Consider the following 57671-nt stretch of genomic DNA (forward strand, 5'->3'; position numbering starts at 1 on the left):
CGAATGACATCATGGCTCGTTTTAAGATCGATTTGCGCGCGAGCGCCTTTCGCAGCGTTCTTGGTTTCACGCTAACCCATTGGCGGCGTCAGCCCTGGCGGCTTTCGCTGATCATGGGCGGGTTCCTGCTGTCGACGCTGGCCGACGTGCTCACGCCGCTCTATTCCGGCCGGCTGGTCGATGCTGTCGCCAGCAGCGCCGGCGCGGACGCGATTGCCTGGAATGCCGCGATGACGGCATTCTTCATCCTGATGGCGCTGGCGCTCACGGGTGTCGTGCTGCGCAACCTTGCTTTCATGGCGATTGTCGAACTGACCCTGAAGATGATGGCCGACATCGCGGCGGATGCCTTCCACCGCGTCCAGCGCTTTTCCACCGACTGGCACGCCAACTCGTTTGCCGGCTCAACCGTGCGCAAGGTGACGCGCGGCATGTGGGCGCTCGACCTGCTCAACGACACCATCCTGATCGCGCTGCTGCCGTCGGTCGTCATGCTCGCCGGCTCGACGCTGCTGCTCGGCTGGTTCTGGCCGCTGATGGGCGCGGTGGTCGCAGCCGGCTCCGTGCTGTTCATCATGGTGACGGCGATGCTGTCGCTCGGTTATGTCGCGCCGGCGGCAAGGCTCGCGAACACCTGGGACACGCGCCTCGGTGGTTCGCTGGCCGACGCGGTGAGCTGCAACGCCGTGGTCAAGGGCTTTGGCGCCGAGCAGCGCGAGGAGCGCCGCCTCGCCAGGGTGGTTGCCAAATGGCGTGCGCGCACGCGACGCACCTGGGTGCGCGGCACCATCAACGGCACCACGCAAGGAGCGCTGCTGCTGGTCATGCGGGCGGCGGTGATCGGCCTGGCGCTGATGCTGTGGTCGTGGGGGCAGGCGAGCGCCGGCGATGTCGCTTTCGTGCTGACCTCGTTCTTCGTGCTGCAAGGCTATTTGCGCGATATCGGCACGCATATCCGCAATTTGCAGCGTTCGATCAACGACATGGAGGAACTGGTCGATTTCCAGTCCGAACCGCTCGGCATCGAAGATCGGCCCGGCGCCGGACCGATTGCCATCACGCAAGGCCACATCGCCTTCGACAACGTCACCTTCCACTACGGCAATCACCGGTCGCCGCTCTACCGCGACTTTTCGGTCGACATCGCGCCGGGCGAACGTGTCGGGCTCGTCGGTCACTCGGGCTCGGGCAAGACCACCTTCGTCAAGCTCATCCAGCGGCTCTATGACGTGAATGCGGGAAGGATCGTGATCGACGGCCAGGATATCTCGAAGGTTGCGCAGGCGTCGCTGCGCGGCCAGATCGCTATCGTCCAGCAGGAACCGATCCTGTTCCACCGTTCGCTGGCCGAAAACATCGCCTATAGCAGGCCAAACGCCAGCCAAGAGGAGATCGAGCATGCCGCCAGGCTGGCGAGCGCGCACGACTTCATCGCCAACCTGCCGAAAGGCTACGGAACGCTGGTCGGTGAGCGTGGCGTGAAACTGTCGGGCGGCGAGCGTCAGCGTGTGGCGATCGCCCGCGCTTTTCTGGCCGATGCGCGCATCCTGATCCTGGACGAGGCGACGTCGAGCCTCGATTCGGAATCCGAGGTGCTGATCCAGCAGGCGATGGAACGACTGATGGTCGGCCGCACGACGCTGGTCATCGCGCACCGGCTTTCGACGGTGAGGGCGCTAGACAGGCTGCTGGTCTTCGATCGCGGCAAGATCGTCGAGGAAGGCTCGCATGACGAGTTGATCCGGCTGAGGGGCGGCATCTACCGCCGCCTGTTCGAGCGCCAGGCGCTGGAGCTGACCAAGGGCCTCGTCGACTGACTGAGATGGCCTCCGGCTTCGGCGGGAGGCCATTTCCATCACGCGCCGCGAGACGTCCGAAGCCCCTATCATTCGGCGTATGCTGGCCGAGCAATTCGGCTGTGAAGTCCTTTTCCCGAAATCGAGTTTGCGACGTCTGTTTACGTTACCGACCGAGATTTGTTGTCTCTACTTTTGGTTGTTATATGCTGGGAAAAGCAACCCAAGCGGTCTCGCGATGCATCTTGTTTCCGAAACTACCGGTGTCGAAAAGGTGGCTTCGCCATCGGTGCTGGAATCTCAGCACGGCTCGGTCCGGCCGCTCGCCGCCGAAGATCTCGAGCGCGTCGCCGCACTCTTCCTGACGAAGTTTCGCCGGCGGCAGCGTCACCTCCACGATCGCGCGATCACGGAGACGGCCGAGTATATGAGAAAGATCTATCTTGACCCTGCCGGCCAGTCCGATGAGAGCAGCGCTCTTGTCCAAATCAACCGGCAGGGCGATCTGGGTGGGTTCCTTGGCGTCCTGAAAGCCCGTTACGAGCTCAACGGAGTGGCATTGAATGCAGCGATCATCGGGCCGTTCATGGCCGACCCCGGCGCCGATCACGGCTCGGCAGGACCGCAATTGCTGCGTGCCTTGCATCAAGGCGAATTCGATCTGCAGCTGACCGACTCGGCCAACCGGGTATCTCTGGCCTTCGCGCGTCCGATGAAATACCAGCTCCTGCCGGTCCATTGTCTGGGATGGACCTATATCTTCCTGCCGGCCGCGATGGCCGCCGCCGCACTGCACCGCAAATGGCCCCGCCTGCCTCGCATCGCAGTCGATCCCTTCGCGAGGGCATTCGACGCTCTCGCGAAGGGAAGGTTCGGACCGCCCGTCCAGCCTTCATCGTCGCATCGGATCCATGCCGGGCCGATCAATGCCGCGCAATTTGCCGAGCGTCTGCCGACCCTCTTGTCCGATTACGCTCTTCGGCCGAGTTGGAGGGACGGCGAGTTGCCGCAGCTGCTCGCACTGGCTGCCGAGAAGCGGGCCGACGGCCCACTTCATTTCGGCGGGACTTACGACGAGACGGGCAAAATGCTCGGTTGCTATGCCTTCTACGGTCAAGCCGGCGACATGGCGAGCCTGTTGCAAATCCAGGCTTCTGGACCTCACTGGGGCGCGACGCTGGACGGCCTTGTCGCGGCCGCGCGGGATATGGGCTGCGTGGGCATTACCGGGCAGACCCAGAGCAGGTTTATGCCTCAACTCTTCGGCTATAGGAATCTCTTCTTCCGCTATGCCGGGGGAACGATGGTCCGCTCGCGAATCGCCGAGGTCACGGAAGCGGTCCGCTCCGGCGACATCGCTATCGGCGGGTTGATGGGCGACCGCTGGACCCGGCTCAGTTCCGACGACTTCGGCCGCTGATTGCCTTCGACGATTTCTTCGTCGGCTCCGCCGGCTGGCCGCCGCCCATGCGCCGCCTGAGGCGCGCTCGGCCCGGTCTTTTCATTCCAGCCGCCATGTTCTATGTCTGCGGCACGGCGCGGGGGCGCATCTTGTCAATCACAAAGGCATCCGGTACGCCCCGCTCATGACAGTTACCGTTCGTTTCGCCCCGTCACCGACCGGCCGCATCCATATAGGCAATGCGCGCACCGCTCTGTTCAACTGGCTGTTTGCCCTCAACAACAAGGGCCGCTTCATCCAGCGCTTCGACGACACCGACAGCACGCGCTCGAAGCAGGAATTCGCCGACGCCATCCTTTACGACCTGCACTGGCTGGGCATTTTCCCGGATGCCACCGAGTATCAGTCGCGGCGCTTCGAAATCTATGACGCGGCGGTCGAGCGGCTTAAGGCGGCGGGTGTCCTTTACGCCTGCTACGAAACGCCGGAAGAACTCGACCTCAGGCGCAAGGTGCGCCGCACGCGAGGCCTGCCGCCGGTCTATGGCCGCGAGGCCTTGGCGCTGACGACAGAGCAAGTGGCCGAATATCAGGCCGACGGGCGCCGCCCGCACTGGCGTTTCCTGCTGCCTAATTTCTCCAGCGATCCGCTGCAGCCGGAGCGCACCGAGATCCACTGGGACGATCTGGTGCGTGGCGAGGAGACGGTGGATCTGGCTTCGCTGTCCGATCCGGTGCTAGTGCGTGAGGACGGCACCTATCTCTACACGCTGCCCTCCGTCGTCGACGACATCGAGATGGGCGTCAGCCACGTCATCCGCGGCGACGATCATGTCACCAACACCGGCGTGCAGATCGCCCTGTTCAAGGCGCTGGGTGCCGAGCCGCCCGTCTTCGGCCACCACAATCTCCTGACCACCGTCTCGGGCGAGGGGCTGTCGAAGCGCACCGGCGCACTTTCCATCGAGAGTCTGCGCGAAGACGGCATCGAGCCGATGGCCGTCGCTTCGCTGGCCGTGCTGGTCGGCACGTCGGAGAATGTCGCGGCCGCGCACGACTTGACCGAACTCGCCGGCCATTTCGACCCAGCCGCGACCTCGAAATCGGCGTCCAAGTTCGATCCGGCCGAACTGTTCGTGCTCAACCGGGTGCTGCTGCACCGTATGCCGTTCGACGAGGCGCGGGACCGGCTCATGGTGCTGGGTATTTCCGGCGAACACGCCGAGCCGTTCTGGCTGGCGGTGCGCGGCAATCTCGACCGGCTGGCCGATGCGGTTGCCTGGTGGCGTGTCCTGCGCGAAGGGCCGCAGGAGAAGCCCCAGTTTTCCGATGACGACCGCGATTTTCTGCACCAGGCACTCGATCTCCTGCCTGAGGAGCCGTGGAACGGAACGGTCTGGAAGGATTGGACCGGCAAGATCAGGGAAGCGACCGGTCGCAAGGGCAAGGCGCTGTTCATGCCGCTCAGGCTTGCCCTTACTGGACGGCCTTCGGGGCCGGAGCTTGCAGATTTATTGCCGCTGATGGGTCGGGAAGAAACGTTGGCCCGACGACCCTGACCTTGCGCTGTTCCGGAGGCACGGCCGAAACGGGCGATGCCACCGGCTTGGCCGAAAGGCGCTTGATGGCTTCACGGTCGAGCCCGCCTTCCATATTGGCCAGGGTCTCCGGGTCTGCACCCGGATCAGGCTTCGAGGCCGGTACCGGAATAAACGGCGCCACATCCGGTTCGGGCTGTGACTGTTGCTGGCTCGGCGGGTTGCCGCCAATGATCTGGAAATTCTGCACGGCATTGCAGCCGCAGGCGGGCGGCAGCGACATGTTGGGCTGTTTGTAGAGATAGGCGGTCGGCAATTCGCCGTAGGGCCTGCCGGTGACCGATGATGTCATCGATGCCGAATCATCGTCCATGCCGCGCGAATAGAAGACCTGCATCTCGGTACCGGGGCAGGCCGATTCGCAATTCTTCTGGTCGCGCTCGAAATCGCCGGCCGAGGCGGCGTTCGACATAGGGAAGAAATAGCCGTCGCAAGTGCGGACGCAACTGGTGTGGAATTCACCGCCGCTGCTCGCAAAGTCCGGAATGCCTGGCTGATTGAGGACGCGGCCGACATCACGTTCCTCGCCGGAATCGTCAGGCTGGTCCAATGTATCGATCCGCCGGTTGTCGCCGCCGAAAAGCTGGTCAAAGAGGTTGGCATTGCCCCCGTCTTGACGATTGGCGTCGCCACGATTTGCTTCCTGCGGAGATGCGCTGCGGGGTGCCATCGCATCGTCACGGCAGTCATTGGCATCGAGCGCCGCCAGGATACGGCCCCGGTCGCGGCGTGAGCCGCCGCCGGCGAGTTGGGCACGCTTGGTCTGCAGACTGTCGAGATTGGCGCTCATACGCTCGATGGTGGCGTTCAGCCCGGCACACTGGTTGATGTTGCGCGAAAACAGCGAGAACCCGCAGCCGGCGCTGCTCGCCTGATCGCGAGCCTTCGAGATCTGTTCACGCTGCCTTTCGATCGCGGCGTCGTATTTCCGGACCAGTGCCGGACCACCACCGCCGCGCGAGGCCGCGGCGAGATCGGCCTCCAGTTGACGGCAGACCCGCGAAGCGGCCTGCGGCTCGCTGATCGTTGCGCCGGACAGCAGGAGGCCAAGCAGCACGGCAGCATGCGCCTGCTTCAAACCTCCGCTTGCCATCCGCCTCGATCCCGCTTGCCTATGGTTCACCAAGGCTAACCCGTTCGCGGTTAATCGTCCATTTCGGAAGTCACCTTGTTGCCGGCTGCCCATTCGATGGTGCCCATCAGTCGCGGCGATGGGCCGGTGGGCTCAGAACTTGTAGTTCATCCCGATCCTGACGGTGCTGAACGTGTTGTCGAAGGTCGTATTGGAGTTGGGCCCGTAGTTGATCGTCTGGTCACGCAGGTCGACATATCGATATTCGGCATTTGCCGACCAATGATCGGTGATTGCCTGCTCCAGCCCTGCGCCAATCGTCCAGCCAACCTTGGTGTTCTTTTCGGAGTAGCTGTTGGCGGGCCCATTGAGATATTGATTCTCGACACCTCCGAAAGCGAGGCCGCCGGTCCCGTAGACAAGGGTGCTGTCGAACGCATAGCCCGCCTTGGCGCGGAGCGTCCCGAACCAATCCACCTTGGTGTCGTAGACATCGCCACCGCCGACATTGACCTCGTCGGAATGCCCCTTGATATCGGCGCCCGAAATATCGGCCTCGATGCCCAGAACCGCCGAGTTGATCTGGTAATTGTAGCCGATCTGGACACCGCCCAGAAAGCCGTCGATGTCGTAATCCTGCGTGCCCCGGATCGTTGGCGTGTTTGGCAGATTGTAGGTCGCGTCGGTGCTGCCAAAACCATAGCCAAGATGCCCGCCGACATAGACGCCGGACCAGTCATGCACGGCCGGCTCTGCCCCAATGGCGTCGGCGGCGAACGCCTTTGCGCCAATCACAGTCAGCATTGCCGAAGCGAGCAATAGGGCTCTCATGACATTCTCACCGCCTAATCAGACGGCGCGACTATATCAAATTGGTCCGTCCCGAGAAATCCGCATTCGTTCAATGCCGGATTTCTCGGTTAAGAGTTGTCGGCCAGCAACATTCGATCCGGCCAACGCGGTTCCGTGGCGCGCCACCCAGGCTCAAGCGGGACTGGATCAATCGGGTCGCGAGAGCCGGTTCAGTCCAGATTGGCGATCGCCTGCGCCTTGTGCGCGGCCTCGACCACCGCCAGCGCGGTCATGTTGACGACGCCGCGCGAGGTTACCGAGGGCGTCAGTATGTGCGCCGGCTTGTCGGTTCCGAGAAGGATGGGGCCGACATGCAGGGCATCCATCATGGCCCGCAGCGCCGTCAGCGTGATGTTGGCCGAATCGAGGTTCGGGAACACCAGAAGACTGGCTTCGCCCTTCAGACGCGAATGCGGATAGACGCGCTGGCGCAGATGCTCCGACAAGGCGGAATCGGCGTGCATTTCGCCGTCGCACTGCAGTTCCGGCGCGATGCGCGCCAGGATTTCCGCAGCCTGACGCATCTTCAGCGCGCTCGGCGAATCGCGCGAGCCAAAATCCGAATGCGACAGGAGTGCCGCCTTCGGCTCGATGCCAAAGCGCTGGATTTCCTCGGCCGCCAGCACGGTCATCTCGGCGATTTCGTCGGCCGTGGGGTCGACGGAGACGTGAGTGTCGGTGAGAAATATGATGCCGCGCTGCGAGATCAGCATGGACAGGGTCGACAGGTCCCGGTCCTTGATGCCGGTGCGCGGGCCGATGATCAGCGTCACATTGCGCAGATGCCGCTCGAAACGGCCTTCGAGGCCGCAGACCATGGCGTCGGCATCGCCGCGCTTCAGCGCAAGTGCGGCGATCACCGTGTTGTCGGTGCGCACCATGGTACGCGCGGCTTCCGTCGTCACGCCGCGGCGGCCGGCGAGTTCGATCAGGAGGTCGACATAGTGGCGGTAGCGCGGATCGTCCTCCGGGTTGATCAGGCCGAAATCGACACCGGGCTTGATGCGCAGGCCGTAGCGCTTCAGCCTGACTTCGATGACATGCGGACGACCGATCAGGATCGGCTCGGCGATGCCTTCCTCAAGCACAACCTGGGCGGCACGCAGGACACGCTCGTCCTCGCCGTCGGCGTAGATGACGCGTTTGGCGCTGGAAGCCTTGGCGGAGGAGAACACCGGCTTCATCACCAGGCCGGAGCGGAAGACGAAGCGGTTGAGCTTGTCGATATAGGCGGCGAAGTCGGTGATCGGCCGTGTCGCCACGCCGGTGTCGCAGGCTGCCTTGGCCACCGCCGGCGCAATGCGCAGGATGAGGCGCGGGTCGAAAGGCGAGGGGATCAGGAATTCGGGTCCGAAGATCGGTGTCTCGCCCGAATAGGCGCGCGCGGCGACATCGGAAGGTTCTTCGCGGGCAAGGGCGGCGATGGCCCGCACCGCCGCCATCTTCATCTCCTCGTTGATGGCGCTGGCGCCGCAGTCGAGCGCACCCCTGAAGATGTAGGGGAAGCAAAGCACGTTGTTGACCTGATTGGGAAAATCGGAGCGCCCCGTGCAGATCATGGCGTCCGGACGCGCCGCGCGCGCCACTTCCGGCATGATCTCCGGATTGGGATTGGCCAGCGCCAGGATCAACGGCTTCGGTGCCATGTGTTGTAGCAGTTCCGGCTTCATCACGCCGGCGGCGGAGAGGCCGAGGAAAACATCGGCGCCCGCTATGACGTCGGCCAGCGTGCGCGCCTCGGTGTCCTTTACATAAGGGTCTTTCCAGCGGTCCATCTCGTCGACACGGCCCTTGTAGGCTACGCCGAAACGGTCGGTGACCCAGATGTTCTCGACGCGCACGCCGAGCGAAACGAGCAGATTGAGGCAGGCAAGGGCGGCAGCGCCCGCACCGGAGGTGACGACCTTGATGTCCGAAATGGTCTTGCCGGCGAATTCCAGCCCGTTGAGCACGGCGGCGGCGACGATGATGGCGGTGCCGTGCTGGTCGTCATGGAACACCGGTATGCTCATGCGAGCCTTCAGGCGTTCTTCGACTTCAAAACACTCCGGCGCCTTGATGTCCTCGAGGTTGATGCCACCAAAGGTCGGTTCCAGCGCGGCAACCGTTTCGACCATGCGCTCGATTTCCGGCGCGTCGATCTCGATGTCGAAGACGTCAATGCCGGCGAACTTCTTGAACAGGACCGCCTTGCCCTCCATCACCGGCTTGGAGGCCAGCGGCCCGATATTGCCGAGGCCGAGCACGGCCGAGCCGTTCGACACGACGCCGACTAGGTTGGCGCGCGCCGTGTAGTCGGCGGCGGTCGCCGGATTGTCGCGGATTTCGAGGCAAGGGGCGGCCACGCCGGGCGAGTAGGCGAGCGCCAGGTCGCGCTGGTTGCCGAGCGGCTTGGTCGCCTGGATCTCGAGCTTTCCCGGCGTAGGATGCTTGTGGAAGTAGAGGGCGGCTTCGTCGAGGTCCGAACGTGCCGTCTTCTTGTTCTCGCCTTCCATGCGGCCGCTCCTCGAAACCTGCTTCGGAAGTCTTTCTAGCATGAGGCCAAGGTTTTTCGCGACGCTAATTGACGCGCCGGCAGCTTTAAATGCCGGCGCGTCAAAACCCAATATTCGTCAGTTGGTTACGGCCTTTTCATGCGAGATCAGGTTGCGCTGGTTCGCAGGCGCACTGGTCAAAAGGCGCTGACATAGAGACCGCCGTCGACGGGTATGTTCTGGCCAGTCAGATAGCCGGCATGGACAGAGCACAGGAAGGCGCAGATCTGGCCGAATTCCTCCGGCGTGCCGAGCCGCTTGGCCGGTACGTCGGCACTGATGCGGGTCTTGCGCGCCGCCGCCGCCTTTGGATCCTCCGATGTGCCGGCCTCATGCGGGCCGCGCAGCCGGTCGGTGTCGAGCTTGCCCGGCAGCAGGCTGTTGATGGTCACGTTGCGCTCGATCACCGTGCGCGCCACACCGGCAAGGAACGACGTCAGTCCGGCACGCGCGCCCGATGACAGGTCGAGGCCGGGAATTGGGACATAGACCGACAGCGATGTGATGTTGACGATGCGCCCGAAACCACGCGCCGCCATGCCGTCGATGACCGCCTGCACCAGTTCGATCGGTGTCACCATGTTCTGGGTGACGCCTTCGAGGATTTTTCCACGATCGACCTCGCGGAAATCGCGAAGCGGTGGCCCGCCATTGTTGTTGACGAGGATGTCAGGTTCCGGACAGGCGGCGAGCAACGCTTTCTGTACCTCCGGCTTCGAAACGTCGCCGACGACTTCCGTCACCGTCACGCCATAGCGCTCTCGCAGCTCCGCGGCGGTTTTGGCGACCAGCTCCGCATTGCGCCCATTGATGACGATGTCGCAGCCTGCTTCGGCCAGCGCCATGGCGCAGCCACGCCCAAGCCCCTTGCTCGAAGCGCAGACGATGGCCTTCTTTCCGCGGATACCGAGATCCATGACGATTTCTCCTTTGATTTGCCCGGCAGGCTAGCGCTAGCGCTGGACCAATCGCAACCGTCATACGGTTGTTGCATGAATCGGGGCATAGGCTGCTCGAAAGCAAGGGTGAATCCGCGATGTCAGGCCAAGAGCCCCGCACTTTCCGCAGCATGTTCATTTCCGATGTGCATTTGGGCTCGAAGGCGGCGAAGGCCGACTTCCTGATCGATTTCCTGCGCTACCACGATGCCGACATCATCTATCTAGTCGGCGATATCGTTGACGGCTGGCGCCTGAGGCGCAGCTGGCACTGGCCGCAAAGCCATAACGACGTGGTGCAGAAACTGCTGCGCAAGGCCCGCAAGGGCGCCAGCATCACCTATATCGCTGGCAATCACGACGAATTCGCACGCCAGTTCCAGGGCGTGCATTTCGGCGGCATCGTCGTTGCCGACCGTGCCATCCACGAAACCGCCGATGGTCGGCGGCTGCTGGTCATACATGGCGACCAGTTCGACACCGTCGTCCACAACCAGCGTTGGCTCGCCTATCTCGGCGACCATGCCTATGACGCCGCCATGCAGGTCAACCGGGTGATCACGCGGCTGCGCCAGCTGCTCGGGCTGCCTTACTGGTCGTTTTCGTCCTGGGCCAAGGTCAAGGTCAAGAAGGCGGTGAACTTCATCGGCTCGTTCCAGACGGTTCTCAGCGAGGAAGCGCGACGCTCGCATGTGGACGGCGTCATCTGCGGGCACATCCACCATGCCGCCATCGAAAGCTATGGCGACGTGCAGTACATCAACACCGGCGACTGGGTGGAGAGCTGCACCGCCGTGGTCGAGCATTTCGACGGCCGCATGGAAATCCTGACCTGGGCGCATGTCCTGCCTGAAGCGCCTGACGAGCCCTTCATCCCGATGCTCATCGAGGACAGGGTGGTGCAGGCCGCCTGAGGCGGAAGCCGGACCTGAACGTTCTGCTGTTAATCGACTGGTCCAGCTGGTTTCACTCGCTTTTTCCTCATGTTAAGGATCGGTTTGCGCTGCTCGCCGGTCGTTGAGCGCAGCGTCATTGGATCGATTCATGCCGCTGCCGCCGCTTTCGCCCGAACAACTCGTGAAACCGAGCCGTTTTGAACTGCGCATGAGCCTGATCTTCGGCACGTTGTTCATATCGCTTGGCACCCATTTGCCCTATTTCCCGCTTTGGCTGCAGGCCAAGGGATTTCACGCCGAACAGATCGCCGTCATCCTGGCGGCGCCGATGTTCCTGCGCGTGGTGACGACGCCGCTGCTGACGACACTTGCCGATCGAGCCAGGGACCGCGCCGATGTCTATGTCGTTCTCGTCGCGGCCTCGCTGCTGCTCTCCGCGGGATACTTCCTGACACCGACCTACGCGACGGTGCTGGCGGTTTCGTTGCTGCTGACCATTGTCTGGACGCCGCAATCGCCGATCGCCGATTCGCTGGCGCTTTCGGGCGTGCGCCGCTTCGGGTCCAATTATGCGAGCATGCGCAAATGGGGGTCGATCTGCTATCTCCTGGCCAATGTCGCGGGCGGCTTCATCCTGGCGGCCAGCGGCCCTCGAGCCGTTCCGGTGATCATATTCCTTGCCCTTGGCGCGGCACTCGCCGCAGGCTTGATGGCGCCGCGCCTGGGACGGCCGCGCAAGGCCTCGCCGCTGTCGGCGGCAGAAATCCAGCACGCGGCGCCGGGCCTGTTCAACGCCTATTTCCTCTATTTCACGCTTGGCGTCGGCATCATCACCGCCAGCCATGCCTTCCTTTACGGTTTCGTCTCGATCTATTGGAAATCGATCGGCATCAGCGATTCCCTCGTCGGACTGCTATGGGCGTGGGGGGTGGTGTCCGAGGTCTGCATGTTCCTGTTTTTCAATCGCATATTCGCCTCCGTACCCGTCGTCCGGGTCATGCTCATTGCCGGCATCGGTTCGATCGTGCGTTGGATCGCCTTTCCGCTGGTGTGGCCGCTCGGCCTTGGCGTCGGCGGTTTCTTCGCCGTGCAGTCGCTGCATTCGGTGTCCGTCGCAATGGTGCTGATCGGCCTGCAGAAGATGATCGCCGAGACCGTTTCCGAAGAGCGCACGGGCGCCGCGCAAGGCATCGCCTATTTCTTCAACGGCTTTTTCATGGCTGCCGTCACGCTTGTGTCCGGTCCGCTCTACGACCGCCTTGGCGCCGATGGCTTCCTGGCGATGATCCCGATTGCGATCGTTGGCCTTATGCTGATCGGGCTGGCTGCCCGGTCAGCCCCACAGCGCGCGCTCCGGGGGTGAGACGAGCGATCCCTCGTAAACGAGGCCCGGCACACGATCCCGGGCAAGCAGCAGCGGGCCGTCGAGGTCGACGAAGTCGGCTCCTTGCGCGAGCAGTATTGCCGGCGCCATTGCCAGCGACGTGCCGACCATGCAGCCGACCATGACGCCAAAACCCAGTTCACGGGCGAGGGCGCGCAAGGTGAGCGCCGCCGTCAACCCGCCGGACTTGTCGAGCTTGATGTTGACGGCGTCGTAGAGACCGACAAGCGCTTCGAGGTTGCTTGCTTCATGAACGCTCTCGTCGGCGCAGATCGGCATCGGATGCGCGATGTGGCGCAGGATGCCGTCCCGGCCCGCCGGCAACGGCTGCTCGATCAGCGCGATGCCCTGTTCGGCGGCAGAGGCGAAGTTCGCAACAATGTTGTCGTCGGTCCAGCCTTCATTGGCATCGAGGATCAATCGGCTCTCGGGCGCGGCCTGTCTCACCGCCCGGATGCGGGCGATATCGTTGTCGCCGCCGATCTTGACCTTGAGCAGCGGCCTGCCGGCGTTGGCGCGGGCCTGCGCCGCCATCGCCTCGGGTTCGCCGAGCGAGAGCGTGTAGGCGGTCTCGAGCCGATGCAACGGGGCTGGCCAGATTGCGTCTGCAACCGGATTGCCACTGATCTTGGCTTCGAGGTCCCAGAGGGCACAGTCTATGGCGTTACGCGCTGCCCCGGCAGGCATTGCGTCGAGCAGGGTGATGCGGTCCATTCCGCCGGAGACCCGGTCGCTCATCGCCTGGATCGCGTCACGGACACCGTCCATGGTCTCGCCATAGCGCTTGTAGGGAACGCATTCGCCGCGCCCGCTATGACCACCCTGGCTGATCGTGCAGGTGATGACCTCGGCCTCGGTCTTGGAGCCGCGTGAAATGGTGAAGATCCCGGCGATCGGAAAACGCTCGGCCTCGACCGAAATGACACGCGCCATATTTTTCTGCTCCGGCTATGCGAGAAGGGTTGTCGGCAAATCGACAAGGTCGGACCCATCAGGCTAAACAGGACGCCATGTTGACCATCGGCAAACGCGACGCAAGCGGCACGACCGCCTCGGGGGCTGACCATGACCCGCGTGTGGCGGTCGGCGAGGAGGATGGCGTCCTCGGCTGCGCGTTCTCTGGTATCTGGACGACACGGACCGTGGCGCTGATCGACGCGGACATGCGCAAAATCGAGAAACGAAGCGGTTTCAAGACCTTGGCGCTCGATCTTTCGAAAATCGAAAAAATCGATACCGCCGGCGCCTGGCTGATCGATCGGCTGGTCAGCGTCTTCGAGAAGAAGAATGTCGAGGTAAGGCTGCAAGGCCAAAGCGAGATCGCTTCCATCCTGCTCGACGCGGTTAGCGAGGCCGTCCGGCGCGAACCCGAATCCGGGCCTGCGCGGCCGCCCAATATTGTCATCCGGGCGCTGGAGGCGGTTGGCCGGCGCGTCTACGAGATGCGCGACGATTTCCTCTCCTCGATGAACATATTGGGCGCCACAATCCGCGGCGCGCAGATGAAGCTCGGCCGCGGCCATGCCGTAAATCCGGCGGCGATCTTCAACCAGATCGATCGCATGGGCGTCGGCGCGATCCCCGTGGTGGTGCTGATGTCGGCGATCGTCGGCGCCATCGTCGCCCAGCAAGGCGCCTATCAGCTCAGCTATTTCGGCGCCGACATCTTCGTCGTCGACCTCGTCGGCGTGCTGATCCTGCGCGAACTCGGCGTGCTGATGACGGCAATCATGATCGCCGGCCGCTCCGGTAGCGCGATCACCGCCGAAATCGGTTCCATGAAGATGCGCGAGGAGGTCGATGCGCTCAAGGTCATCGGCCTCAACCCGATCGGCGTCCTGGTCTTTCCGCGCCTTGTGGCGCTGGTGATCGCCTTGCCGTGCCTGACGATCATCGCCAATTTCGCCGCACTCGGCGGCGGCATTGTCGCCGCTTGGCTTTATTCCGATATCCCACCCGCTGCATTCATCGACCGGTTGCGTGTCGCAATCGATCTCAGCACGATTTTCGCCGGCCTGATCAAGGCGCCGTTCATGGCCATGATCATCGGCACGATCGCCTCCGTCGAGGGCATGAAGGTCGGCGGCAGTGCCGAATCGCTCGGCCAGCACGTGACCGCTTCGGTGGTGAAATCGATCTTCGTCGTCATCATCCTCGATGGGCTTTTCGCCATGTTCTATGCAGCGATCCGGTTCTAACAACATGGCAAAGGGCAACGGAGTCACGACTGAGGTGCAGGACGAGGGCGAGATCGTGCTTTCGGTGCGCGACGTCACCGTTGCCATCGACGACAAGCTGATACTCGACAAACTGTCGCTCGACATCAAGCGCGGCGAGATATTGGGGTTCGTCGGTGCCTCGGGCGCCGGCAAGTCCGTGCTGCTGCGCACCATTCTCGGGTTGATGCCCAAGCAGTCGGGAGCGATCAAACTATTCGGCGTCGACGTCGACAAGGCAAGCGATATGGAGCGGCTGCGCATCGACATGCGTCTTGGCGTGCTGTTCCAGCACGGTGCACTGTTTTCGGCGCTGACCGTGCTGGAGAACGTGCAGGTGCCGATGCGCGAATATCTCGACTTGCCGAGGAAGCTGATGGACGAACTGGCACTGCTCAAGATCGAGCTGGTCGGGCTGCCGCCGGACGCGGCGCAGAAATTCCCCTCCGAACTCTCCGGCGGCATGATCAAGCGTGCCGCACTTGCGCGCGCTCTGGCGCTCGATCCAGACATCGTCTTTCTCGACGAGCCGACGTCCGGTCTCGATCCGATCAGCGCGGCCGAGTTCGACGAACTCGTCGTCAAGCTGCGCGACACCATGGATCTCACCGTCTACATGGTCACGCACGACCTCGACACGCTATTCACCGCCTGCGACCACGTTGCGGTGCTCGGTAAGAAAAAGGTGCTGGTCGAAGGCACTATCGACGACATGCTGAAGAGCGAGGAACCCTGGGTGAAATCCTATTTCCGCGGAAAACGCGCCCGGCAACTTGATCTTGCGGCGCGTGCATAGCCATAAGTGAAGCAATGGAAACCAGAGCCAACTACGTCATTGTCGGCATTTTCACGCTGGTTGCGATCCTCGCGGCTTTCGGCTTCGTCTATTGGACGGCCGCGATCGGCGACAGGGGCGAGACGACGCTGCTGCGGGTGCGCATTCCAGGCTCGGCGTCCGGTCTAGGCCGCGGCAGTTTCGTGCTGTTCAACGGCGTCAAGGTCGGAGACGTCAAGCGCGTCTATATCGACGTCGACAATCCGACCGTCGCCATCGCCGACACCGAGGTCGACCGGATGACGCCGATCACCAAGTCGACACAGGCCGATATCGGCCTTGCCGGCCTCACCGGCCAGGCCAACATCGAACTCAAGGGCGCCGACCCCAAGGAAGTGAAGCTGCTCGACCAGGCCGAAAAGGAAGGCAAGGTCGCCGAGATCGTCGCCAATCCTTCGGCCGTAACCAATTTGTTGCAGACGGCCCAGAACATCTTCACCCGCGCCGACAAGGTGCTGACGGAGTTGGAAGGCTTCACCAAGGATGTGCGCGGACCGCTGACGCAGACCGTGCACAATGTTCAGACGTTTTCCGATGCACTGGCCAGGAATTCCGACGGTATCGACAAGTTCCTGTCCGCCGTCAGCGCGCTGTCCGATGAGCTGAAAGGCGTTTCAGGAAAACTCGACGGCACGTTGAAGGCTGCGGAGGGCCTGCTCAATGCCGTCGACAAGGACAAGATCAAGAGCATCGTTGCCAATGTCGATACGGTGACGGGGAACCTCAAGGAAACCTCACGGCAGCTCGACGGTGTGATCAAGAACGTCGATACGGCGGTGGGGTCGGTCAACGACTTCGCCAAGCAGACGCAAGGCACGCTAGCCAAGGTCGACGGCGTGCTCGACGGCATCGACCCGGCGCAGGTGCGCCAAGCGCTGGCCAACATCCAGAAGGCCAGCGACAGTGCCAACAAGGCGGCTGCCGATATCGCGGAGGTGACCGGCAAGATCGCCAATCGGGCCGACGACATCGACCAGACAATCAAGGACGCCAGGCAACTGGCGCAACGGCTCAACGACGCTTCGGTGCGGGTCGACGGTATCCTCGCCAAGGTCGACAAGCTGCTCGGCTCGGGTCAGGCCGACGGCGTGATGGCCGATGCAAGGGATACGCTTAAATCGTTCAAGCAGGTCGCCGATACGCTGAATGCCCGTCTTGGAGTCATCACCGACAATCTGGCGCGCTTCTCCGGTCAGGGGTTGCAGAATGTCGAGGCGCTGGTGCAGGACAGCCGCCGCTCGATCAACCGCATCGAGGAGGCGGTGACGGATCTCAGCCGCAATCCGCAGCGCATCCTTTCGGGTGGCGAAGGCGAGGTTCGGCAGTTCGACGGCAGGGCGCGGCGTTGACTTCGGCGCCGGCCCGCCGCAAGAACAGTGCTCGCGAATGCGGGTTGATCTTACGATCCGGGGACAACGGGGATCACGCGTGACTTTGAGTAGGCTTGGAACGGGCGGGTTGAAATCAGCCGCGGCGCTGCTTGTCCTGACGGTTGCCGGTTGTGCGGTGCTGGGCGGCAAGCCGACACCGCTCGACACGTTCGAACTGTCGGCGCCATCGGTCGACGCGCATGGCCATAGCCGCAAGCAAATCCTGATCGCCCAGCCTTCCGCGCTGAAGGCGCTGGACAGCCAGAACATCGTCATCAAACCCTCCGACCGCTCGATCCAATATCTGAAGGGCGCGCAATGGGCCGACCGCCTGCCGCTGGTCGTGCAGGCGCGGTTGGCCGAGACGTTCCAGCGCTCGGGTAGCTTTGCCGGCGTCGGCAAGCCGGGCGAGGGGCTGGCGATCGACTACCAGGTGATCGTCGAGGTCCGGTCCTTCGAAGTGCGCGTCAATGGCGGCGAACATGCCGAGGTCGAGCTGTTCGTGCGCTTGCTCAACGACCGCAACGGCGAGGTGAAGGCTTCCAAGAGCTTCACAGCATCGGCACCCGTATCGGGCAGCGGCAACCCGGCCTATGTCGGCGCGCTCGACGCGGCCTTCGGCGATGCTGCCAAGCAGATCGTTCGCTGGACCGATTCGGTGATCTGAGCGTCAGGCGCGCAGGGGTTTCACTAAACTCCTTTCAGGCTACAGACAGTCGAAGACGTCCGGCCGTAGCTTTCCAGTCTTCATCAGGTGCTGCAGGGTGTAAGTCAGGGACAGCGCATCGTCGAGCGCGTCATGCCCCCGCAATGGCGGGTGTTCGATGCCGTAGTAAGCCGCAAGCTTGTTGCTCGGCGTCCTTGCCAGGTCCTCGATCGGCATACCGGCCGCGATCAGCAACTTGACGGCGTTGTCGAACCGGCTGGCTGGGATGGAAGGCTTGATGCCCGCGACATAGCAACTGATGGCGATCATGTTCAGTTCGTCCTTGCCCCAGGACCAGAACCGAACTCCATCGGAAAACCGATCGACGCCCGCAAGAGCTTCTTCCAACTCGACGCCCTCGGCCTCGATGATTTCTTCGGTGGTTCCGGTCAGCCTGGTGAAGAACGGATCGAGCGCGTATCTCTCGCCAAATCGGTCGATCGGCCTGATGTAGGCCTTGTGCGTGCCCAGCACAGGGAAGTCGCCTTCGAGGCCGAGCCTTGCCGCGCCGATTTGGGCGATGACCGGATCGGGGTCATGGGCCGCGCACCAGAATCTGCGTTGTGAGCCCTCAAGGCAGAGAAACTCGCAGTCGAAGATGATTGCCGTCTTCACAACTCAGGATCCGGTTCCGGAAAACGAGATAAAACCCGAATGCGTCTTCCGGGTAGCGACATCAGTCCTTCAAGAAAAAAGGCGGGAGATAAGTCCCCCGCCTTTTTTCGTTCTTGGCGTGTCGACCGCTTAGTGCAGGCGGCCGCTGGCATGGGCCAGCATGGTGTAGACCTTGCCGGTGTCCGACGTGAGATAAGTCTGCGCCATGATGTTGTCGCGGTCGTTGCGCGAGACATCCTTGAGCAGCTTCTCGAAATCGTCGCAATAGCGGTCGACGGCGGCGCGGAATTCGGCCTCCGCCTGGTACTTGCGGCGGATTTCGTCGAACGTCTGCTGGCCCTTCAGCGTGTAGAGCCTGCGCGTGAACACGTCACGCTCGCCACGCCGGTAGCGGTTCCACAGCTCGATCGAGGCATCGTGGTCGATGGCCCGCGCGATATCGACGGACAGCGAGTTCAGCGATTCCACGACATGCAGCGGCGAACGCTGGGCAGGGGCCGCGCGCGGTGCTTCCGCAGGCGCCTGGGGGGCCGCCGGCCTGAGGTCGGCATCGTTAGACGCAGCGGTCAGCAGATCACGCACCCAGCCGCCTTGCGGCGCGCGGGCAGTGGCGTCGGCGGCACGCTGGCGCGGTGCTGCCTCTGCCGGACGCTCAAGATCGAGCGTGCCGCGCAGTCCCGCGCCGCCCAGCGGTGCCTGCGGCGGGCGCAGATCCGGCTGCTGCGGTGCCGGGGCACGACGCGGCGGCTCGGCGGCGCGTGCCGCCGGGGCCTGCGGCGCCGGGCGCAAGGGGCGTGGTTCCAAGGAGTCGCCGCCACGACCGGACTTCGCAACGATGTCCGAAAGCTCCTTCAAGGCGTTGATCTGCTCGGAAACGGCGCGGCGGATGGCCGAGGTCGATTCCTTTGCCTCTTCCGGCATCTCGATGACGCCTTTCTTGAGTTCGGCGCGGGTCAGGTCGAGTTCGCTCTTGATCGAACCCGCGGTGCGCCGCATTTCCTCGGTCGCATCGGCGAAGCGCTTGGTTGCCGACTCGACGACATCGGTAATGGCGTTGCGGATCTTGTCGGCCGATTCCAGCGTCTTGCCTTCGGCGTTCTGCAGTGTCTGGCCGACGAGGTTCTCGAAAGAACGCATGACCCTTTCGAGATCTTCCGACTTCTTGACCAGGCCAACGGCGAGATCCTCGAGCGACGACTGTCTTTCCAGCGTGTGTTCGAGGTTGCTCTGGGCCGAACTCAGGAGGTCCGAAGCGCCGGCGAGCAGGCGGCTGTGTTCGTCGAACTTGGTGGCGATCGAGGCGACTTCACGCAAGGTCGACGACGACAGTTCCGTCAGCCTTGTCGTGTTCGAATCGACCAGACGCGCCGAGCTGGCAAAGGTCTGCGCCGCCTTTTCGGTGGTCGCCGCGAAGCTTTGCGTGCTGCCGGTCAGACGTTGGTCGACCTCGCCGAGGTTGACCGCGGCCTGCTCGATCAACTGACCGAGCTGCGAGCTGGACTTGGTCATACGGCCGATGAGATCGGCGACGCTGTCGGACAGCGACGAACGGGCGCCTTCGACCGCCGACAAGGTCTCGGCGGTGCGGCTGGCCAGCGCGTTGACCAGGGTCGCATTTTCGCTGCGCAGCTTCTCGGTCGCACGTTCGGTGACCTCTTCCATGCTCCTTTGCAGTTCCGAGCCGCCCTGGGCGAAGCGCTCGACCAAGGGCCGCGCGGTTTCGTCGAGGATCTTCGACATCTCGGCGGACCGTGCCGCCAGCATGGTGTTGAGTTCGCGGGTGTTGGCGCCGATCGTCTTGGCTGCGTCGTTGGTGCTCTGGCCGATATGCTGGCCAACCGCGGTGAAGGTCTCCGCGATCACGTTGGCGCGCGATATGAGTTGCGCCTCGGCGGTCGACACCTGCTCGTTGATCCTCTGGCCCATCGTCTCGGCAGTGTAGGCAAGCCGGTTTTCGACGCCGGCGATCTGCTCTTCGACACGGGCGGCAGCGGCCGCCGCGCTCGACGCGAGACGCTCGTCGGCGCCGGCAAGCGCCTGCTCGATTTCGCGGGCATGCACGGCCAGGTCCTGGCCGGTCTGGCGCGCGCGATCGGCGACCCTCTGCTCGGTGTTTGCGAAGGCGCCGACAATGGTCTGCGCATGCTCGTCGATCGTCGAGGTGCTGTCGGCGATGCGCGAAACCAGGCGCTGGTCGGCGTCGTCGAAGATGCGGGCGATTTCGGACGCCCGGCTGGACAGCGCGTCCGAACCCTCGGCGATGCGCGAGACCAAATGCTGGTCGGCGGCGTCGAAGATGCGGCCGAGGTCCGACGCGCGGGCGGCGAGGGCCTCGGCGGATTCGCCGATACGCATGCCGAGCCGCTGGTCGGCGCTTTCGAAGTTGCGCAGGATGTCGCCGGCGCGGGCGGCTAGCGACTGGGCTGTTTCCACGGCACGGGCGACCAGCTTCTGGTCGGCCGCGTCGAACGTGCCGGCAATCTCGCTTGCGCGGGCGGCCAGCTGATCGGCGGCCTCCTGAGCCCGGGCGGCCAGTTGGTCAGTGGTTGCTTGTGCGCGGGCGGCGAGCTTCTGGTCGGCCATGTCGAAGGCGCCGGCGATCTCGCCAGCGCGAGCGGCGAGCTGATCGGCGGTTTCATGGGCGCGGGCCAGCAGCGAGCTGGAGGTGTCGTCGGCGCGGGCGAGCAAGGCGTTCGACGTATCTTCCGCACGTGCGTGGAGGCGACGATCGGCCTCCTCGAAGGTGCGGGCAATGTCTTCGGCCCGTGCCAGCAGCGCGGCGGACGTCTGTTCGGCGCGCTCGGCAATCTTGCGATCGGCGTCGCTGAAGGCGGCACCGGCCTGCTCGTGCAGCGTGCTGGTGACTTCCAGCACCTTTTCGCGCAAGGCGCCGGCGACGAAGACAGCGCTCTTCTCGAGCACGCCGCGGATGTTGTCGACACCAGTCGACAGCGCGCGCTCCATGGTGCCGGCGCGTTCCTCAATGATGCCGGTCTGGCGGCTGAACGCCTGCTCGATCTTGTCGACATCGGCAGCGATCGCGGCGGAAATGTCCGTGCTCCTGGCCGCGATCTGGTCGATGTGGCCGGACAGCGAGCGATCAACGTCCCTGCGGCTCTCGGCGAGCTTGCCGAGATCATCTTCCAGCGCGCGGCTGAGCATATTGCGGCCTTCGGACAACTTGCCGACATGTCCGGCGATGATATCGTCGATATCGCCGCGGCTTTCGGACAGCCTCTGCAGGTCGGCTTCGAGGGCGCGCTTGAGAATGTCGCGGCCCTCGGCGAGCTTTTCGACCTGGCCAGCGACCAGACCATCGATGCTTGAGCGGCTCTCGGCCAGCTTGGCAAGGTCGGCCTCCAGCGCGCGCTTGAGGACATCGCGGCCCTCGGCGAGCTTCTCAACCTGACCGGCGACCAGACCGTCGATGCTGGAGCGGCTCTCGGCCAGCTTGGCGAGATCGTCCTCCAGCGCCCTCGACAAGGTGGAACGCTCCTGGACAAGCCGTTCCGCGTGATTGTTGACGTGGCCGCTAACGGTCAGCAGGTCGGCCTCAAGAGCTCTCGACAAGGTCGAACGATCCTGTGCAAGCCGCTCGGTGTGGCTGTTGACGTGGCTGCCGACAGCCTCGAGGTCGGCTTCCAGCGCCTTCGACAGTGTCGAACGCTCCTGGACAAGCCGGTCCGAGTGGCTGCTGACAAGGCTGTTGACGGTTTCGAGATCGGCCTCCAGCGCGCGGGCGAACTGGGCACGGTCGTCGACCAGTTTCTGGGACTGGTCGGTAACGGTGTTTCTGACCGTGTTGAGGTCGGCCTCCAATGCGCGGCGCAGGATGTCGCGACCTTCGGCCAACTTCTCGACCTGGCCGGCGACCAGCCCGTCGATGCTGGAGCGGCTTTCGGCCAGCTTGGCGAGATCGTCCTCCAGCGCTTTCGACAAGGTCGAGCGATCCTGAACCAGCCGGTTCATGTGGTCGGCGATGACGCTGTTCACATTCTGCAGATCGGCTTCCAGGACGCGCGAGAGCTGTCCGCGATCCTCGGCCAGTTTGTCCGACTGGCTCGATATGACGTTCTTGATGGTGTTGAGGTCGGATTCCAGCGCACGCTTGAGGATGTCGCGGCCCTCGGCCAGCTTCTCTACCTGGCCGGCGACCAGCCCGTCGATGCTGGAGCGGCTTTCAGCCAGCTTGGCGAGGTCGGCTTCGAGAGTCTGCGACAGCAGGCTGCGGTCTTCTGCCAGTCGTCCGGAATGGCTGTCGATCAGGCCGCGTATGCCCGACAGGTCGCTTTCGAGCGAACGGCCGAGCTGCGTGCGGTCTTCGGCCAGTTTCGCCGAATGCGCCTCGATGAGGTTCTTGATACCGGCAATGTCGTTTTCCAGCGCCTTGGCAAGCACCGCGCGACCCTCGGCGATTTTCTCGACCTGGCCGGCGACAAGGCCGTCGATGTCGGCGCGGCTGTCGGACAATTTGCCGAGATCGGCCTCCAGGGCACGCGAAAGAATGTTGCGGCCCTCAGCCAGTTTCCCAACATGTCCAGCGACCATTTCATCAATGATCGTACGAGCTTGAACCAACTTTCCGGAGTCTTCGTTGAGAGCCAGTGAGAGCCGGTTACGGCCTTCTTCCAGCCTTTCGAGGTGGCTGCCGAGCGACGCATCGATGGCGGCCCGCGATTCGTTGACCTTGCGCAGGTCTTCTTCGAGCGCACGCGCTATCAGGCCGCGGCCTTCGGCCAGCTTCTGCACCTGGTTGGTCACCGCCGCATCGATGCCGGCGCGGCCCTCGGCGAATTTCGCCAGGTCCGCCTCCATGGCGGCAGCCATGCGCTCGCGGCTCTCGGAGAGCTTGCGGCTGTGGTTTTCGACGGCTTCCTCGATGCCGACGCGGGCATCGGCAAGCCGCTGGATGTCGGCGTCGAAGGAACGCGACACGACGTGGCGGGCTGCCTCCATACGGCCGGCGAAATCGCTGGCGCGCGCTTCGAGCATGGAAGAGGTCGAGGTGACGATATCGGCCATGTCGGCGCCGATCTGGGTCTTGCCCTGATCGATCATGGCCGACAGCGTGTCCTTGCTCTCGGCGAAGGTGTGGGCGATTTCACGCGCACGCTCGACCAGCGTTTCGTTGATCTGGCGAGCACGGGCCTCAAGCGCCGCATTGAGCTTCTGCGTGCCGGTATCCAGCGCTTCGGCGCGGGTCTGGAATTCGCTGATCAGCGCCTGGCCACGTTCGGCCAAGGTGCGCTCGATGCCGTTGAGGCTGGCCTCGAACTCGGAATTGAGGGTGCGCGCGGCACCGCCGAGCAGCGACACCATGCCGGTGGTGCGGTCGTCGAGGAGGTCGGTCAACGAGCGGGTCAAGCCGTCCGTGGTGTCCGTCAGCTTGGCGATACGGGTGTCGAGCAGACTGGCGAAAGCCTCGCCGGAGGTCGAAAGCCGGTCGGTGATGTTGTCGAGACGGCCTTCCACCGAATCGAAGATCGACATCGAGCTTTCGTTGATGCGGTCGATCAGCGTGTCGCCGGAATTGGTGATCGTCATCGACAGTTTGGTCGACGCATTGAGGATGCTGTCGCGGATGATGTCGCTTGCCGCGCCGATTTCATCGCGCAACGTCTCGTGCGCGCCCGAGATCGAGGCGCGGACGCGTTCGGCATGGGTGACCACCGCTTCGCGTTCGCTGCCCAGTCCGTCGACCAGCGACCTGATCCGGGTTTCGTTTTCCGAATAGGAGCGCTCGATCTGGTTGACCTCACTGTGGACCAGCGTTTCCAGCTCGACGGCACGGGCAAGGGTGCGTTCGATGCCTTCCCCCATGGCAGCCACCTCGCGACGGACGGCCTGGCCGATCATCATGACGCGATCCTGAGCCATGTTTTCCGGCTCGGTCAGGCGGAAGGCCACTTCCGTCATCGATTGCGCGGCGATGCGCATGTCCTGGGCGCGGCGAATCATCGCTGCGAAGGCCCAGAACAGGATGACGGGCACGATTGCTGCGACGCCGAGGCCGATCAGTTCGGGGCGGGCAAAGAACTGGTCCAGCGTGCGTATCCGCCAGATGCTCGGTCCAAAAAGCAGGTTGGCCAGTCCGCCGGCGCCCGCGATCCAGGCGAGCGAGACAAAGGCGATGACCCAGTAGATGGTGTTGGAGGCGCGCCTGTTCAGGCTGTGCAGAAGGGTTTTGTAATCTTTCTGACGATCGTCGTTGGCTGGCGCGAAGCCAGCGGGCTGGCCGCCGTTGCGCGTCTCCACCGGGCGAAGCTCGGCCGGCTTGGCCTTTGGCGCGGGCATCGCGGCCTGAGCCTGATTGACGACGGGCGCCGCTGCCGGCTGCTGATTGCGTCCCTCGCGTGCCAGCTCGTCGGCGGCCTGCGATATCTGGGCTTCCAGATCTTCCATCGAAGCCGCGATATCGAGGTCGCCGCTGTCGGCATCGCCGCTCAGGTCGAGATCGAGCGCTTTTTCGAGTTCCCTGGCTACGTCGCTGTCGAGATTTCTGGTCGTCGTTGGTTTCTTCGCCATGCCTTCGCTACCCTGTACTAGCTGCCGCGGGGGCTTATAATTCTGGTTGTCTTACCCCCGCGCAGGAGGCTGAAAATGGACCCTCGTATCGTAATGACACAGGGGGGTAAAGAAAACATGCATTCCGCGGGATACGTAAAACTTTAAATATAAGGTTAACGGAAGCGTGATTTGGGCGCCGTTTTCGCAACATTTTTCCCGGCCATTCATTAACCCGTTGTCCACTGGATTCGCCTAGTTTTTCAGGCGGCCGAAGAAAATGGAGTTCGAGTTCATGCGTGGCGAAAGCGGCATTGCCTTTTCAATGCCCGGGGGCGACGTATCGGGAACGAGGCAGTCCCGGCCGGTCGATTTGGCACACCTTGCCCGGCAAACGATGGGCGACCGCGCCCTCGAGCAGGAGGTCCTGGCGCTGTTTGTACAGCAGGCATTGTCGGTGCGCGACAAAATAGTCGATGCCGACATCAAGGACCGGCTTTTGCTGGCTCATGGCTTGAAAGGGTCGGCCCGCGGCGTGGGCGCCTTCGCCATCGCCGAGTGTGCCACCGACATCGAGCGCCGGCCGGAGGACGTCCAGACGCTCAAGCGGCTCGGCAGGCTGATCGACGAGGTACGCGACTTCATCGCCGCCATCAATCGCTGAGTCCGGTTTGCGACAAAAACGTCACGGAGCGCCGCTTTCGCGCGGCAGTTGACTTGTTTGCCGGAGTGATTATCTCGGGCGAAACTCCCTTTCGTCTCGGGCGAAACTCTCTTTCGTCCCGGGCGAAGCTCCCTTCAGGTGACAAATGACCAAACTGACCTTCATCGCCCATGACGGCACACAATTCGACGTGGATGCCGAAAACGGCTCGACGGTCATGGAAAACGCCATCCGCAACGCCGTGCCGGGCATCGAGGCGGAGTGCGGTGGCGCCTGCGCCTGCGCGACCTGCCACGTCTATGTCGATGAGGCATGGACGGCCGAAGTCGGCGAGCCCGAAGCGATGGAAGAAGACATGCTGGACTTCGCCTATGAGGTCCAGCCGAACTCGCGCCTGTCCTGCCAGATCAAGGTACGCTACGCGCTCGACGGCCTGATCGTGCGGGTGCCCGAGCGTCAGGGCTGACAGCCAGCACCGGCGATTTTTCCCGCTGACGCTTGGCAGCGGGGCAATGGTCATGCAGTGTCGCCGGGACTTTCGCAGCGAGGCGCATCATGACCGGCATCACCAGCACAGACGTCCTCATTGTCGGGGCAGGACCGGTCGGCCTGTTCGCCGTGTTCGAGCTCGGCCTGCTGGACCTGAAGTGCCACCTGATCGACATTCTCGACAAGCCCGGCGGCCAATGCGCGGAACTCTATCCGGAAAAGCCGATCTACGACATTCCCGGCTGGCCTTCGATTTCGGCGCAAGGGCTCGTCGACAAGCTGCTTGAGCAGGTTGCGCCGTTCAAGCCCGACTTTACCTACAACCGCATGGTCTCCAGTCTCGAAAAGTTGGACGACGGCGGCTTTCGCGTGACCACGGACGAGAACGAGGTGTTCGAGGCCAAAGTGGTGGTGATCGCCGCTGGCGGCGGCTCATTCCAGCCGAAGCGCCCGCCAATTCCCGGCATCGAAGCCTATGAGAGCACGAGCGTCTTTTATTCGGTTCGCCGGATGGAGGATTTTCGCGGCCACGACCTGGTCATCGTCGGCGGCGGCGACTCGGCGCTGGACTGGACGCTGAACCTGCAGCCGGTGGCAAAGAGCGTGACGCTCGTTCATCGGCGGCCAGAGTTTCGCGCGGCACCCGACAGCGTCAACAAGATGTACGCCATGCAGGAGATGAAGCAGCTGGAATTCAGGGTCGGCCAGGTGACCGGGCTCACCGGGGCCGATGGCCAGCTGGAATCGGCCACCATCAAGGGCGGCCCGGATGGCGACATCGAGGTGCCTTGTACCCGCATGCTGCCGTTCTTCGGACTGACCATGAAGCTCGGCCCGATCGCGGAATGGGGGCTCAATCTCCACGAGAACCTGATCCCGGTCGATACCGAGAAATTCCAGACCTCGGTGCCCGGCATTTTCGCCGTGGGCGACATCAACTGGTATCCGGGCAAGCTGAAGCTGATCCTGTCGGGCTTCCACGAGGTGGCGCTGATGGCGCAAGCCGCCAAGCGCGTCGTCAGCCCCGGCGAACGCATCGTGTTCCAGTATACGACTTCGTCCACCAGCCTGCAGAAGAAGCTCGGCGTTTCAGGCTAGAGCGGTCCAGCGTTTGATAGAATCGCCGAACCGTTCCAGCTCTTAGTTTTTACGCAATTCCGGACGGAAAACCGTTACACACTTTTCCTGCATTGCTCTGGTTACTCCGCCAGGATCGGCGCCGGATCGTCGACGTGGCCTCGAAGTTCTTTCTCGGGCATCAGCGTCAGCGTGATGAGGCCCAGCACCAGAGTGCCGGCCGCGACGAGAAAGATCATCACGAAGGGTTCGGCCGATGCGACATGTCCGGCCATCTGAACGCCTTCGCCGGCCAGTGGCAACCCAAAGCCCAGGGCGACGGCGCCGAGCATCGCGACCCCCAATGCACTGCCCAGCGAACGCAGAAAGGTAAGCACCCCCGTCGCGACGCCAAGATGCATGCGGTCGACGGCGTTCTGAACGGACACGGTGGTTACTGGAAATGTCGTCCCGGTTCCCAGCCCGATACAGATGGTCAGGACTTCGACGACAAGCAGCGATGCATGGCCGGCGACGAAGGCCAGCAGGCCCATGCACAGGATGGCGAAGATGACGCCGACCATGGCGATGCGCTTGTAGTGGGTGAAGCGCGGTATCAGGCGGCCGCTGGAGGCGGCGCCGCCCACGGTTCCAAGCAGAAGGCCAAGCATTGCAATGCCCGACTCGCTGGCCGTCAGGCCAAGTATCGATTGCAGATAGACGGGCAGATAGACGGCGAGGCCGACGCTGGAGGCCTGGAGCAGGAACATCGACAGCGTGCCGCCCAGGACGATCGGGTTGCCCAGCACCTCGAGCGAAATGAGCGGTTCGGCCGCCCGCATCAGCCGCAGGGCAAAGGCGACCCAGAAAAGCGCGGAGCCGGCCAGGACGCCAACGACTTCCGGCGACAACCACGGGTAGGCGCTGCCGCCCCAGTTCAGCGCCAGCAGCAGCAGTGCCGTGGCCACGATGAGCAGCAATGCCCCAAGACCATCGATGCTGTGGTTCTTGGCCGCGATCGGCAGCTTCTTGAGCGGCTTGTTGATGATCGCCATCGCAACAAAGCCCAGCGGGATATTGATCCAGAAGATGAGTGACCAGTGCAGATGTTCAGCGAAGGTGCCGCCCAGCAGCGGTCCGGCGACGCTGGCGACGGCCCAGGTGCCGGAAAACCACGCCGCATAGCGCGCCCGCTCGCGCGGCGGGACAAGGTCTCCGACCACGGTCTGCGTCAGCGCGAAAAGGCCGCCGCCACCGGCCCCCTGGATCGCGCGCCCCAGGATAAGGACGAACATGTTGGGGGCCAGTGCGCTGACCAGCGATCCCGCGAGGAAGATGAGGATTGCCGCATAGACGGTCGGCCGCCGCCCGTAGACGTCGGAAATCTTGCCGTAGAGCGGTGCCACGGCGGTTGCGGTCAAGAGGTAGCCGGTAACGATCCATGGCAAGTATTCGGCATGGCCGAGCGAGCGCCCGATGGTCGGCATGGCGGGCGCGACGATGGTCTGGTCGAGGGCCGCCAGCAGCATCGACAGAAGGACGCCGCCGATGATGACGTTCTTTTCGCTTTCGGTCAGCGGCGCGCTCGCTGCCGCCACGGCCTGCTGCTTGTCGACAGCCTGATCCATAATTTCTCGTCCATGCGCTTTGCGCTGCCGCATCGGGTCTGTCTGGTGCATCCGCGGCGCGATCGATCGTGATGCTCGTGCTTCCAGTTTGTGCCCGTGGCAACCCTGGATATGTCGTTCCGTATAGGCCGATTTCGACCGGTGCTCGAAAAAAATTCGAAGCTGGCACTACGCTTCCGCCCTGTTGGCTTGCACCCACGCGAACGGAGCCGGCGAGGAAATTCAAGTCGGCGGCGGCAATTGGCCACTCTCGAAGCGTTCCATCCGGTAGCGCATCAGCCGCAGGATGCGGCTTTCGAAATTGACGCTTTCGACACGGTCAAACCGCAACTGGTCCTGATTGTGTCTGGCGAGCTCAGCGGCCGTTATCTCGGCGGCCTTTGCCTTTGCCGTGTCGCAATCCTTCTGTGGATAGCTTGCCTTCAGTGCGTCTTCCAGTGCACGGCCGTGGTTCTTGGCAATCTCGACATGGCGGTCTTCATGGCGCTTGATGTCGGCGGACAATGTATCCCAGAACAGCCGCACGTCGGCATCGGCGTTGCGCGGACGGCGCCATTTGGGGAGGATCACCTTGACCTTGACGGTGACGATCGCGTCCGTGATCCGGCAGGAGCCGGGCTGGCTGGAGTAGCTGATGCGCGTCGTGAAGGCCATCTGGGTGGCGCCAGGGTGGCGCGACCCCGTGGTTTTTACCCGCGGCCCGTGTTCGGTGAGTTGCTGCTCGATATCCTCGAGCGTGCTGCCGCCGATGGCGAAATAGCTGTATGTCTTCACCAGATTGGCCGCATCCGCCGGAACGGCGGCAACGGTAAGCAACAGTGCGCAGAGCAGGGATCGTTTCATCATGTTGCCTCTTCGGTCACCATGCTTTAGGGCCTTTGCCGGCGGAACGGAACTGATCCGATGAGCATCACACATCGTTGATGCCCCTTTAGTTGATGAGCCCATGGTTGATGCGCAATGACGGCGAGGCGATGGCAGCTGGCGCATGGGCGTCATCTCGAGCTTGGCGGCAAGGCCGTGGTAGTCGGCATCCTCAATGTTACGCCCGACAGCTTCTCTGATGGCGGCCTGTTTGATGCTCCCGAGACCGCGCTGGTCCAGGCGCGCCGCATGATCGGGGAAGGCGCCGCGATCATCGATGTCGGCGGAGAATCGACCCGGCCCGGCGCGGCGGCGACCTCGGCCAGCGAGGAGCAGGCCCGTATCCTACCGGTCATCCAGGCGCTGGCGCGTGCCGGCGATGTGCTGATCTCGGTCGACACCTATCGTGCGGAGACCGCGCGGCTCGCGGTGGCCGCCGGCGCACACATCGTCAATGATGTCTGGGGTCTGCAACGCGAGCCCGGCATTGCGCGGGTGGCGGCCGAAACCGGCGCCGGGCTTGTCATCATGCATACCGGCCGGGATCGCGAAAAGCTGCCCGACGTGATCGCCGACCAGCTGGCATTCCTGGGAAAGTCGCTGGAGATCGCCCGCGGGCAGGGTGTCGCCGACGACCACATCGTGCTCGACCCCGGCTTTGGCTTCGCCAAGGAGACCGCGGAGGAAAACCTCGACCTGATGGCGCGGTTTTCCGAGCTTGGTGCACTCGGCTTCCCGCTGATGGCCGGCACGTCGCGAAAACGCTTCATCGGCACCGTCACCGGCCGCGACGCCGCCGACAGAGCCGCCGGGACGGCGGCGACGAGCGTTATTCTCAGGCTCAAGGGCGCGCATCTGTTTCGCGTCCATGATGTCGCAATCAACGTGGACGCGCTGGCGGTGGCGGATGCTATGCTGGCGCGGGAAACCGGATCGGAACGCTGAGCGATGTATGTCATCCGCATGAAGAATTGCGCCTTCTTTGCCCGGCACGGCGTGCTGGACGAGGAAGAAGCGCTGGGGCAGCGCTTCTATGTCGATGCCTCGCTTACCGTCGAGCCCGGACGTGCGCTCGTCGATGACGCTATCGGGGAAACGGTCAATTACGGCGTTGCCTTCACCGTCATCGAGGAGATCATCACCGGACACAGGCGCTTCCTGATCGAGGCCTTGGCCCTGGAAGTCGCAAAGGCTCTCACCGGGCGCTTTCCGCAGATCCGCAAAGCCGAGGTCACCGTTCGCAAGCCGAATGCGCCGGTGCCTGGCGTGCTCGATTACGTCGAGGTGACCGTTGTCTGGCCCGAATAACACCGTCTATCTGAGCCTCGGCGGCAATCTCGGCGATCCGGCGAAGTCGATGGGGGCTGCGTTGCGCCTGCTCGATGCAGATCCCGGTACTGACGTGGCCGCCGTTTCCTCGCTCTACCGGACGCCCCCCTGGGGCAAGCTCGACCAGCCGGATTTCCTCAACGCGGCCGCCGGGTTGTCGACGCGGCTGTCGCCGCGGGCATTGCTCGACCTCTGCCTCGATGCCGAGAGAAAGCTCAAACGAGTACGCGAGGAGAGATGGGGGCCGCGCCTGATCGACATCGACATCCTGGTGTTTGGCGACCGCATCATCCATGAAACGGGGCTGGAAGTGCCGCACCCGCGCATGCTGGAGCGCGCCTTCGTGCTGGCGCCGCTGGCCGAGATCGCGCCGGACCTTACCGTCGCCGGCAAACGCGTTGCCGATCGCCTGGGCTCGGTCGATGCGGCCGGCATCGAACGGCTGCCATCCGGCCGCGACTGGTGGCTGGCCTAAAGCATGTCGCCCGGAAGTGTCCTCGGTTCCGGGATAACGACATGCATAAATCAGAAGCTTACAGCAGGTCGGGCGAATCCCATTCGCCGCGACATGCTGTAGACAGGCGATATCAGCCGGAGAAACCACCCTCATCCAGGAACGCATTTTCCTCAGCCGTCGTCTCGCGGCCAAGCATTCTGTTGCGGTGCGGGAAACGGCCGAAGCGCTGGATGATGTCACGATGCTCCAGCGCGTATTTCAAGTTGAACTCGGCCCTGGCGGTGTGAAGCTCAACCGACCGGTCCTGGTCGGCGAGGTTTTCCGAATGTTCGAACGGCAGATAAAGGAACACGCGGACCTCTGGCTCGAGCACGATATCATGGCCGGCAGCCACTGCTTTTTGCGCAAAATGCTTTGCCAGCGGGTCGGTCGCAAACATATGGCCGGTGCCGCGAAAGCAATTGCGCGGAAACTGGTCGAGCAGGATCATCAGCGCCAGCGAGCCGTCGGCATGTGCTGACCAGTCGTCGCACTCGCGCCGCGCGGCGGCGTAATGGAGGTCGAGGAAGCGGTCGCGGAAATCAGCATCGAAAGCGTCGTTCTTCTCGAACCAGGCGTCCTCGCCGGCGTCGCGCCAGAATTTGGTGACCGACAGGGCTCTGCTGTCCAGTTCCATTGCTGATTCTCTCATTCAGTCCGCCGGTTCCGATTTATGCAGGACGCCGGCCGTTTCCTCGTTGAGCGCCCGGCCAGGACGGCGGGGCGTGGAAAGCGGGGTCGGGATCGGTGTGCCGATATTGCCTTTCAGGAAGCGCTGTCCCGAGCGGATGCCTTCGGCGAGCTGGGTCTCGAAGCGGGCGGTGTCCCGGCGCCTGACGTCCTCGATCGTTTCGGCGACGTCTTCGGGATCGACGCCCAGCGCCTCGAGGGTCGAGCCGCCAAAGACGAGCGCCGATTCGAAGGTTTCGCGCAGCTGATAATCGACGCCGGCGCGGATGAGTTGCAGTGCCGTGCCGCGGTCGAAGGCGCGTGCCAGCACCGTAAGCAAGGGAAATTCCGCCTTGACGAGTTCGGCGATGCGGACGGCGGCGTCGGGCTTGTCGACACAGATGAGCACGGCCCGCGCCCGGCCGGCCCCGGCCGCGTGAAGGATGTCCAGCCGCGTGCCGTCGCCATAATAGACCTTGAAGCCGAAATCGGCGGCCGCCTGGATCATCTCGACATCGTTGTCGATGATCGAGACGTCGATGCCGCGCAAGAGCAGCGGTTGGCTGGCGATCTGGCCGAAGCGGCCGAAGCCGATGATCAGCACGCTGCCCGTCAGGCCGTCGGCGACTTCGACGCCGTCCAGCGACTGCTCGTCGCGGGGCGTAAAATAGCGCAGGGCAATGATTGCCAGCGGCGTCAGCACCATGGAAATGATGACGATCGCCGTCAGCGTCGCGTTTGCCTGGCCGTCGATGATGCCGACGGCTGCCGCCGCGGAATAGAGCACGAAGGCGAATTCACCGCCTTGCGCCATGAAGACCGCGCGTTCCAGCGCCTGGCGGTGGCCCGATTTCAGGATGCGGGCGACGATATAGATGCCGAAGGCCTTCATCACCATGTAGGCGATGACATAGACGGCGACCAGCTTCCAGTTCGCGGCCACCACATGCAGATCGAGCGACATGCCGACCGCAAGGAAGAACAGGCCGAGCAGGATGCCGCGGAACGGTTCGATGTCGGCTTCGAGCTGATGGCGGAAGGTCGATTCCGAGAGCAGCACCCCGGCCAGGAACGCGCCCATCGCCATCGACAGGCCGCTGAGCTGCATGGCGAGCGCCGACCCGAGCACGACCAGCAGAGCCGCGGCCGTCATCACCTCGCGCGCTCGGGCATCCGCCAGGATGCGGAAGAAGGGATTGAGCAGGTAGCGTCCCGCCACCACCAGTCCGACGATCGCGGCGAGGCCGATGCCGACCTCGGTCAGTCGCTCCGACAGGCTGGTATCGGCACCGCCGGGCGCCAGGAAGGCGATCAGGGCGAGCAGCGGCACGATGGCCAGGTCCTCCAGCAGCAGGATGGAGACGATGCGCTGGCCCTTGGGCGAGGCGATTTCGCCGCGCTCCTCCAGAAGCTGCATGACGATGGCGGTCGAGGTCAGCACGAAACCGGCGCCGGCGACGAAGGATTGCGCGATCGGAAATCCTCCGGCCATGCCGACACCGGTCAGCAGCACGGCGCAGACTCCGACTTGAAGCGCGCCAAGCCCGAAGATCTCGCGGCGCAGGCCCCAGAGCCGCGACGGCTGCATTTCCAGGCCGATGATGAACAGGAACATGACGACGCCGAGTTCGGCGACATGGAGGATGGCTCCCGATTCGGAAAAGACACCGATGCCGAACGGGCCGATCACCACGCCGGCGGCAAGGTAACCGAGAATCGAACCGAGGCCCATGCGCTTGAAGATCGGGACAGCCACCACGCCCGCCGCCAGCAACGCCACCACCTGAACGAGATCGCTGCCCGATGCCTCTGCCGCCATGCCTGTCATTCCGTTCGTTTGGGACCGCAACGCGTGCAGTCGGGGCCTAGAGCAATTCAGGCGCCACAACTGTCGCCAGGGCAAAGGATAGGGGCTTCGGCCAGGATCGAACAGTCCGAATCCCGATCATGCGCGATGTTGCAGGCTCGTTACACAAGTTTACGCCGTGGGCGCGTTGCTTGTTGCCACAATCGAAGGCTAAGCACGCTCGGCTTCGGCCATTGGGGGTGAGCGGCGATCAAGTCGCACCCTTTTGAGGAGATGACTGACATGAAGAAGTTTTTGCTCGTTGCCGTCGGGCTGGCGGTGCTTGCCGGTTCGGCCTGTTCGAAGGCGCCGGAATGCACGACCGAGATGGCGACCAAGAAGGCGCAGGACATGGCCGCCGCGCTGCAGGAAGCGATCACCAAGGATCCGTCCAAGGCAGCTGATCTGACCGCCAAGGTCCAAGCGGTGACGACTAAGTATCAGGGTTCCACGACCCTAGCCGACGCCTGCAAGGCGTATGACGAGGTGACCGCCGCGATCAAGGGCTGACGCCCGGTTCGTCTGTTCCAAAGGAGGCGGTGGCGATGGGCTGCCGCCTCTTTGCTTTGGGAGGGTATTCGAGCAATTCAGGAAAAATGTGAAGCGGTTTTCCATCCGGAATTGCGTAAAATAGAGGCGGGGTGCGTTCAGTTCGGCGCGATGGAGCCGACTTGGACGGCATCGACCCGCTTAAGGCTCATGCCAATGACGGGCACCAATTGGTCCTGAACGCGCACGGCGACCGTCACCGTCATCGAGTTGTCGTCGGGAATGCGTGCCTGCATGACGCCGCGTAGTTGGTTGCGGTTGATGGTGAAGACCACCTTGCGGGCGTCGACGACATTGCCGCCGATGATATCGAGCCCGGCACCGGCCGAGCCACCCATGAAGGAACCCTTGTAGTCACGGCCCTTGCGCTCGATCTTGGCCGACATCGGCTGGGTGAACACGCCGACCCGGCAACCGCCGTCAAGCGTCATGCCCATCTTGCCGTCGGGGGTGGAGCCGGTAAAGCTGCAGTTGAATTTCGTGCCCTTGTACTTGCCGGCGACGATTTCGCCGGGACCGACCCACTTGCCTTCGGCTGACTGGAAAAACTGCTTGTCCGGCTCTCCGGCGCAAGCCCCGGAGGCCATACCGGCGACTGCTGTGATCGCCACCACCAGGGGCAGGATGCTGGACAGAATTACGCTTTTCATCGACGACACCCGGCAACAACGAGGCTGTTTGAAACCGGTTTGACCATGAAGAAGATTGGTTAATGCTTCGTCACCGGGAGCCTTCGAAACCGCAGTCCGAGCACCGTCCCAAAAGAGCCGGACGCTATTTGCCGGGCCCGGTTGTTTCGGCGTCTTTCTTGGCCGCGAACGACGTCAGCGCGGCGAGGAAATCGCCCAGTCCCGGGCGCCTGGCGGCGCTGAAGGGCAGGGGGCGCGCCGTCTCCATCGCGGCGATGCCGATGCGCGCCGTCATCATGCCGTTGACGACGCCCTCGCCGAGCTTGGCCGAGAGGCGCGCCGCCAGGCCGTGGCCGACGATCTGCTGGACGAAACTGTCGCCGACCGCGATCGAGCCGGTGACCGCCAGGTGCGCCAGCACGCTGCGCGCCAGGCGGAAGAAACCCAGAGTTCCGGGCCGTCCGCCATAGAGTTCCGACAGCCGGCGGATGAGGCGCCCGGCCTCGAAGACAACATAGGCGACGTCGACGAGCGCGCGCGGGCTGACCGCCGTCACCAGAGAGACGCGCTTGGCGGCCTCGAGAATCATCACCTTGGCCCTGACATCGAGGGGGCCGAGGATTTCCGCTTCCGCCAGGCGCACCAGATTGGCGCCGTCGATGATCTCGCCGCGCAATTCGGCCAGCGCGCGCCGGCCGGCCGCGGTCTCGGGTTTGGCCGCGACGAAGGCCGACAGTTCATCGACCACCGCGCGTGCCGCCTTCGGATCGTCGCGCGCGATGGCATCGAGCGCGCGCTTCTGCAGCTTTTCGACCTCGGCGAGGCGGGCGATCGCCAGGAATTCACGAATCAGGATCACCAGAAGGGCCAGCAGCGCAATCGCCGCCATGCCGGCGGCCAGCCAGCCCAGCCATTCGGCGCGGGCAAAGAGATCGCGTATCAACTGGTCGGTCCACAGGCCGACAGCCAGCGAAACCAGCACGCCGAAGGCGCCGAAGAAGATGCTGCCGAGAGCCGAGCGTTTTCTGGGGGCGACCGACGGCGGCGGCTCGGCGGCAATAATGTCCGGTTCGTCGAAGACGTCGACCTCCGCCGGGATGACCAGCGCCACATCGGCCTTCATCGGGCGCGGTCTGCGCGACGGTTCGGCCTGGCGTGGCGCGTCTTGTTTCGGCGCGGCTTCCGGCTCGATACGGAATGCCGCCGGTTTGCGGGGCGCGGTCATGCCAGATGGTCTCCGATCAGGAACTGCAAGGCGCGGTCGAGCCTGATATGCGGCAACGACAGCGTGACACCTTCGGCCGTGCGTTCGAGTTTCGGCGGACGGAACCGGACGAAGCGGATTGCCGGGTCTGTAGAGTCCTGCTTGTGGTTCGGCCCCGAAAGGTCGAAAACAGCATCAATGTTTTCCGGTAAATCACCAGGAAATATAGCCGTTTCCGTCTTTCCGTCGAATGTTTCGCCATTGATCTTCTCGCCGGCGATCGGCGTGCCGATGATAACAGGCAGTGTTTCGCGGCCCTGCTTCACGGTGCCTTCGCGGGTCGCGCGCACCGCCGCCATGGCGACCACGTCGACATCGGCGCCGGTGAAATTCGCCCGCGCCACCGCGCGATCGGCCAGGCGCCGCACGATCGCCTGCAACCGATCGTGGCTTTCGTGGTGCAGATGATCGGCCTTGGTCGCGGCAACCAGGATGCGGTCGATACGCCGGGAGAAAAGGTCGGTGACGAAGCTGCCCCGACCGGGTCGGAAACAACTCAGGATCTCGGTGACGGCGCGCTCAAGGTCGGCCATGGCACCTGGTCCGGCGTTCAGCGCCTGCATGGCGTCGATGAGCACGATCTGGCGGTCCAGGCGCGTGATATGCTCGCGGAAGAACGGTTTGACGACATGCGTCTTGTAGGCCTCGTAGCGCCGTTCCATCATGGCGTGCAGCGAACCGTTGCGCGCGCGCTTGTCGCCGAGGCCGGCCAGCGGCGCGAAGGTCAGCGCGGGCGAGCCTTCGAGGTCGCCGGGCATCAGGAAACGTCCGGGCGGCAAGGTCGAAAGCGCTCGCTCGTCGAGCTTGCACGCCTTGAGGTAGGCGGCGAAGCTTTCAGCCAGCCGGCGTGCCGTCATTTCGTCGGCATCGGCATTCGGGTCGATTTCCGCCGAGATCGCTCGCCAGGCCCGCGAAAGGTCCTCGCGCACCGGCAGCGTGGCCATTTCGAAGGCTTCACGCGAAAAATCAGCGAAGGATTTGCCGAGCAGCGGCAGGTCCAGAAGCCATTCGCCGGGGTAATCGACGATGTCGACCGACAGTTTGCCCGACGAGAACATGCGGCTCCAGCCGGAGGTCGATTCATATTCGATCGTCAGCCGCAGCTCCGAAATGGCGCGGGTCGAGTCCGGCCAGACGCGATCGTTGACCAAGGCGGCGATGTGGTCCTCATACTGAAAACGCGGCACGGCGTCGTCGGGCTGCTGTTCGAGGAAGGCGCGCGCGATACGCCCCGATTTCTGCGCCTCGAACAGCGGCAGCCGTCCGCCGTGGATCAGATTGTGGACGAAGGCCGAAATGAAGACGGTCTTGCCGGCGCGGGAGAGACCCGTGACACCCAAACGCAGCGATGGAGAAAAAAGTCCGGTGGCGCGTCCCGACAATGTGTCGAGGGCAATTCTTGCCTCGTCGGTGAAGGTAGTCAGCGATGATGCCAAAATATGATCTCTCGGACTTGCGTCCGCCCGATATAGGCGCTGCAACCCGGCTTTGAAATGGCGCTGGAAATCGACATCAGAGATCGGTCGGGGTCAGGAACGCTTCGAGATAGCCCGCCCCCTGGGTCGCTTTCGCCAGATCGCCGGGGAAACGGACGACCGCAAGGCCCGATGTCGGAAAGCCGTGATTGAGCATGGCCCGCTCCGTCTCGCCACCGTCGCCCGAAAGCGCGATGGCGAGGTCCTCCGTCATCGGGTTGTGCCCTATGACCAGCAATGAACCGGGTCCGCCATGGTCCCGGACCAGCCGGAGATATCCGGCCGCGTCTTCGCTGTAGAGCGTGTCGAAAAACAGCACCTTGCCTGTGTCTGCCTGGCCGGCCAGTCCCTCGAGCGTTTCCCTGGCGCGTTTGGCGTTGGAACACAACGTCAGGTCCGGCACGTAGGAGCGGGATCGCATCGCGGTCCCCATCTTCTCGGCATCGGCGCGGCCGGATGCGTCGAGTGGACGATCGAAATCACGCATGCCCGGCAAGGCCCAGCCGGCCTTGGCGTGTCGCAAGAGAAAAAGCCTGCTCACCCAACCTCCAATGAAGCCCGAAAGCCGAAGTCCGGCCGCGATTAGCCACGAGAAAAGCATCGCGCACAATGGTGCGCGTTCCTCAACGCGGCGAATCACTTGCGGAGCGAGCGGCAAAGATCGTCCTACTTTCGCCATCAAAACAGATCTATCCCGCTCCGGAGAAGGCTGCCGATGCACTTTAACAATTGCGTGAGACAGCCGCTGATTGCGCTTGTACAGGTGTCAGGCGACGAATATATAGGCGCCAAATTTGGGGCAGTTGGGTGAGTCGAATGAACGACATCGTTACCGCCGATTACGTACCCTCCGAAGACGAGCCGTTCATGAACGAACGGCAGAAATCCTACTTCCGCCTAAAACTCGTCACTTGGAAAAACGACATCTTGCGCGAAGCGCGCGAAACCCTCGAAATCCTGCAGCAGGAAAACGCCAACCACCCCGACCTCGCCGACCGCGCCTCTTCGGAAACCGACCGCGCCATCGAGCTCAGGGCCCGCGATCGTCAGCGGAAGCTCATCTCAAAGATCGATTCGGCGCTGCAGCGCATCGACGAAGGCACTTACGGCTATTGCGAGGAGACCGGTGAGCCGATCGCGTTGAAGCGGCTCGACGCGCGCCCGATCGCCACCTTGTCGATCGAAGCGCAAGAGCGGCATGAGCGCCGTGAAAAAGTCTATCGCGACGACTGACAGATAGCCCTGCATTGATTCCAAATGGCCGGTTCTCCGGCCATTTTTGTTCGATGAGCGCCGCGGACTCGACAGGGCAAAGCACGCTTGAACGTCGACCGGTTCAACTCACTGGCAGGCGGCCCCGGTGCAAATCATCTCTTCTGACTCGAGAGTTCGCCCAAAAGCCTGGTCATTTCATCGTCGAGCGACGGCGGTGCCTTGGCCGCCGGCTTACCCGCCGGGGCGCCGGACCGGGGTTGGTCCAGCGAAACTTCGAGTTCCTTCATCAGCGTGTCGTCGATGCTGTCCTGCCTCGGCGGCGGTGGCGCTTGCCTGACGGCATTGGCGTTGGCGGAGCCATAGGCAGGCAGCGGCGTGACATTGGTCGACTGATAGTTTTGCGCCGCTGGTTTCGGTGCGGGCGTGGGCGCCGGTGGCGGCGCTGCCGGACGCTGGCGGGCAGGCCCTGCCACGGCCACCGGCTGGGGAGCGGGTGCTTGTCTGGGAGGCACGGGAGCGGGCTGCGGCGGCCGCGGCTTCGCGGCCGGGGCCGCGGCAGCCGGGACAGGCTGCAGGCCGCCATCTCCGGTCAACGCCGGACGGCGCGGCGCGGCGAGACGGATGTCGCGTTCGACAACGACGTCGGTCGGGCCGCCGATCAGCAGCAGATGTTCGATGTCGTCGCGTCTCACCAGCACCAGCCGGCGATGGCTGTCGACGGCGGTGGCGTCCATGACGGCAAGCCGCGTCTTGCGGTTGCGGCCACCGGCGACAAACGTGCCGAAGGTCAGGTTGCGCACGAGCCTGACGATGATGAGAACGATGACCAGCAGGATCAGCGCCGCGAAAGTCCACAGGAGTGCCGCCGCATAACCGGGACCCGCTACGCTATCCAGCCACTGCATTGGTTTCCCCTGATCGGTTTGGAAAGTGACGCGACACTAGACCGTTGCGACTGGCCACCGCAAGTTGCCTTCACGCATCGTGAACAGCTTGAAACACAGGGAAGGCCGGCCGGCATCATTTTTATCTGACATTTGCCGCCCGGGCCTTTTCCGGACTAGGAGAATGTGATTCAACCGGCTAAAGCGCGTCGCGCTGAAACGGATTCATGCGACGCGCTTTAGGTCCTTGTTTTTCATTGCATGTCGTTTTCCCAAAACCGACGTCACTTTTAGGCGACATGCATTAGGGGTCGGAACATCGGATTTCACGAGCAGGGGGCATATGGCCAAGGAAGCGCGCGGCGATTTCTATCCGGTACCGATCGTCGACCAGAATACGCGACCGGGCGCGGTCACCCGGCTTATCATCTTCATCGTCGTTCTGACGGGCGCGGCAATCGTCTTCGGCCTTTTCCGCGAGCGCCTCGGCGATCCCTTCCTGCTGGGCATGCTCGGCGTGCTGGCGATGATCGGCGTTGGCTTCCTGTTCGCGACCGCGATCGGCTTCGTGCAGATCACTCCGCGCTCGACGGGCGACGAACTGTCCAAGGCTTTCGTCGATTCGATGTCGCAGGGCCTGCTGGTGACGGACACCAAGGGCCGCGTCGTCTACGCCAACCGGGCCTATGCCGACATGACCGGAGCCTCCTCGGCCGCGGACTTGAAGACGGTCGAAGGATTGCTCTCGGATGTCCCCGAAGCCTCGGTGACCATTTACCGGCTGGCGTCGGGGCTGCGCGACGGGCAGCCGGGCGACGGCGAGTTCCGGCTCGCGCAATCGATTCGGCCCGGCGCTGAACCGGGCGCTCGCTGGTATCGGGCGCGCGCCCGCACGTTCAGCGTTCCGGGCCAGCGGTTGCCGATGCTGGCCTGGCAACTCGCCGATATTTCGCAGGAGCGGGCCGAGCAGGAGCGCTTCTTCCTCGATCTGCAGAAGGCCATCGATCACCTCGACCACGCACCGGCCGGTTTCTTTTCGGCCGATCAGGACGGCCGCGTCACCTATATCAATGCCACGCTCGCCGGATGGCTGGGCATCGATCTTGCCAGTTTCACGCCCGGCGCCGTCACCTTGCCGGATATCGTTGCCGGCGACGGCATGGCGCTGGTGCGCTCCGTCAAGGCGGACCCCGGCACGACGCGCAATGCGGTGATCGACCTCGACTTGACGACGATGACCGGCGAGGCACTGCCGGTGCGCTTCATGCATCGCGTTTCGGCCAGCCGCGAGGGTGTCGGCGGTCCGACACGCACCATCGTTCTCAATCGCACGCAAGGGGAGGATGCCTCGGCCGATCTGCGCGCTTCGGAGGTGCGCTTCACCCGTTTCTTCAATTCGACACCGATGGCGATCGCCGGCGTCGACGCCAACGGGCGCATCCTGCGCACCAACGCACCTTTCCTGTCGCTGTTTTCCTCGGTCGTCGACCGCGATGCCGTGGATCGGCGTGTGCGGCTCGATACGGTTATCCATGACCGCGACCGGCCGGCCTTCGCCGCCGCGTTCGAGAAAGCCCGGCAGCGGCAGGCCGATATCGATCCGATCGACACCGTGCTGCCCGGCAATGAAGAGCGGCATATCCGCTTCTACGTTAACGCCGTCGCCGACGGTACCGGCGGCGAAGGGGCCGAGGAATCGGCTATCGTCTACGCCGTCGAGACAACGGAGCAGAAGGCGCTCGAAGGGCAGATGGCGCAAAGCCAGAAGATGCAGGCCGTCGGCCAGCTCGCCGGTGGCATCGCACACGACTTCAACAATGTGCTGACTGCCATCATCATGGCGTCCGACCTGCTTTTGACCAATCACCGGCCGTCGGATCCGTCCTTCCCGGACATCATGAACATCAAGCAGAATGCCAATCGCGCGGCGTCGCTGGTGAGGCAGTTGCTGGCCTTCTCGCGCAAGCAGACGCTGCGGCCGGAAGTGCTGAACCTCACCGACGTGCTCGCCGATCTCAGGATGCTGCTTGCCCGCCTCGTCGGCAACGATATCAAGCTCAAGATCGACCACGGCCGCGACCTGTGGCCGGTCAAGGTCGATATAGGCCAGTTCGAGCAAGTGGTGGTCAACCTGGCGGTCAACGCGCGCGACGCCATGCCGGCCGGCGGTGATCTCACCGTGCGCACCCGCAACGTGACCGCCGAGGAGTGCAAGACCTTTCCCTATCGCGAGCTCACCGCGGCCGATTATGTGGTGGTCGAAGTCGAGGATACCGGCAGTGGCATCGCGCCCGACGTGCTGAAGAAGATCTTCGAGCCGTTCTTCACCACCAAGGAGGTCGGCAAGGGCACTGGCCTTGGCCTGTCCATGGTCTACGGCATCATCAAGCAGACCGGCGGCTTCATTTTCTGTGACTCCGAACTTGGCAAGGGATCAACGTTCCGCATCTTCCTGCCGCGTCACGTCGCTGAAGCGAAAAAGGCAGCCGAACCTGGCGAAGCGCTGGCGACGGCGCCGGTCAAACTGGCCGATAGTACCAAGGACCTGTCCGGATCGGCCACGGTGCTGCTGGTCGAGGACGAGGACGCCGTGCGCATGGGCGGCATGCGGGCGCTGACCTCGCGTGGCTACACCGTTCACGAAGCGTCCTCGGGCGTCGAGGCGCTGGAAGTGTTCGAAGCGCTCGGCGGCAAGGTCGACATCGTCGTATCCGACGTGGTGATGCCAGAAATGGACGGGCCGACCCTGCTCGGTGAACTGCGCAAACGCCAGCCGGACATCAAGTTCGTCTTCGTCTCCGGCTATGCCGAGGACGCATTCGCCAGGAACCTGCCGGCGGAGGCGCATTTCGGCTTCCTGCCAAAGCCGTTCTCGCTCAAGCAACTGGCCACGATCGTCAAGGATGTGCTTGAATCTTAGCTATTTCTGATGCTGTGCCCGACGCGCACCATCGTGTCGCTGGCTATCCGGCAGGCCGGCGGCGAGCGGATCGCCCCAGCGCGCAACGATCGTTGTTTCATAGCCCTCGGCGGCCGCGTGGGTCTTGTCGTAGACGCGTTTCAACTCGGGAAAGCCGAGGGTGGAAGGCGCTGCGGCCGCATGTGTTTCGCCGGCAAACAACGAGCCGACAAAGCTGCCGCCGGCGATCAATGCGCTCGATGCAAGGCCGCCCTTTCAGGAGGGTGCGGCGCGATACGCGCTCGGCAATGACGTCGCGAATGACGGGGGAAGATGAGGATGGGGAATTGGCCATGGTGTCTGCCTCTCGAGGTGGATGTGACGGCGCACCGCTGCCTATCCAGTTCCGGCAACATCCAGATGACATGAGAAGGCGGGCACACCGCTGGCAGCCGCAATGGCTGTGAGGGCCTACTGGTTGTTTCCCCGGGTGCAGGTCGAGGCAGTGAAGGCGCCATCGGGCTGCTTCATGATAATGTCGAAGGAGGGCGGGCTCTGGCTGTCCAGCGTTGCCTGGGTCATCGAGAGCGCGTTGCCGCCGGTGGTGTAGCCGCCGAGCGGGCCTAGCCACGAGATCACACCGTTTGCATCCATCTGATAATTATAGGCCTGTTGGGCGGTACCGAAGGTGACGGGGCCTGTGTAGACGTTTCCCTTGATGGTGATGTCGCCGAGGCTGAGAAACATGCCGAGCAGGTAGACTTCGCAATGATAGGTGCCGTCGGGCATCTTGCCATCGCTGAAGTCGGCTCGTGCCGCCCCGGTTGCTGCCGCCAGAAGCAGTATGCCGATAAGACTGCGGGAAATCAGGGATGCCATGACGTCGCTCGGTTGAAACGCCAATTTGCCCTATTTCCGTTCCGCGCCGCAACATCTGCTGTCTGCGATCTGTTTGCCTAGATCAAAATATAGGCACCTGATCTAGTTGCGCAAAAATTAGGCAAATGCCTTTTGCGCTGCGCAAAATTCTCTCAACCAATTTTTAACCGGCTCTCTTTGTTTTGTTCAATCTAATATAATAACCTTCGGATAATATTCATCTATTCTCCTATTTTCAGCATACCCACTGCGGTTGGCATGGGGGTTGCATCGCATTGTTGCGGCGCAATCAACCAGCTTGGGAGTCTTCGGTATGAGGGGTAGTTTCTCGACAATAACAAAAATGTTCTCGGCGAGCGTGGTTGCCGCCGGTCTGATGTCCGCTCCGGCCAGGGCCGCCGACGACACAATCAAGGTGGGCATTCTCCATTCGCTGTCGGGCACCATGGCGATTTCGGAGACGACGCTGAAAGATGCCATGCTGATGCTCATCGACGAGCAGAACGCCAAGGGCGGCCTGCTCGGCAAGAAGCTCGAAGCTGTCGTCGTCGACCCGGCTTCCAACTGGCCGCTGTTCGCCGAAAAGGCGCGCGAACTGATCTCCAAGGACAAGGTCGCGGCGGTGTTCGGCTGCTGGACCTCGGTGTCGCGCAAATCGGTGCTGCCGGTGTTCTCGGAACTCGACAACATCCTGTTCTATCCCGTCCAGTATGAGGGCGAGGAGAGCGAGCGCAACGTCTTCTACACGGGTGCCGCACCAAACCAGCAAGCCATTCCGGCGGTCGACTATCTGATGAGCGAGGATGGCGGCTCGGTGAAGCGCTGGGTGCTCGAAGGCACCGACTACGTCTATCCGCGCACCACCAACAAGATCCTCGAAGCCTACCTGAAGTCGAAGGGCGTCGCAGCAGAAGACATCATGGTCAACTACACGCCGTTCGGCTTCGCCGACTGGCAGACCGAGGTTTCGGCGATCAAGAAGTTCGGCTCGGCCGGCAAGAAGACCGCCGTCGTTTCGACCGTCAATGGTGATGCCAACGTTCCGTTCTACAAGGAACTCGGCAATCAGGGCATCAAGGCCGAGGACATTCCGGTCATGGCCTTCTCGGTCGGCGAGGAAGAGCTTGCCGGTCTCGACACCGCGCCGCTGGTCGGCCATCTCGCCGCCTGGAACTATTTCGAGAGCGTCGACACGCCCGAGAACAAGAAGTTCATCGCCGACTGGCACAAGTTCATCAAGAACGACAAGCGCACCACCAACGACCCGATGGAAGCTCATTACATCGGCTTCAACATGTGGGTGAAGGCGGTCGAGAAGGCCGGCACCACCGATCCGGACAAGGTCATCGATGCCATGATCGGCGTGTCGGTCCCGAACCTCACCGGCGGCTATGCGACGATGATGCCGAACCATCACATCACCAAGCCGGTGCTGATCGGCGAAATCCAGGCCAACGGCCAATTCGAGACGGTTTCGCGCACACCGGGTCTGGTGATGGGTGACGAATGGTCGGATTACCTGCCCGACTCCAAGGACCTGATCTCCGATTGGCGCAAGCCTCTGTCCTGCGGCAACTTCAACGTTGCCACGGGCAAATGCGGCGGCAAGGGAACGAACTGATCCTCCCGGGTCTGCTGGGCTGGGCCTTCAGGTCCATGCCCAAGACCGCGTGCGTCCGGACGGTTTCCTCCACCGTCCGGACGCCCATTTCAAACCTTCAAGGGGTTCATAGAAGCCGATGACCTTGATCCGCGCGGGCCTGATGCTGCTGTTCCTGCTGGCGACGCTGTCGTCATCGGGCGCCGCGGAATCCGATCTGCACGCCGTCATCGCCAAGTTTGCCACTGCCAAGGGCTTTTCGGAGATCGGAACTGTCGTTCATGAATTGACGGCCACTGGCGACGCCGCCGTAGAACGCCCGCTGTCGGCTCTGGCTGATGGCAACCTCTACGTCCGCAAGGCCGATTCCCTGGTGTTCATCGGCAAAGAGGCCGGCGAAAGCGTTCAGCTTTCCGACCCGCTCGGCGGCGAAGCATCAGGAGAGGCGGCCAAGGACGACGTCGCCAAGATCAAGGTCAACAACACGTTGCGCCGTGTCATCCGCGACGCGCTGGGGACGTTGACGCTCGGCGCCAAGGATCCGGCTGTGCGGCTGGCCGCCGCCGACACCATGTTCAAGACGCCCGATGCAGCCAACATCGAGCCGCTCGACACGGCGATCGCCAGCGAGACCGTGGCCAGCGTCAAGGCTCTGCTTGAACAGGCTCGTGCGGCCTCAGTGCTTGTTTCCGATAGGCCGGAGGCCGACAAGCTTGCCGCAGTCGCCTTGATCGGTGCGCGTAGCGACCGCGATGCGGTTTCGCTGCTCACCTCGGTCGAAGCCGGTGCGTCGAGCGCGGTCAAGGACGCGGCGACGGCAGCGATCGCCAACATCAATTCGACGCTGGCCTTGTGGGATGCCGGCCAGAACATCTGGTACGGGATTTCGCTGGGTTCGGTCCTGCTGCTGGCGGCGATCGGTCTTGCCATCACCTTCGGCGTCATGGGCGTCATCAACATGGCGCATGGCGAGATGGTGATGCTCGGCGCCTACACGACCTTCGTCGTCCAGCAGGCGATCCGGACATCCTTTCCCGGCCTGTTCGACTGGTCGCTGGTCATCGCGCTGCCGCTCGCCTTCCTGGTCGCGGCGTTCGTCGGCCTCATCATCGAGCGCGGTGTGATCCGCTTCCTATACGGCCGGCCGCTTGAGACGCTGCTAGCGACCTGGGGCGTATCGCTTATCCTGCAGCAGGCGGTGCGCTCGATCTTCGGGCCGACCAACCAGGAGGTCGGCAATCCGTCCTGGATGTCCGGTTCCTTCGACGTCGGACAACTGGCCATCACCTGGAACCGTCTGTGGATTCTGGTGTTCGCGCTCACCGTGTTCGGCATGCTGCTCTATGTGATGAAGCGCACGCCCTGGGGGCTGCAGATGCGCGCCGTCACCGCCAACCGGCGCATGGCCGCCTCGATGGGCATCAGGACGCCGTGGGTCGACGCGCTGACCTTCGCGCTTGGATCCGGCATTGCCGGCATTGCCGGCGTCGCGCTCAGCCAGATCGACAATGTCTCGCCCAATCTCGGCCGTGGCTACATCATCGACAGCTTCATGGTCGTCGTCTTCGGCGGTGTCGGCAACCTCTGGGGTACATTGGTCGGCGCCTTTTCGCTGGGCATCGTCAACAAGGTCCTCGAGCCCTATGCCGGCGCCGTGCTCGGCAAGATCGTCGTGCTGGTGCTGATCATCCTGTTCATCCAGAAGCGCCCGCGCGGCCTGTTCGCGCTCAAGGGCCGGGAGGTGGAAGCATGATGTCAGGACGCTTCTTCGCCGCGGGTGCCGACCGCCGCATCGCCATCACCATTTTCGCCCTGCTGGCGGCGGCTATAATCGTGCCGCTGCTCAACCTGGCCGTCTCGCCCACCAGCGCCTTCTACGTGCCGTCCTATATCGTCGCGCTCACCGGTAAATATCTCTGCTATGCGCTGCTGGCGCTCTCGCTCGACCTGGTCTGGGGCTATTGCGGCATCCTCTCGCTCGGCCACGGCGCCTTCTTCGCGCTCGGCGGCTATGCGATGGGCATGTACCTGATGCGCCAGATCGGCTCGCGCGGCGTCTACGGCAACCCGATCCTGCCCGATTTCATGGTGTTTCTGAACTATAAGGAATTGCCCTGGTTCTGGACCGGCTTCGACCATTTCTGGTTCGCGGCAATCATGGTGCTGGCGGTGCCCGGCCTGCTCGCCTTCGTCTTCGGCTGGTTTGCCTTCCGCAGCCGTGTCACCGGTGTCTATCTCTCGATCATCACCCAGGCGATGACCTATGCGCTGCTGCTTGCCTTCTTCCGCAATGACATGGGCTTCGGCGGCAACAACGGGCTCACCGATTTCAAGGATATTCTGGGCTTCAACGTCCAGGCCGACGCGACGCGATCGGCACTGTTCGCGACCAGCGCGGTGATGCTCGCGCTCGCCGTATTCGTTACCTGGGCGATCGTCGGCTCCAAATACGGCAAGCTGCTGATGGCCGTGCGTGACGCGGAGAGCCGCACGCGCTTCCTCGGCTGGCGGGCCGAAAATGTAAAACTGTTCGCCTTCACGGTGTCGGCCATCATGGCGGGCATTGCCGGCGCGCTCTACGTGCCGCAGGTCGGCATCATCAATCCTGGCGAGTTCGAGCCGTCCAATTCCATCGAGGTGGTGATCTGGGCGGCTGTCGGCGGGCGCGGCACCATTGTCGGGCCGATCATCGGCGCGTTGCTGGTCAATGCCGGAAAATCCTGGTTCACCGGCGTGCTGCCGGAATTCTGGCTGTTTGCGCTGGGCGGCCTGTTCGTCGCCGTCACCTTGCTCCTGCCGAAGGGCATCGTCGGCATGTGGGACAGCTGGCGCGGCAATGCGAAGGCGTTGCGTGCGGCCTCGGTCGCTGGAGAAGCTGGCACCGAGGTTGGGATCGCGTCCGCGACGTCCAAGCCTGCCCGCTCGCCGGCGCGAAATCCGGGCGAATGGTCCTGGTCCGACCCCGAACCGCAGGCGGCGGAGTAGCGACCATGAGCAAATCCAACACCATCCTCTATCTTGACGGCGTGTCGGTGTCCTTCGATGGCTTTCGCGCCATCAACAATCTGTCGCTGGTGCTCGACAAGGGCGAGATGCGCGCCATCATCGGCCCCAACGGCGCCGGCAAAACGACGATGATGGACATCGTCACCGGCAAGACGCGACCCGACGAGGGCGAGGTGTTCTTCGACGGCCAGGTGGACCTGACCAGGCATGACGAAGCCGAGATCGCCATGATGGGCATCGGCCGCAAATTCCAGAAGCCGACCGTCTTCGAAAGCCACACGATCGAAGAAAATTTGATGCTGGCGCTGAACGGGCCGCGTTCGATCTTCCCCGCGCTATTCCATCGCCGATCGGCCGCCGAGGCGCGGCAGATCGATGACATCCTTGGCATCATCCGGTTGGGCGACAAGCGCCGCGAGCTCGCCGCCAATCTAAGCCACGGTCAGAAGCAGTGGCTTGAGATTGGCATGCTGCTGGCGCAGGATCCGAAGCTGCTTCTGGTCGACGAGCCGGTCGCCGGCATGACCGATGCCGAGACCGAGGAAACCGCGCGGCTGCTCAGGGACATAGCGCGCGACCATTCGGTCATCGTCGTCGAGCATGACATGCATTTCGTGCGCGAACTCGGCGTCAAGGTCACCTGCCTGCATGAAGGCTCGGTGCTGTCGGAAGGCACGCTCGATTTCGTTTCGGCCGACGAGCGCGTCGTCGAAGTCTATCTGGGGAGATGAGCATGATCTGGCGGGTGCAATTCCATCACTTCGACATGTCGTTTCTTCGGTTCTGGAGAAAGCGCTGACATGCTCGAAGTTTCCAACGCCACGCTCCATTACGGCGCCGCCCAGGCGCTGCGCGGCGTGTCTCTGAAGGCGGGTGCCGGCAAGATCACCTGCGTGCTCGGCCGCAACGGCGTCGGCAAGACCAGTTTGATGAGATCGATCGTCGGCCACCACCGGCTGACGAGCGGAAGCGTTGCCTTCGAGGGGAAGGCGCTCGACCGGAGCGCGGCGTATGACCGCGCCCGGTCGGGCATCGCATTCGTGCCGCAGGGCAGGGAGATCTTTCCGCTGCTCAGCGTGCGGGAAAATCTCGAATCCGGCTTCGCCCCCTTGAGGCGCGCCGACCGCAACGTGCCTGCGCATGTCTTCGAGCTGTTTCCGGTGCTGAAGCAGATGCTCGGCCGCCGTGGCGGCGATCTTTCCGGCGGTCAACAACAGCAGTTGGCCATCGGCAGGGCGCTGGTAATGCGGCCGAAGTTGCTGGTGCTCGACGAGCCGACCGAAGGTATCCAACCCTCTGTGATCAAGGATATCGGCCGCGCCATACGCTATCTGCGCGACCAGGCTGGCATTGCGGTGCTGCTGGTCGAACAGTATCTCGATTTCTGCCGCGAACTCGCCGACGAGGTCAACATCATGGATCGCGGCCAGATCGTCCACACCGGCCCAGCGGCAGATTTAGACCGGGCTGACGTTCGCAAATTCCTCACGGTCTAGAATCGACACTGAACTTCATTGAAGATTTGAAGTCCTTCGCAAGTCCAATATTTCTTGCAGCCATCGCCTGTGTCTCTGGCACATGCAATGTCGCATGCTAATCTTTTGCAGGCTTTGTGAGTCGGCCGCTTCCGTATCAGTCTGGTTATCGCAGATCGAGGCGCGGCAAATGTTCTGCAAGTTCCACGCAAGCAAAGCTTCCTAGCTTCCCGATCTGATTGTCGTTCAAACGCGTTTGGGCACACAGGCTAAGGGACAGCCATGGAACGTTACGTCGAGGACTACCAGAAGCGGCGGCTTACCGAACGTGTCGACATCATCGCTGCCATCAACATCTTGAGGTCGCAGGGCTGCGACTACGACGATCTGATCGAGGAGATCACCAAGGTCTTTTATGTCGACCTCGATGCCTTCAATGAAATCGTGATGGCGGCCTAGGGCAACATTACAGGCTCGGCACTGATACGCTGTCAGCTCGCGCGTCGGAACGGGGAGGCGGTCACGACGCGGTTGCGACCGCCGCGCTTGGCGTCGTAGAGCGCCTTGTCGGCGGCACTGAGCACCTTGTCTAAGCTGAGCCCTTCCTTGCTGCCAAATGCAAAACCCGCACTGACCGTGCAGCTCAGCGAGCCGGTTTCGGTTTCGATCAGCCGCGTCGCGAATACGGCCCGGATGCGCTCTGCGGATTCCTCGACCGTTTCCGGCAGGGTGCGCTTCAGCACCAGTGCAAATTCCTCGCCGCCCATGCGCGCGGCGACGTCGGTCGGGCGAAGATTGCCAACGAGTTCCCTGGCGAACACCTTGAGCACTTCATCGCCCGCCGCGTGGCCGAATTCGTCGTTGATGGCTTTGAAATTGTCGAGGTCGAAGACGACCACCGCGGTAAAGGCGCCGACCGGGAGGTCGCCGTGCATGTCGAACAGAGCGCGCCGGTTGAGCAGGCCGGTCAAGGAATCCGTCAGGGCGTTGCGGTGGTGGTACCTCGCCAGACGCCCCTGGTTGAGGGCAAGCGAAAGCGCGCCAATACCCGTCATGCTGGCGATAACCACGATGAGGCTGAGTTCCTCGGCCCAGTTGCTTGGTGCGTGTCCCAGAATCAGTTTGCCATCCCACGTGAGAACCATGGCGCAGAGCGCGAAGGACGTGGCCGTGGCCGAATAGAGCGTGGTGATGCCGATCGTCAGGGCGGGTGCCTCATCGCGGCCTCTCCAATATTCGAACGCCGTGGCGAACAGGAGCAAGGCGGCGAACATGTTCTCGAACATGAAGCCGAGGCCGTCATAACCCAAAGCCATGGGAGGCAACGCTATCACCAAGGAAACGCAACCCCACAGCGCCCGCGGCAGCGACGATCCGCCGGTTCGGAACTGATAGGCAGCGCCCAGCATGGCCGAAAAGCCGATCAGCAGGAATGCTGAGGTGGAGACGCCGAGCAGGCGCCCGGGCATGTCGATATAGGCGTCATAGATGAAAATATCGCCGACCACGAACACCAGGCTGATCGCCCATGTCAGCAGGAATTTTTCCGAGCGGGCGGTCAGCCACATGCCGAACAATGTCAGGCTGAGGCAAGCGGCGGAGAACCCGACAGCCAGCAGAAGCGAAGTGTAGTCGAGCGACATGCCCCTCTTTCCCTGCCGGCGGCGGTTCCAGCTCTGCGGCTTGGCGTCGCCGTATTCATGCGGCAAGGAAGTGTCGATAAGGTTACGATGGACCGAGAATGCCAGGAATTCTCTGTGTCAGAGAATTGCCACCAACAACAGCATGATGATGCCGACCCCCATCATAAGCAAACCCGGCCAATGCTGCGAGAGGCCTAGGAAACGAAGGCCACGCCGGGGTGGCTCAAGCGTCGGACCCGTCATTGCCAGGGTTGGCTTCGGTCGATCCGAGCCCGCAGGCGCCGAGCCGCCGCTCAACTGGCCGCGCCTGAGGGCTGCACCCGCCATGTACACAAGGCCGGCTATAGTCAGCAACGCTCCGATGAGGATGATAGCCATCTCTCCTCGCTTTTGCCCACCCGGTCGCCACGGAAACCGGCTCTTGGCGAGATAGGCAAAACGGTCAAGATGCCCCGCAGGTTCCGAACACGCAGCAACACCCGACCTCGAAGCCTCGACAAAAGACATGGCCGCGGTGCAAGCTTAATCGGCCACACGCTTCATCAGCGCCATCGCCCCGAAGGGTGCGCGCACTTTGCCCTCGGTGATGAAGTAGACGAACACGTCACGCGGCAGGACCGGGGCGTCGGTGGCGGGGTCGGCGCGCCGCAGATCGGCCGGCTGCTTGCCTTGCGCCCAAAGCTTTGCCCGCGCCGCCCATTCATCGAGGCCCTTCGGCGTGTAGCAATCGGGATTGTCGTCGCTGCCGGTCTGCAGCCTGATGTAGACGAAGTCACCGGTGACGTCGGCGATGTCAGGATATTTGGCATGATCGGCATAGACGATCGCCGCCTTGTATTTGCGTGCAAGCGCGGCGAACTCAGGCACGATGAAACTGTCATTGCGCACTTCGAGTGCGTGGCGCAGCGCGACACCGTCCTGCTTTTCCGGCAGCAGTTTCAGGAACGCTTCGAAATCGTCCGGATCGAACTTCTTGGTCGGCGCGAACTGCCACAGGATCGGTCCGAGTTTTTCGCCGAGCGCGGCCACGCCGGAACCCAGGAAACGCATCATCGATTCGCCGGCTTCGCCCAGCACACGCCGATTGGTGACGAAGCGGTTGCCTTTCAGCGAATAGACGAACCCGTCAGGCGCTTCATTGGCCCATTTAACGAAGGTCGGCTCCTTGAAGCTCGAATAATAGGTGCCGTTGACCTCGATGCTCGGCACTTGCCGGCTGGCATATTGCAGTTGCTTCGCCTTCGAGAGTTTTTCGGGATAGAAGGACGTGTCCCAGGGCTCGAAGGTCCAGCCGCCCATGCCGGCGCGGATTGTTCCTGATGCGGTCATTATCGTCCTCCCAGATTTCTAAAAGCGATCAGGCCGTGGTGGACCTGTCGAGCGGTTTGGCCATGTCAACCAGTATCCACCCTGGCCGATAGGGATTGGGCCGCCGACCCGTTTCACGGTAGCCATAGGCGGTGTAGAGCGCGATGTTCCGTTCCATCTTGGCGTTGGTGTAGAGCCGCACCTCCGGCAAATCCCATAGACGCGCCTGTTCATCGGCGTGATTGAGCAGCGCCATGCCAAATCCCTTGCCCTGGAAGCCGGGGGCGACCGCGACGGAGAAGATCATCACGTGGTCGGAGTGGCGCTCCAGTGTGATCAGTCCGGCCAGCGCGCCGCCACTCTCCAGCAGCCAGACCTCGCCTAGGGCGATGCGTGGCGAGTAGTCCTCGGTAACCGGGATCGGTGGCGCGTCGAGTATCGCATTGTAGGGAGCATAGGCCGCCTGCGTCAGCGCGACGATCGCGGCGAGATCTTCGGGACGGGCAAGCCTCATGATTGCTCCATCCCGGCAGCGGCCGCTATCACCTTTTCCATGCCGGCGGCAATTGCAGTGACAGCATCGCGGCTAGCACTGCCGAGTCCGTGGCGTTCAGCCAGCCAATACGCATCATTGTAGGACAGCCACACCTTGCCTTCTTGATCCTCCCAGGCCAGTGCCTTCACCGGCAGGTCGATGCCTGCAAGCTGTTGGTCCTGCATCAGCGGTGTGCCGCCTTTTGGGTTGCCGAAAATCAGCAGTTCGGTCGGCCGCAGTGACGCGCCGACATCGCGCGCGCCGGCCGCGTGGTCGATGCGCGCGAACACGCACAGTCCAGCGCGAGCGACAGTTTCAGCCAGCCGATCGATGGTCTCGGTCACGCCGAAGCGGCTGTGAAGCGAAATGAGGCCGTTGTTCGCCATCACTCGGCCGCTTCGCGCTTGCCTCCGGGGCGCCGCTCCAGAAGCTCCTTGAGGAACTGGCCGGTGTAGCTGCGCTTCTCCCGCACGATCGCTTCCGGCGTGCCCTGGGCGACCAGTTCGCCGCCGCCGTCGCCGCCTTCGGGGCCGAGGTCGAGCACCCAGTCGGCGGTTTTTATCACCTCGAGATTGTGCTCGATGACGACCACCGTATTGCCCTGATCGACCAGTTCGTGCAGCACTTCCAGCAGCTTGGCGACGTCGTGGAAGTGCAGGCCTGTCGTCGGCTCATCCAGGATGTAGAGCGTCTTGCCGGTCGCCTTGCGCGACAGTTCCTTGGCCAGCTTGATGCGCTGCGCTTCGCCGCCCGACAGCGTCGTCGCCTGCTGGCCGATGTGGATATAGCCGAGGCCGACCTGCTTCAGTGTCTCGAGCTTGTCGCGCACACCAGGCACAGCGGCGAAGAAATCGACGCCTTCCTCGACCGTCATGTCGAGCACGTCGGCGATCGACCTGCCCTTGAACAGCACGTCGAGCGTCTCCCGGTTGTAGCGCTTGCCGTGGCAGACGTCGCAGGTGACGTAGACGTCGGGCAGGAAGTGCATCTCGATCTTGATGACGCCGTCGCCCTGGCAGGCCTCGCAGCGGCCGCCCTTGACGTTGAAAGAGAAGCGGCCTGGCTGATAACCGCGCGCCTTCGCTTCGGGGAGACCGGCGAACCAGTCGCGGATCGGCGTGAAGGCGCCGGTGTAGGTGGCCGGGTTCGAACGCGGGGTCCGCCCGATGGGCGACTGGTCGATGTCGATGACCTTGTCGAGGAATTCAAGCCCCTCGATGCGGTCATGTTCGGCCGGATGTTCGCGCGAGCCCATAATGCGGCGCGAGGCCGCCTTGAACAGCGTTTCGATCAGGAAGGTCGACTTGCCGCCGCCCGAGACGCCGGTGACGGCGGTGAAGGTGCCAAGCGGGATTTCGGCGGTGACGTTCTTCAGATTGTTGCCGCGCGCGCCGACGATCTTCAGCCGCCGGTTCTTCTTGGCCTCGCGGCGAATGGCTGGCGTCGCGACTTCCAACGCGCCCGACAGATATTTGCCGGTGATCGAATTGGGGTTGGCCATCACCTGCTGCGGCGTGCCCTGGGCGATGATCTCTCCGCCATGGATGCCTGCCGCCGGACCCATGTCGACGACATAGTCGGCATGCAGGATTGCGTCTTCGTCATGCTCGACGACGATCACGGTGTTGCCGATGTCGCGCAGATGCTTGAGCGTGTCGAGCAGGCGGGTGTTGTCGCGCTGGTGCAGTCCGATCGACGGCTCGTCCAGCACGTAGAGCACGCCGGTGAGGCCGGAGCCGATCTGCGAGGCCAGCCGGATGCGCTGGCTTTCGCCACCCGACAGCGTGCCGGAATTGCGCGACAAAGTGAGATAGTCAAGCCCGACATCGTTGAGGAAGCGCAGCCGCTCGCGGATTTCCTTGAGCACGCGGACAGCGATCTCGTTCTGCTTGTCGTTGAGTTGTGCTGGCAGGTCGGTGAACCATTTGTCGGCGTTGCGGATCGACTGTTCCGTGACCTCGCCAATGTGCTTGCCGGCGATCTTCACCGCCAGCGCTTCCGGCTTCAGCCGGTAGCCCTTGCAAACCGGGCAGGGCGTTGCCGACATGAAGCGCTCGATCTCCTCGCGCATCCAGGCGGATTCGGTCTCTTTCCAGCGGCGCTCGAGATTGGGGATCACGCCTTCAAAAGTCTTGGTCGTCTTGTAGGAGCGCAAGCCGTCATCATACTGGAAGGTGATTTCGCGCTCGCCGGTACCGCGCAGGATCGCGTCCTGGGCTTGCGCCGAAAGATCCTTGAACTTGTCGCCGAGCTTGAAGTCGTACGCCTTGCCCAACGCCTCGAGCGTCTGCGAATAATAGGGCGACGTCGATTTCGCCCAGGGGCTGACGGCGCCGTCGCGCAACGACACGTTCTCGTCCGGCACGACGAGATTGGGGTCGATGGCGCGCTGGCTGCCGAGACCGTCGCAGGTCGGGCAGGCGCCGAACGGGTTGTTGAAAGAAAACAGCCTGGGTTCGATCTCGGGAATGGTGAAGCCGGAGACCGGACAAGCGAATTTTTCCGAGAACAGGATGCGCTCATGCGTCTCGTTCTTGGATTTGTTGACGGAATCCTCGCCGGTCTGGCTGGCATCGAGCGGCCTGTCGGCGAACTCGGCCACCGCCAGCCCCTCGGCCAGCTTCAGCGCCGTCTCGATGGAGTCGGCAAGCCTTGTGGCAAGATCGCCGCGCACGACGATGCGGTCGACGACGACGTCGATGTCGTGCTTGTATTTCTTGTCCAGCGCCGGCACATCAGCGATTTCATAGAAGATGCCGTCGACTTTGACGCGCTGGAACCCTTTCTTCTGCAACTCCAGCAGTTCCTTGCGGTATTCGCCCTTGCGGCCGCGCACGATGGGCGCCAGCAGGAACAGGCGCGTGCCTTCCTCGACCGCCAGTACCCGGTCGACCATCTGGCTGACCGTCTGGCTCTCGATCGGCAGGCCTGTGGCCGGCGAATAGGGCACGCCGACCCGGGCAAACAGAAGCCGCATATAGTCGTAGATCTCGGTGACGGTACCAACCGTCGAACGCGGGTTCTTCGAGGTGGTCTTCTGCTCGATGGAGATCGCGGGCGACAGGCCGTCGATCTGGTCGACATCCGGCTTCTGCATCATTTCGAGGAATTGCCGTGCATAGGCCGAGAGGCTCTCGACATAGCGCCGCTGGCCTTCGGCATAGATGGTGTCGAAGGCCAGCGACGATTTGCCGGAGCCCGACAGGCCGGTCATGACGATCAGGCTGTCACGCGGCAGGTCGAGATCGACATTCTTCAGATTGTGTTCGCGCGCCCCGCGAATGGAAAGGAATTTATGGTCGGCCATCGCCGGTCGCCGCCTCAGATCTGGAATTCGTGGGATCGGCGGGATTTTCCCAGCCATCCCCTATGTAGGTCTTTTTGCCGCCACGTCGAGAGACGCCACAATTCCCGACAGAAGTCGTTTAACCGTCTTTCGCGCGAAGGGGCAAGCGGAAAGAACAAAGGCCGAACACGCTCCTGACAAAGCTGTGCGGAAACTGACCCTGACGTAACCTCCCGGCGATCACATTTTTCCGTAACCGGCTATTGATGGTTGACGTGGCCGGCGCAGGGGGGCAGTCTCCAGAGGTCAGCGAAGCTGGCCGTCTTTCGATGGCCTCGCCGCCCCAAGGCGGCCTGCGAGACGCCGCAGGCATTAGCGATTTGCGCTTCGCCACGACGACTATGTCGCAACGGACAAAGGAGCGGAGCATGACGCCACCGGATAGTCCCCCAGGGCTTCAGTTGTCACTGGAGCCGCGGCAGGCATAAGTGCCAGAGGTAGGCGTTTGCGCCACCCGACAAACCGTGACCTGCCGTATCCCTAAAAATCAGAGACTATTGGTCGGATCGTCGGCTGAATGCCGCGAAGCATCCGAAATCAAACGCCGGCAGTACACTCCCGGCAAAAATGGATTAAAAATCCAGAAAAAGCCCCGTCCGTTTGCCCCCAAGGCACGGCGGGGCTGTTTTTTGGGAATGGCTGAGCTGGCGGAGGCAGCTTACCGCCGAGGCTTGAACCCATCCGTGGCAGCGTCGATCGTGATGCTACCGGAAATCCTGACATCGGTATTGCCGATCTTGAACGTGCCGTTTTCGCCGTTGGGGAGCGCGTCGTCGGGTTCGGGCTGTGGCGCAGGCTTGGCGATGCGATAGTCGCCGGTCACGCCGGGCAGAGCGCTTTTTTGCGCCGCCGACGAGGCATCGTCGGCAAGCGCCGGCTTGGACACAAGGCCGACGACGGCGAGCACCATGGCGGCTGTGACACGGTGCGATGTTCCGGATCGATGAGTGTCGGTCATGCTCCTGTTATAGGGACCTGCCGCCACCGGAACCAGACTGGGCATCGTCAAATCTTCGACACTTGGCAGGATTTGACCTGAGCTCTGCCTTACGCCGCCTTTTTGCGGGTGTCGAAAACATGGTCGACAATGCCCCACGCCTGTGCCTCGCGAGCCGTCATGAAATGGTCGCGGTCGAGCGTGCGTTCGACCTCTTCATAGCTGCGGCCGCAATGCTGGGCGTAGAGTTCGGTCATGTGGCGCTTGGT

General features: G+C 63.1%; 49 protein-coding genes (1 of these 49 only partly in view). 24 read left to right on the plus strand and 25 right to left on the minus strand.

Going from position 1 to position 57671, the window contains the following annotated elements; genetic code table 11:
* Positions 1-11 precede the first annotated feature (11 nt).
* The 3 genes from C7I87_RS13610 to gltX all read left to right on the plus strand — a co-directional run bounded on the left by C7I87_RS13610 (position 12) and on the right by gltX (position 4756).
* The gene (locus C7I87_RS13610; RefSeq protein WP_149904708.1) at positions 12-1817 is read left to right on the plus strand and encodes an ABC transporter ATP-binding protein; all 1806 of its coding nucleotides are present in this window, start codon (positions 12-14) and stop codon (positions 1815-1817) included.
* Between the two features lie 217 nt (positions 1818-2034).
* Positions 2035-3216: a hypothetical protein gene (locus tag C7I87_RS13615; protein WP_149904709.1), complete on the plus strand. Its 1182-nt coding sequence runs from the start codon at positions 2035-2037 to the stop codon at positions 3214-3216.
* Positions 3217-3382: 166 nt separating this feature from the next.
* On the plus strand, positions 3383-4756 hold the full coding sequence (gltX, locus tag C7I87_RS13620) for a glutamate--tRNA ligase (RefSeq protein ID WP_149904710.1): 1374 nt from the start codon (positions 3383-3385) through the stop codon (positions 4754-4756).
* Here gltX and C7I87_RS13625 read toward each other — a convergent pair.
* The 4 genes from C7I87_RS13625 to C7I87_RS13640 form a co-directional block, all read right to left on the minus strand.
* Entirely contained in the window at positions 4674-5888 is a 1215-nt protein-coding gene (locus C7I87_RS13625; RefSeq protein ID WP_149904711.1) for a DUF2865 domain-containing protein, read from the minus strand. The genes gltX and C7I87_RS13625 overlap by 83 nt on opposite strands.
* Before the next feature lie 132 nt (positions 5889-6020).
* Positions 6021-6698: an outer membrane protein gene (locus C7I87_RS13630; protein WP_149904712.1), complete on the minus strand. Its 678-nt coding sequence runs from the start codon at positions 6696-6698 to the stop codon at positions 6021-6023.
* A 191-nt stretch (positions 6699-6889) separates the two neighbouring features.
* On the minus strand, positions 6890-9214 hold the full coding sequence (locus C7I87_RS13635; protein WP_149904713.1) for an NADP-dependent malic enzyme: 2325 nt from the start codon (positions 9212-9214) through the stop codon (positions 6890-6892).
* 176 nt (positions 9215-9390) lie between these two features.
* Positions 9391-10170, minus strand: coding sequence for an SDR family oxidoreductase (locus tag C7I87_RS13640; RefSeq protein WP_149904714.1), 780 nt, complete (start codon positions 10168-10170; stop codon positions 9391-9393).
* Positions 10171-10322: 152 nt separating this feature from the next.
* Here C7I87_RS13640 and C7I87_RS13645 point away from each other — a divergent pair, with 152 nt between their 5' ends.
* Positions 10323-11105 carry a UDP-2,3-diacylglucosamine diphosphatase gene (locus tag C7I87_RS13645; RefSeq protein ID WP_188393844.1) on the plus strand — a complete coding sequence of 261 codons (783 nt, stop codon included), beginning with the start codon at positions 10323-10325 and terminating at the stop codon, positions 11103-11105.
* A 130-nt stretch (positions 11106-11235) separates the two neighbouring features.
* Positions 11236-12450, plus strand: coding sequence for an MFS transporter (locus C7I87_RS13650; protein WP_149904715.1), 1215 nt, complete (start codon positions 11236-11238; stop codon positions 12448-12450).
* Here the strand turns inward: C7I87_RS13650 and dgcA are convergent.
* Complete coding sequence (gene dgcA / locus C7I87_RS13655) at positions 12421-13404, minus strand: N-acetyl-D-Glu racemase DgcA (RefSeq protein WP_149904716.1); 984 nt, start codon at positions 13402-13404, stop codon at positions 12421-12423. The genes C7I87_RS13650 and dgcA overlap by 30 nt on opposite strands.
* Positions 13405-13481: 77 nt before the next feature.
* Between dgcA and C7I87_RS13660 the strand changes: the two genes are divergently transcribed.
* Genes C7I87_RS13660 through C7I87_RS13675 form a run of 4 tightly spaced genes read left to right on the plus strand, consistent with a single transcriptional unit; the run spans position 13482 to position 17559 of the window.
* The gene (locus C7I87_RS13660; RefSeq protein ID WP_149904717.1) at positions 13482-14669 is read left to right on the plus strand and encodes an ABC transporter permease; all 1188 of its coding nucleotides are present in this window, start codon (positions 13482-13484) and stop codon (positions 14667-14669) included.
* Between the two features lie 4 nt (positions 14670-14673).
* Positions 14674-15483: an ABC transporter ATP-binding protein gene (locus tag C7I87_RS13665; protein ID WP_149904718.1), complete on the plus strand. Its 810-nt coding sequence runs from the start codon at positions 14674-14676 to the stop codon at positions 15481-15483.
* A 14-nt stretch (positions 15484-15497) separates the two neighbouring features.
* Entirely contained in the window at positions 15498-16871 is a 1374-nt protein-coding gene (locus C7I87_RS13670) for an MlaD family protein (RefSeq protein WP_149904719.1), read from the plus strand.
* Between the two features lie 37 nt (positions 16872-16908).
* The gene (locus C7I87_RS13675; protein ID WP_149904720.1) at positions 16909-17559 is read left to right on the plus strand and encodes an ABC-type transport auxiliary lipoprotein family protein; all 651 of its coding nucleotides are present in this window, start codon (positions 16909-16911) and stop codon (positions 17557-17559) included.
* A 39-nt stretch (positions 17560-17598) separates the two neighbouring features.
* Here C7I87_RS13675 and C7I87_RS13680 read toward each other — a convergent pair whose 3' ends face one another.
* Positions 17599-18213, minus strand: a complete 615-nt coding sequence (locus C7I87_RS13680; RefSeq protein ID WP_149904721.1) for a 3'-5' exonuclease — start codon at positions 18211-18213, stop codon at positions 17599-17601.
* A 129-nt stretch (positions 18214-18342) separates the two neighbouring features.
* A complete protein-coding gene (locus tag C7I87_RS13685; protein ID WP_149904722.1) occupies positions 18343-24738 on the minus strand; it encodes a kinesin in 6396 nt (2131 codons plus the stop codon).
* Between the two features lie 274 nt (positions 24739-25012).
* On the opposite strand from C7I87_RS13685, the gene C7I87_RS13690 reads away from it, so the two are divergent.
* From C7I87_RS13690 to C7I87_RS13700, 3 genes are all read left to right on the plus strand, one after another.
* On the plus strand, positions 25013-25381 hold the full coding sequence (locus tag C7I87_RS13690; protein WP_149904723.1) for an Hpt domain-containing protein: 369 nt from the start codon (positions 25013-25015) through the stop codon (positions 25379-25381).
* Between the two features lie 145 nt (positions 25382-25526).
* On the plus strand, positions 25527-25847 hold the full coding sequence (locus tag C7I87_RS13695) for a 2Fe-2S iron-sulfur cluster-binding protein (protein ID WP_149904724.1): 321 nt from the start codon (positions 25527-25529) through the stop codon (positions 25845-25847).
* An 89-nt stretch (positions 25848-25936) separates the two neighbouring features.
* Positions 25937-26968: an NAD(P)/FAD-dependent oxidoreductase gene (locus tag C7I87_RS13700; protein WP_149904725.1), complete on the plus strand. Its 1032-nt coding sequence runs from the start codon at positions 25937-25939 to the stop codon at positions 26966-26968.
* 101 nt (positions 26969-27069) lie between these two features.
* On the opposite strand, the gene C7I87_RS13705 is transcribed toward C7I87_RS13700, so the two are convergent.
* Positions 27070-28554: an MDR family MFS transporter gene (locus C7I87_RS13705; RefSeq protein ID WP_149904726.1), complete on the minus strand. Its 1485-nt coding sequence runs from the start codon at positions 28552-28554 to the stop codon at positions 27070-27072.
* Positions 28555-28776: 222 nt separating this feature from the next.
* Positions 28777-29400, minus strand: coding sequence for a DUF922 domain-containing Zn-dependent protease (locus tag C7I87_RS13710; protein ID WP_188393836.1), 624 nt, complete (start codon positions 29398-29400; stop codon positions 28777-28779).
* Between the two features lie 114 nt (positions 29401-29514).
* Here C7I87_RS13710 and folP point away from each other — a divergent pair, with 114 nt between their 5' ends.
* The 3 genes from folP to folK are packed head-to-tail and all read left to right on the plus strand — an operon-like array spanning position 29515 to position 31222.
* Complete coding sequence (gene folP / locus C7I87_RS13715; protein ID WP_149904727.1) at positions 29515-30363, plus strand: dihydropteroate synthase; 849 nt, start codon at positions 29515-29517, stop codon at positions 30361-30363.
* A gap of 3 nt (positions 30364-30366) precedes the next feature.
* Positions 30367-30726 carry a dihydroneopterin aldolase gene (gene folB / locus C7I87_RS13720; RefSeq protein WP_023773903.1) on the plus strand — a complete coding sequence of 120 codons (360 nt, stop codon included), beginning with the start codon at positions 30367-30369 and terminating at the stop codon, positions 30724-30726.
* Positions 30710-31222, plus strand: a complete 513-nt coding sequence (gene folK, locus C7I87_RS13725) for a 2-amino-4-hydroxy-6-hydroxymethyldihydropteridine diphosphokinase (protein WP_149904728.1) — start codon at positions 30710-30712, stop codon at positions 31220-31222. Before folB ends, folK begins: the two co-directional genes overlap by 17 nt.
* 112 nt (positions 31223-31334) lie before the next feature.
* On the opposite strand, the gene C7I87_RS13730 is transcribed toward folK, so the two are convergent.
* Positions 31335-31880 (minus strand): DUF924 family protein, encoded by a 546-nt coding sequence (locus C7I87_RS13730; protein ID WP_149904916.1) that lies wholly within the window; start codon positions 31878-31880, stop codon positions 31335-31337.
* Positions 31881-31895: 15 nt separating this feature from the next.
* On the minus strand, positions 31896-33731 hold the full coding sequence (locus C7I87_RS13735; RefSeq protein ID WP_149904729.1) for a monovalent cation:proton antiporter-2 (CPA2) family protein: 1836 nt from the start codon (positions 33729-33731) through the stop codon (positions 31896-31898).
* Between the two features lie 270 nt (positions 33732-34001).
* Here C7I87_RS13735 and C7I87_RS13740 point away from each other — a divergent pair, with 270 nt between their 5' ends.
* Positions 34002-34268 (plus strand): hypothetical protein, encoded by a 267-nt coding sequence (locus tag C7I87_RS13740; protein WP_140503685.1) that lies wholly within the window; start codon positions 34002-34004, stop codon positions 34266-34268.
* A 137-nt stretch (positions 34269-34405) separates the two neighbouring features.
* Here the strand turns inward: C7I87_RS13740 and C7I87_RS13745 are convergent, their stop codons facing one another.
* From C7I87_RS13745 to C7I87_RS13760, 4 genes are all read right to left on the minus strand, one after another.
* Positions 34406-34957: a hypothetical protein gene (locus C7I87_RS13745; RefSeq protein ID WP_149904730.1), complete on the minus strand. Its 552-nt coding sequence runs from the start codon at positions 34955-34957 to the stop codon at positions 34406-34408.
* A 124-nt stretch (positions 34958-35081) separates the two neighbouring features.
* Positions 35082-36161: a YcjF family protein gene (locus C7I87_RS13750; protein WP_149904731.1), complete on the minus strand. Its 1080-nt coding sequence runs from the start codon at positions 36159-36161 to the stop codon at positions 35082-35084.
* Complete coding sequence (locus C7I87_RS13755) at positions 36158-37636, minus strand: YcjX family GTP-binding protein (protein ID WP_149904732.1); 1479 nt, start codon at positions 37634-37636, stop codon at positions 36158-36160. The genes C7I87_RS13750 and C7I87_RS13755 overlap by 4 nt, the downstream gene beginning before the upstream one ends.
* Positions 37637-37712: 76 nt before the next feature.
* Positions 37713-38216 carry a SixA phosphatase family protein gene (locus C7I87_RS13760; protein ID WP_149904733.1) on the minus strand — a complete coding sequence of 168 codons (504 nt, stop codon included), beginning with the start codon at positions 38214-38216 and terminating at the stop codon, positions 37713-37715.
* Positions 38217-38491: 275 nt separating this feature from the next.
* Between C7I87_RS13760 and dksA the strand changes: the two genes are divergently transcribed.
* A complete protein-coding gene (gene dksA / locus C7I87_RS13765) occupies positions 38492-38908 on the plus strand; it encodes an RNA polymerase-binding protein DksA (protein WP_006202025.1) in 417 nt (138 codons plus the stop codon).
* Positions 38909-39042: 134 nt separating this feature from the next.
* Here dksA and C7I87_RS13770 read toward each other — a convergent pair whose 3' ends face one another.
* Positions 39043-39795: a flagellar biosynthetic protein FliO gene (locus C7I87_RS13770; protein WP_149904734.1), complete on the minus strand. Its 753-nt coding sequence runs from the start codon at positions 39793-39795 to the stop codon at positions 39043-39045.
* A 322-nt stretch (positions 39796-40117) separates the two neighbouring features.
* Here C7I87_RS13770 and cckA point away from each other — a divergent pair, with 322 nt between their 5' ends.
* A complete protein-coding gene (cckA, locus tag C7I87_RS13775; protein WP_149904735.1) occupies positions 40118-42694 on the plus strand; it encodes a cell cycle histidine kinase CckA in 2577 nt (858 codons plus the stop codon).
* On the opposite strand, the gene C7I87_RS13780 is transcribed toward cckA, so the two are convergent.
* Together C7I87_RS13780 and C7I87_RS13785 are read right to left on the minus strand one after the other, a co-directional pair.
* Positions 42695-42925, minus strand: coding sequence for a hypothetical protein (locus tag C7I87_RS13780; protein ID WP_246696270.1), 231 nt, complete (start codon positions 42923-42925; stop codon positions 42695-42697).
* A gap of 219 nt (positions 42926-43144) precedes the next feature.
* Positions 43145-43552 (minus strand): hypothetical protein, encoded by a 408-nt coding sequence (locus C7I87_RS13785; protein ID WP_149904736.1) that lies wholly within the window; start codon positions 43550-43552, stop codon positions 43145-43147.
* Positions 43553-43895: 343 nt separating this feature from the next.
* Between C7I87_RS13785 and urtA the strand changes: the two genes are divergently transcribed.
* From urtA to C7I87_RS13815, 6 genes are all read left to right on the plus strand, one after another.
* Positions 43896-45173 carry an urea ABC transporter substrate-binding protein gene (gene urtA, locus C7I87_RS13790; protein ID WP_246696278.1) on the plus strand — a complete coding sequence of 426 codons (1278 nt, stop codon included), beginning with the start codon at positions 43896-43898 and terminating at the stop codon, positions 45171-45173.
* Between the two features lie 118 nt (positions 45174-45291).
* Positions 45292-46905, plus strand: coding sequence for an urea ABC transporter permease subunit UrtB (gene urtB / locus C7I87_RS13795; protein WP_149904738.1), 1614 nt, complete (start codon positions 45292-45294; stop codon positions 46903-46905).
* Positions 46902-48137, plus strand: coding sequence for an urea ABC transporter permease subunit UrtC (urtC, locus tag C7I87_RS13800; RefSeq protein ID WP_149904739.1), 1236 nt, complete (start codon positions 46902-46904; stop codon positions 48135-48137). The genes urtB and urtC overlap by 4 nt, the downstream gene beginning before the upstream one ends.
* 5 nt (positions 48138-48142) lie before the next feature.
* The gene (gene urtD / locus C7I87_RS13805; protein ID WP_149904740.1) at positions 48143-48889 is read left to right on the plus strand and encodes an urea ABC transporter ATP-binding protein UrtD; all 747 of its coding nucleotides are present in this window, start codon (positions 48143-48145) and stop codon (positions 48887-48889) included.
* 69 nt (positions 48890-48958) lie between these two features.
* Positions 48959-49654, plus strand: coding sequence for an urea ABC transporter ATP-binding subunit UrtE (urtE, locus tag C7I87_RS13810; protein ID WP_149904741.1), 696 nt, complete (start codon positions 48959-48961; stop codon positions 49652-49654).
* A gap of 261 nt (positions 49655-49915) precedes the next feature.
* The gene (locus tag C7I87_RS13815) at positions 49916-50092 is read left to right on the plus strand and encodes a hypothetical protein (RefSeq protein ID WP_084636783.1); all 177 of its coding nucleotides are present in this window, start codon (positions 49916-49918) and stop codon (positions 50090-50092) included.
* 32 nt (positions 50093-50124) lie between these two features.
* Here C7I87_RS13815 and C7I87_RS13820 read toward each other — a convergent pair whose 3' ends face one another.
* From C7I87_RS13820 to C7I87_RS13855, 7 genes are all read right to left on the minus strand, one after another.
* Positions 50125-51276, minus strand: a complete 1152-nt coding sequence (locus C7I87_RS13820) for a GGDEF domain-containing protein (RefSeq protein ID WP_149904742.1) — start codon at positions 51274-51276, stop codon at positions 50125-50127.
* Positions 51277-51798: 522 nt separating this feature from the next.
* Positions 51799-52605, minus strand: a complete 807-nt coding sequence (locus C7I87_RS13830; RefSeq protein WP_149904744.1) for a DUF72 domain-containing protein — start codon at positions 52603-52605, stop codon at positions 51799-51801.
* Between the two features lie 28 nt (positions 52606-52633).
* The gene (locus tag C7I87_RS13835; RefSeq protein ID WP_149904745.1) at positions 52634-53098 is read right to left on the minus strand and encodes a GNAT family N-acetyltransferase; all 465 of its coding nucleotides are present in this window, start codon (positions 53096-53098) and stop codon (positions 52634-52636) included.
* Entirely contained in the window at positions 53095-53505 is a 411-nt protein-coding gene (locus C7I87_RS13840; protein WP_188393837.1) for a DUF302 domain-containing protein, read from the minus strand. Before C7I87_RS13840 ends, C7I87_RS13835 begins: the two co-directional genes overlap by 4 nt.
* Positions 53505-56426, minus strand: a complete 2922-nt coding sequence (gene uvrA, locus C7I87_RS13845; RefSeq protein ID WP_149904747.1) for an excinuclease ABC subunit UvrA — start codon at positions 56424-56426, stop codon at positions 53505-53507. The genes C7I87_RS13840 and uvrA overlap by 1 nt, the downstream gene beginning before the upstream one ends.
* 697 nt (positions 56427-57123) lie before the next feature.
* On the minus strand, positions 57124-57423 hold the full coding sequence (locus tag C7I87_RS13850) for a hypothetical protein (protein ID WP_149904917.1): 300 nt from the start codon (positions 57421-57423) through the stop codon (positions 57124-57126).
* An 89-nt stretch (positions 57424-57512) separates the two neighbouring features.
* On the minus strand, positions 57513-57671 hold the end of the coding sequence (locus tag C7I87_RS13855) for an ATP-dependent Clp protease proteolytic subunit (RefSeq protein WP_149904748.1). The gene runs 447 nt beyond the window's last position; 159 of the gene's 606 nt are visible here — the last part of the coding sequence; its start codon lies beyond the right edge, outside the window; it ends in the stop codon at positions 57513-57515.

The organism is Mesorhizobium sp. SARCC-RB16n (assembly GCF_008520305.1).
Classification (GTDB): Bacteria; Pseudomonadota; Alphaproteobacteria; order Rhizobiales; family Rhizobiaceae; genus Mesorhizobium.

Bases quoted from the DNA above. Each gene is read 5' to 3' on its own strand.
- gltX (WP_149904710.1), top strand. From the start codon at position 3,383: ATGACAGTTACCGTTCGTTTCGCCCCGTCACCGACCGGCCGCATCCAT.
- C7I87_RS13665 (WP_149904718.1), top strand. From the start codon at position 14,674: ATGGCAAAGGGCAACGGAGTCACGACTGAGGTGCAGGACGAGGGCGAG.
- C7I87_RS13645 (WP_188393844.1), top strand. From the start codon at position 10,323: ATGTTCATTTCCGATGTGCATTTGGGCTCGAAGGCGGCGAAGGCCGAC.
- C7I87_RS13750 (WP_149904731.1), bottom strand. From the start codon at position 36,161: ATGACCGCGCCCCGCAAACCGGCGGCATTCCGTATCGAGCCGGAAGCC.
- C7I87_RS13735 (WP_149904729.1), bottom strand. From the start codon at position 33,731: ATGGCGGCAGAGGCATCGGGCAGCGATCTCGTTCAGGTGGTGGCGTTG.
- C7I87_RS13730 (WP_149904916.1), bottom strand. From the start codon at position 31,880: ATGGAACTGGACAGCAGAGCCCTGTCGGTCACCAAATTCTGGCGCGAC.
- urtB (WP_149904738.1), top strand. From the start codon at position 45,292: ATGACCTTGATCCGCGCGGGCCTGATGCTGCTGTTCCTGCTGGCGACG.
- C7I87_RS13635 (WP_149904713.1), bottom strand. From the start codon at position 9,214: ATGGAAGGCGAGAACAAGAAGACGGCACGTTCGGACCTCGACGAAGCC.
- urtE (WP_149904741.1), top strand. From the start codon at position 48,959: ATGCTCGAAGTTTCCAACGCCACGCTCCATTACGGCGCCGCCCAGGCG.
- C7I87_RS13675 (WP_149904720.1), top strand. From the start codon at position 16,909: ATGCGGGTTGATCTTACGATCCGGGGACAACGGGGATCACGCGTGACT.
- folP (WP_149904727.1), top strand. From the start codon at position 29,515: ATGACGGCGAGGCGATGGCAGCTGGCGCATGGGCGTCATCTCGAGCTT.
- C7I87_RS13640 (WP_149904714.1), bottom strand. From the start codon at position 10,170: ATGGATCTCGGTATCCGCGGAAAGAAGGCCATCGTCTGCGCTTCGAGC.
- C7I87_RS13615 (WP_149904709.1), top strand. From the start codon at position 2,035: ATGCATCTTGTTTCCGAAACTACCGGTGTCGAAAAGGTGGCTTCGCCA.
- cckA (WP_149904735.1), top strand. From the start codon at position 40,118: ATGGCCAAGGAAGCGCGCGGCGATTTCTATCCGGTACCGATCGTCGAC.
- C7I87_RS13610 (WP_149904708.1), top strand. From the start codon at position 12: ATGGCTCGTTTTAAGATCGATTTGCGCGCGAGCGCCTTTCGCAGCGTT.
- uvrA (WP_149904747.1), bottom strand. From the start codon at position 56,426: ATGGCCGACCATAAATTCCTTTCCATTCGCGGGGCGCGCGAACACAAT.
- C7I87_RS13770 (WP_149904734.1), bottom strand. From the start codon at position 39,795: ATGCAGTGGCTGGATAGCGTAGCGGGTCCCGGTTATGCGGCGGCACTC.
- C7I87_RS13740 (WP_140503685.1), top strand. From the start codon at position 34,002: ATGAAGAAGTTTTTGCTCGTTGCCGTCGGGCTGGCGGTGCTTGCCGGT.
- urtC (WP_149904739.1), top strand. From the start codon at position 46,902: ATGATGTCAGGACGCTTCTTCGCCGCGGGTGCCGACCGCCGCATCGCC.
- C7I87_RS13705 (WP_149904726.1), bottom strand. From the start codon at position 28,554: ATGGATCAGGCTGTCGACAAGCAGCAGGCCGTGGCGGCAGCGAGCGCG.
- C7I87_RS13700 (WP_149904725.1), top strand. From the start codon at position 25,937: ATGACCGGCATCACCAGCACAGACGTCCTCATTGTCGGGGCAGGACCG.
- C7I87_RS13840 (WP_188393837.1), bottom strand. From the start codon at position 53,505: ATGGCGAACAACGGCCTCATTTCGCTTCACAGCCGCTTCGGCGTGACC.
- dgcA (WP_149904716.1), bottom strand. From the start codon at position 13,404: ATGGCGCGTGTCATTTCGGTCGAGGCCGAGCGTTTTCCGATCGCCGGG.
- C7I87_RS13690 (WP_149904723.1), top strand. From the start codon at position 25,013: ATGCGTGGCGAAAGCGGCATTGCCTTTTCAATGCCCGGGGGCGACGTA.
- urtA (WP_246696278.1), top strand. From the start codon at position 43,896: ATGTTCTCGGCGAGCGTGGTTGCCGCCGGTCTGATGTCCGCTCCGGCC.
- C7I87_RS13685 (WP_149904722.1), bottom strand. From the start codon at position 24,738: ATGGCGAAGAAACCAACGACGACCAGAAATCTCGACAGCGACGTAGCC.
- C7I87_RS13785 (WP_149904736.1), bottom strand. From the start codon at position 43,552: ATGGCATCCCTGATTTCCCGCAGTCTTATCGGCATACTGCTTCTGGCG.
- C7I87_RS13710 (WP_188393836.1), bottom strand. From the start codon at position 29,400: ATGATGAAACGATCCCTGCTCTGCGCACTGTTGCTTACCGTTGCCGCC.
- folB (WP_023773903.1), top strand. From the start codon at position 30,367: ATGTATGTCATCCGCATGAAGAATTGCGCCTTCTTTGCCCGGCACGGC.
- C7I87_RS13745 (WP_149904730.1), bottom strand. From the start codon at position 34,957: ATGAAAAGCGTAATTCTGTCCAGCATCCTGCCCCTGGTGGTGGCGATC.
- C7I87_RS13625 (WP_149904711.1), bottom strand. From the start codon at position 5,888: ATGGCAAGCGGAGGTTTGAAGCAGGCGCATGCTGCCGTGCTGCTTGGC.
- C7I87_RS13695 (WP_149904724.1), top strand. From the start codon at position 25,527: ATGACCAAACTGACCTTCATCGCCCATGACGGCACACAATTCGACGTG.
- C7I87_RS13670 (WP_149904719.1), top strand. From the start codon at position 15,498: ATGGAAACCAGAGCCAACTACGTCATTGTCGGCATTTTCACGCTGGTT.
- C7I87_RS13630 (WP_149904712.1), bottom strand. From the start codon at position 6,698: ATGAGAGCCCTATTGCTCGCTTCGGCAATGCTGACTGTGATTGGCGCA.
- C7I87_RS13660 (WP_149904717.1), top strand. From the start codon at position 13,482: ATGTTGACCATCGGCAAACGCGACGCAAGCGGCACGACCGCCTCGGGG.
- dksA (WP_006202025.1), top strand. From the start codon at position 38,492: ATGAACGACATCGTTACCGCCGATTACGTACCCTCCGAAGACGAGCCG.
- C7I87_RS13830 (WP_149904744.1), bottom strand. From the start codon at position 52,605: ATGACCGCATCAGGAACAATCCGCGCCGGCATGGGCGGCTGGACCTTC.
- C7I87_RS13650 (WP_149904715.1), top strand. From the start codon at position 11,236: ATGCCGCTGCCGCCGCTTTCGCCCGAACAACTCGTGAAACCGAGCCGT.
- C7I87_RS13820 (WP_149904742.1), bottom strand. From the start codon at position 51,276: ATGTCGCTCGACTACACTTCGCTTCTGCTGGCTGTCGGGTTCTCCGCC.
- urtD (WP_149904740.1), top strand. From the start codon at position 48,143: ATGAGCAAATCCAACACCATCCTCTATCTTGACGGCGTGTCGGTGTCC.
- C7I87_RS13850 (WP_149904917.1), bottom strand. From the start codon at position 57,423: ATGACCGACACTCATCGATCCGGAACATCGCACCGTGTCACAGCCGCC.
- C7I87_RS13815 (WP_084636783.1), top strand. From the start codon at position 49,916: ATGGAACGTTACGTCGAGGACTACCAGAAGCGGCGGCTTACCGAACGT.
- C7I87_RS13835 (WP_149904745.1), bottom strand. From the start codon at position 53,098: ATGAGGCTTGCCCGTCCCGAAGATCTCGCCGCGATCGTCGCGCTGACG.